The sequence below is a fragment of the Pantoea sp. C2G6 genome (genome assembly GCF_051336815.1).
Classification (GTDB): domain Bacteria; phylum Pseudomonadota; class Gammaproteobacteria; order Enterobacterales; family Enterobacteriaceae; genus Pantoea.
The window spans coordinates 1-57671 of the sequence record NZ_JBGMNJ010000015.1; the positions used below are offsets into that span (position 1 = coordinate 1).

The 57671-nt window shown below is 59.4% G+C and carries 39 protein-coding genes (1 of these 39 running past the window's edge); 31 read left to right on the forward strand and 8 right to left on the reverse strand.

The features are described 5' to 3' along the window. The first annotated feature begins 1075 nt into the window (after positions 1-1075). The 12 genes from dppA to ACCW71_RS17040 all read left to right on the forward strand — a co-directional run bounded on the left by dppA (position 1076) and on the right by ACCW71_RS17040 (position 18948). Complete coding sequence (gene dppA / locus ACCW71_RS16985; RefSeq protein ID WP_436373399.1) at positions 1076-2686, forward strand: dipeptide ABC transporter periplasmic-binding protein DppA; 1611 nt, start codon at positions 1076-1078, stop codon at positions 2684-2686. Positions 2687-2857: 171 nt separating this feature from the next. Continuing rightward, a complete protein-coding gene (gene dppB, locus ACCW71_RS16990) occupies positions 2858-3877 on the forward strand; it encodes a dipeptide ABC transporter permease DppB (protein WP_436373401.1) in 1020 nt (339 codons plus the stop codon). A 9-nt stretch (positions 3878-3886) separates the two neighbouring features. After that, on the forward strand, positions 3887-4789 hold the full coding sequence (dppC, locus tag ACCW71_RS16995) for a dipeptide ABC transporter permease DppC (RefSeq protein WP_436373403.1): 903 nt from the start codon (positions 3887-3889) through the stop codon (positions 4787-4789). 12 nt (positions 4790-4801) lie between these two features. Next, the gene (gene dppD, locus ACCW71_RS17000; protein ID WP_436373405.1) at positions 4802-5788 is read left to right on the forward strand and encodes a dipeptide ABC transporter ATP-binding protein; all 987 of its coding nucleotides are present in this window, start codon (positions 4802-4804) and stop codon (positions 5786-5788) included. Next, positions 5778-6800, forward strand: a complete 1023-nt coding sequence (gene dppF, locus ACCW71_RS17005) for a dipeptide ABC transporter ATP-binding subunit DppF (RefSeq protein ID WP_436373406.1) — start codon at positions 5778-5780, stop codon at positions 6798-6800. The genes dppD and dppF overlap by 11 nt, the downstream gene beginning before the upstream one ends. A gap of 507 nt (positions 6801-7307) precedes the next feature. After that, a complete protein-coding gene (bcsO, locus tag ACCW71_RS17010) occupies positions 7308-7901 on the forward strand; it encodes a cellulose biosynthesis protein BcsO (RefSeq protein ID WP_436373408.1) in 594 nt (197 codons plus the stop codon). Then, positions 7892-8695 carry a cellulose biosynthesis protein BcsQ gene (gene bcsQ, locus ACCW71_RS17015; RefSeq protein ID WP_436373409.1) on the forward strand — a complete coding sequence of 268 codons (804 nt, stop codon included), beginning with the start codon at positions 7892-7894 and terminating at the stop codon, positions 8693-8695. The genes bcsO and bcsQ (ACCW71_RS17015) overlap by 10 nt, the downstream gene beginning before the upstream one ends. 53 nt (positions 8696-8748) lie before the next feature. Continuing rightward, positions 8749-10860, forward strand: coding sequence for a UDP-forming cellulose synthase catalytic subunit (gene bcsA, locus ACCW71_RS17020; protein ID WP_436373411.1), 2112 nt, complete (start codon positions 8749-8751; stop codon positions 10858-10860). After that, positions 10857-13673 (forward strand): cellulose biosynthesis cyclic di-GMP-binding regulatory protein BcsB, encoded by a 2817-nt coding sequence (gene bcsB / locus ACCW71_RS17025; RefSeq protein WP_436373412.1) that lies wholly within the window; start codon positions 10857-10859, stop codon positions 13671-13673. Before bcsA (ACCW71_RS17020) ends, bcsB (ACCW71_RS17025) begins: the two co-directional genes overlap by 4 nt. An 11-nt stretch (positions 13674-13684) precedes the next feature. Continuing rightward, positions 13685-17488, forward strand: a complete 3804-nt coding sequence (locus ACCW71_RS17030) for a cellulose synthase subunit BcsC-related outer membrane protein (protein WP_436373414.1) — start codon at positions 13685-13687, stop codon at positions 17486-17488. Then, positions 17488-17931, forward strand: coding sequence for a cellulose biosynthesis protein BcsD (bcsD, locus tag ACCW71_RS17035; protein WP_436373416.1), 444 nt, complete (start codon positions 17488-17490; stop codon positions 17929-17931). The genes ACCW71_RS17030 and bcsD overlap by 1 nt, the downstream gene beginning before the upstream one ends. A 9-nt stretch (positions 17932-17940) precedes the next feature. Next, positions 17941-18948, forward strand: coding sequence for a glycosyl hydrolase family 8 (locus ACCW71_RS17040; protein WP_436373417.1), 1008 nt, complete (start codon positions 17941-17943; stop codon positions 18946-18948). Positions 18949-19005: 57 nt separating this feature from the next. Here the strand turns inward: ACCW71_RS17040 and bcsG are convergent, their stop codons facing one another. Genes bcsG through bcsE form a run of 3 tightly spaced genes read right to left on the reverse strand, consistent with a single transcriptional unit; the run spans position 19006 to position 22374 of the window. Then, positions 19006-20658, reverse strand: coding sequence for a cellulose biosynthesis protein BcsG (gene bcsG / locus ACCW71_RS17045; RefSeq protein WP_436373419.1), 1653 nt, complete (start codon positions 20656-20658; stop codon positions 19006-19008). Next, positions 20648-20845, reverse strand: coding sequence for a cellulose biosynthesis protein BcsF (bcsF, locus tag ACCW71_RS17050; RefSeq protein WP_436373421.1), 198 nt, complete (start codon positions 20843-20845; stop codon positions 20648-20650). The genes bcsG and bcsF overlap by 11 nt, the downstream gene beginning before the upstream one ends. Next, positions 20845-22374 carry a cellulose biosynthesis protein BcsE gene (bcsE, locus tag ACCW71_RS17055; RefSeq protein ID WP_436373423.1) on the reverse strand — a complete coding sequence of 510 codons (1530 nt, stop codon included), beginning with the start codon at positions 22372-22374 and terminating at the stop codon, positions 20845-20847. Before bcsE ends, bcsF begins: the two co-directional genes overlap by 1 nt. Before the next feature lie 200 nt (positions 22375-22574). Here bcsE and bcsR point away from each other — a divergent pair, with 200 nt between their 5' ends. The 8 genes from bcsR to ACCW71_RS17095 all read left to right on the forward strand — a co-directional run bounded on the left by bcsR (position 22575) and on the right by ACCW71_RS17095 (position 37244). Next, positions 22575-22769, forward strand: a complete 195-nt coding sequence (bcsR, locus tag ACCW71_RS17060; protein ID WP_436373425.1) for a cellulose biosynthesis protein BcsR — start codon at positions 22575-22577, stop codon at positions 22767-22769. Continuing rightward, positions 22769-23497: a cellulose biosynthesis protein BcsQ gene (bcsQ, locus tag ACCW71_RS17065; protein ID WP_436373427.1), complete on the forward strand. Its 729-nt coding sequence runs from the start codon at positions 22769-22771 to the stop codon at positions 23495-23497. Before bcsR ends, bcsQ (ACCW71_RS17065) begins: the two co-directional genes overlap by 1 nt. Next, a complete protein-coding gene (bcsA, locus tag ACCW71_RS17070; protein WP_436373429.1) occupies positions 23494-26091 on the forward strand; it encodes a UDP-forming cellulose synthase catalytic subunit in 2598 nt (865 codons plus the stop codon). Before bcsQ (ACCW71_RS17065) ends, bcsA (ACCW71_RS17070) begins: the two co-directional genes overlap by 4 nt. 9 nt (positions 26092-26100) lie before the next feature. Further along, positions 26101-28401, forward strand: coding sequence for a cellulose biosynthesis cyclic di-GMP-binding regulatory protein BcsB (gene bcsB / locus ACCW71_RS17075; RefSeq protein WP_436373430.1), 2301 nt, complete (start codon positions 26101-26103; stop codon positions 28399-28401). Continuing rightward, positions 28394-31861, forward strand: coding sequence for a cellulose synthase complex outer membrane protein BcsC (bcsC, locus tag ACCW71_RS17080; protein ID WP_436373431.1), 3468 nt, complete (start codon positions 28394-28396; stop codon positions 31859-31861). Before bcsB (ACCW71_RS17075) ends, bcsC begins: the two co-directional genes overlap by 8 nt. 117 nt (positions 31862-31978) lie before the next feature. After that, on the forward strand, positions 31979-33985 hold the full coding sequence (gene hmsP, locus ACCW71_RS17085; protein ID WP_436373433.1) for a biofilm formation regulator HmsP: 2007 nt from the start codon (positions 31979-31981) through the stop codon (positions 33983-33985). Between the two features lie 225 nt (positions 33986-34210). Then, positions 34211-35500, forward strand: a complete 1290-nt coding sequence (locus ACCW71_RS17090) for a dicarboxylate/amino acid:cation symporter (protein WP_436373435.1) — start codon at positions 34211-34213, stop codon at positions 35498-35500. A gap of 250 nt (positions 35501-35750) precedes the next feature. Then, positions 35751-37244 carry a M16 family metallopeptidase gene (locus ACCW71_RS17095; RefSeq protein WP_436373437.1) on the forward strand — a complete coding sequence of 498 codons (1494 nt, stop codon included), beginning with the start codon at positions 35751-35753 and terminating at the stop codon, positions 37242-37244. A 4-nt stretch (positions 37245-37248) separates the two neighbouring features. Here the strand turns inward: ACCW71_RS17095 and ACCW71_RS17100 are convergent, their stop codons facing one another. Then, a complete protein-coding gene (locus tag ACCW71_RS17100) occupies positions 37249-38121 on the reverse strand; it encodes an alpha/beta hydrolase (RefSeq protein ID WP_436373439.1) in 873 nt (290 codons plus the stop codon). A gap of 490 nt (positions 38122-38611) precedes the next feature. Here ACCW71_RS17100 and msbA point away from each other — a divergent pair, with 490 nt between their 5' ends. Next, positions 38612-40369: a lipid A ABC transporter ATP-binding protein/permease MsbA gene (msbA, locus tag ACCW71_RS17105; protein ID WP_436373441.1), complete on the forward strand. Its 1758-nt coding sequence runs from the start codon at positions 38612-38614 to the stop codon at positions 40367-40369. A 42-nt stretch (positions 40370-40411) separates the two neighbouring features. Here the strand turns inward: msbA and ACCW71_RS17110 are convergent, their stop codons facing one another. Next, positions 40412-41344 carry a sugar kinase gene (locus ACCW71_RS17110; RefSeq protein ID WP_436373443.1) on the reverse strand — a complete coding sequence of 311 codons (933 nt, stop codon included), beginning with the start codon at positions 41342-41344 and terminating at the stop codon, positions 40412-40414. 283 nt (positions 41345-41627) lie between these two features. Between ACCW71_RS17110 and ACCW71_RS17115 the strand changes: the two genes are divergently transcribed. After that, on the forward strand, positions 41628-43688 hold the full coding sequence (locus tag ACCW71_RS17115) for an AsmA family protein (protein ID WP_436373445.1): 2061 nt from the start codon (positions 41628-41630) through the stop codon (positions 43686-43688). On the opposite strand, the gene ppiC is transcribed toward ACCW71_RS17115, so the two are convergent. Continuing rightward, positions 43689-43970, reverse strand: a complete 282-nt coding sequence (gene ppiC / locus ACCW71_RS17120; protein ID WP_436373447.1) for a peptidylprolyl isomerase PpiC — start codon at positions 43968-43970, stop codon at positions 43689-43691. It abuts the gene before it with no gap. Positions 43971-44045: 75 nt separating this feature from the next. Here ppiC and rep point away from each other — a divergent pair, with 75 nt between their 5' ends. Beyond that, on the forward strand, positions 44046-46067 hold the full coding sequence (gene rep, locus ACCW71_RS17125) for a DNA helicase Rep (protein ID WP_436373449.1): 2022 nt from the start codon (positions 44046-44048) through the stop codon (positions 46065-46067). 47 nt (positions 46068-46114) lie between these two features. On the opposite strand, the gene gppA is transcribed toward rep, so the two are convergent. Further along, a complete protein-coding gene (gppA, locus tag ACCW71_RS17130) occupies positions 46115-47599 on the reverse strand; it encodes a guanosine-5'-triphosphate,3'-diphosphate diphosphatase (RefSeq protein WP_436373451.1) in 1485 nt (494 codons plus the stop codon). Between the two features lie 7 nt (positions 47600-47606). Next, complete coding sequence (gene rhlB, locus ACCW71_RS17135; protein WP_436373453.1) at positions 47607-48899, reverse strand: ATP-dependent RNA helicase RhlB; 1293 nt, start codon at positions 48897-48899, stop codon at positions 47607-47609. 117 nt (positions 48900-49016) lie between these two features. On the opposite strand from rhlB, the gene trxA reads away from it, so the two are divergent. The 8 genes from trxA to rfbA form a co-directional block, all read left to right on the forward strand. Further along, positions 49017-49349, forward strand: coding sequence for a thioredoxin TrxA (gene trxA / locus ACCW71_RS17140; RefSeq protein ID WP_436373455.1), 333 nt, complete (start codon positions 49017-49019; stop codon positions 49347-49349). Positions 49350-49699: 350 nt separating this feature from the next. Next, entirely contained in the window at positions 49700-50959 is a 1260-nt protein-coding gene (rho, locus tag ACCW71_RS17145) for a transcription termination factor Rho (RefSeq protein ID WP_031375060.1), read from the forward strand. A 280-nt stretch (positions 50960-51239) separates the two neighbouring features. Then, positions 51240-52331: a UDP-N-acetylglucosamine--undecaprenyl-phosphate N-acetylglucosaminephosphotransferase gene (gene wecA, locus ACCW71_RS17150; protein ID WP_436373457.1), complete on the forward strand. Its 1092-nt coding sequence runs from the start codon at positions 51240-51242 to the stop codon at positions 52329-52331. A gap of 17 nt (positions 52332-52348) precedes the next feature. Further along, a complete protein-coding gene (gene wzzE, locus ACCW71_RS17155; protein ID WP_436373459.1) occupies positions 52349-53398 on the forward strand; it encodes an ECA polysaccharide chain length modulation protein in 1050 nt (349 codons plus the stop codon). Between the two features lie 10 nt (positions 53399-53408). Then, complete coding sequence (gene wecB, locus ACCW71_RS17160) at positions 53409-54539, forward strand: non-hydrolyzing UDP-N-acetylglucosamine 2-epimerase (protein WP_436373460.1); 1131 nt, start codon at positions 53409-53411, stop codon at positions 54537-54539. Then, positions 54536-55795, forward strand: a complete 1260-nt coding sequence (gene wecC / locus ACCW71_RS17165; RefSeq protein ID WP_436373462.1) for a UDP-N-acetyl-D-mannosamine dehydrogenase — start codon at positions 54536-54538, stop codon at positions 55793-55795. The genes wecB and wecC overlap by 4 nt, the downstream gene beginning before the upstream one ends. Beyond that, entirely contained in the window at positions 55792-56862 is a 1071-nt protein-coding gene (gene rffG / locus ACCW71_RS17170) for a dTDP-glucose 4,6-dehydratase (protein ID WP_436373464.1), read from the forward strand. Before wecC ends, rffG begins: the two co-directional genes overlap by 4 nt. 19 nt (positions 56863-56881) lie before the next feature. Next, positions 56882-57671, forward strand: partial view of a glucose-1-phosphate thymidylyltransferase RfbA gene (gene rfbA / locus ACCW71_RS17175; RefSeq protein WP_436373465.1) — the 5' portion only. It continues 92 nt past the right edge of the window; only the first 790 of its 882 coding nucleotides appear in the window; it begins with the start codon at positions 56882-56884; its stop codon lies beyond the right edge, outside the window.

Sequence of the window (57671 nt, forward strand, 5' to 3'; positions counted from 1 at the left end):
AGCAGCGTTATCCTCTCTCGCCGACCATATTTAAGAAACCTGTCTGAAAAGACAGGTTTTTTTTCGTCTGTAGGAAATTACGGCAGTGCGGGTTCAGGGCGTTTCAGGCGTCTGACAGACTCAAACCAGAGCCAGTCTGACCGCAATGCCTATGCTCAAAGCGCAGGGAATCCGGTCAGAAGAGGAAAGCGTCTCGCGGCAGGGACAAAAACGCCGGGAGCGTTTTTGAACAACGCAAAGCGTTGGCCCGTTTACGGGCGCACCTCAGGGATGAGGTGCGTAATCGCGCGGGCCGAGCGGCCAGGGATTGGCTTAAGCGACTTTCCGATCTGACCGGATTTCCTGAGCTGGCACGATCTCACCGCTAAACGGCTCAGAGAGCAGGCACGATTTCAAAGCGAACTGAGCCACAGCCTCCTCCTTACATCATTCCCGTTTTCCATTTCTGACTATAAACCTCTGCACGGTTCCAGAAAGCGCCAGAAAAAAGCATCCGCAGCGCATATTCTTTGCCAACCGTTATTATCGCCCTTTTTCCGCTGGCAGGCCTTGCCACATCTGCGACGCTAAGATAATTCGCGACACGTTCTTCTTATGACTAAAAGTGGCAACATACTGATTTCTTATGCTTGCTTGCCAGCATATTCCGCTGGATGAACGTCATAACGCACGGTGAATCGTTCAGTTATTCAACATTAACCGGTAAAAGTTTTAAGTTTTTTAGCGGTGAGAATCACTAGCGACAAACCTGCTATCCAGCAGAATACGCGGAAATGCAGCCCGCCACGCTGTGCATTATCTGGCTTTTCGGCCAAAACGGTTTTTATTACCGTTGCTTGCTATCCCTCACACTCTGTGTAAATAACTAACAGTTGTATTGACGTTCTTTGCAACTGTTGACAAATTGATGCGTCAATAAAGCGCAGTTACGGACTTTTCCGATCGCTCCACGGCATCGGAAAAAAACAAAAAACCGTAGCGCGCTTAGCCACCTGTTCGGTGGTACGCCTGAACCGCATAAAAAAACCAGAGGTCGGGCAATACACACAACATCACATCACAATGGAGCAAAAGCATGATCAACTCCCTGGCTAAATCCGGGATGCTGAAGGTCGGTCTGAGCCTGATTGCTATGACTGTCGCCGCCGGTGTTCAGGCAAAAACCCTGGTCTACTGTTCAGAAGGTTCCCCGGAAGGCTTCAACCCGCAGCTCTTTACCTCGGGCACCACTTATGACGCCAGCTCACGCCAGATCTACAACCGTCTGGTGGAGTTCACTATCGGCACCACCGAGTTGCACGCGGCGCTGGCCGAAAAGTGGGATGTCAGTGAAGATGGCAAAACCTACACTTTCCACCTGCGTAAAGGGGTGAAGTGGCAGACCACCAAAGATTTTAAACCGACGCGCGACTTCAACGCGGATGATGTGGTGTTCACCTTCGAACGTCAGCTGGATAAAAACAACGCCTATCACGGTGTCTCCGGCGGCAGCTACGAATATTTCGAAGGCATGGACATGCCGAAGCTGATCAGCAAAGTTGAAAAAGTGGACGACAACACCGTGCGCTTTGTGCTGACCCGCCCGGAAGCGCCGTTCTTAGCCGACCTCGGCATGGACTTCGCCTCCATTCTGTCGAAAGAGTACGCTGACAACATGATGAAAGCGGGCACCCCGCAAAAAGTCGACCTGAACCCGGTCGGCACCGGCCCGTTCCAGCTGCTGCAATACCAGAAAGATTCGCGCATCCTCTACAAAGCGAACCCGGATTACTGGGGCACCAAACCGAAAATCGATCGCCTGGTCTTCTCCATTACCCCGGATGCGTCGGTGCGTTACGCCAAACTGCAAAAAGGCGAATGTCAGGTCATGCCTTATCCAAACCCGGCTGACATCGCGCGCATGAAGCAGGACAAAAACATCAACCTGTATGAGCAGGCTGGCCTGAACGTCGGCTATCTGTCGTACAACGTTGAGAAAAAACCGCTGGATAACCTGAAAGTGCGTCAGGCACTGACCATGGCGGTCAACAAACAGGCGATCATCGACGCCGTGTATCAGGGTGCGGGCCAGCCAGCCAAAAACCTGATCCCGCCAACCATGTGGGGCTACAACGACGCGGTGAAAGACTACGCCTACGATCCTGAGAAAGCCAAAGCGCTGCTGAAAGAAGCGGGCATGGCTGACGGTTTCTCAATCGACCTGTGGGCGATGCCGGTTCAGCGTCCTTACAACCCGAACGCGCGCCGTATGGCCGAAATGATCCAGAGCGACTGGGCGAAAATTGGCGTGAAAGCCAAAATCGTCACCTACGAGTGGGGCGAATACCTCAAGCGCGCCAAAGCGGGCGAGCATCAGACGGTGATGATGGGCTGGACCGGCGACAATGGGGATCCGGATAACTTCCTCGCCACCCTGTTCAGCTGTTCCGCCGCTAAAGATGGCTCTAACTACTCGCGCTGGTGCGATAAATCCTTTGAGGATCAGATCCAGCCAGCACGCGCCACCGCCGATCAGGCGAAGCGCATCGAGTACTACAAGCAGGCACAGGTGGTGATGCATGACCAGGTACCGGCGCTGATGATCGCGCACTCAACGGTCTACGAACCGGTCAGCAAAAAAGTCTCTGGCTACAAAGTCGATCCGCTGGGCGGACACTACTTTGCTCAGGTAGACATTAAAGAATAATTGTCGCCTTTTCCGGGGCGGCTGCGCGTCGCCCCGGCTTTATCTCCCTGTTTTACTGGAAACGGTAGAGGCGCAGCCTGTCTGCGTCGCGGTCGGGCCTACCCGATCGTCAGATGTAAGCAATAACACTCCTCGCGATAAGAGTCGCGTGGACAAGAGAGAACCCGGATTATGCTGCAATTCATACTCCGACGTCTGGGCCTTGTTATCCCAACGTTTATCGGTATTACATTACTCACCTTCGCGTTTGTTCATATGATCCCCGGCGATCCGGTGCTGATCATGGCGGGCGAGCGCGGTATTTCTCCTGAACGTCACGCCCAGTTAATGGCGCTGTTAGGGCTGGATCAGCCGCTGTGGAAACAGTACCTGAACTACATCAACGGCGTAATACATGGCGACCTGGGCATTTCACTCAAGAGCCGCATCCCGGTGTGGGATGAATTTGTGCCGCGCTTCAAAGCGACACTGGAACTCGGTATCTGCGCCATGATATTCGCCGTGGCGGTGGGCATCCCGGTTGGGGTGATGGCGGCGGTCAAGCGTGGCTCGATTTTCGATCACACTGCGGTGGGTATCTCCCTGACCGGTTACTCGATGCCAATCTTCTGGTGGGGCATCATGCTGATCATGCTGGTCTCGGTACAGCTCAATCTGACCCCGGTTTCCGGGCGCATTGGCGACAGCGTCTTTCTCGATGACAGTATGCCGCTGACCGGCTTTATGCTGATCGACACCTTCTTCTGGGGTGAGCCAGGTGACTTCAAAGATGCGGTGATGCACATGATTCTGCCCGCCATCGTGCTCGGCACCATTCCGCTGGCGGTCATTGTGCGTATGACACGCTCAGCGATGCTGGAAGTGCTGGGTGAAGATTACATCCGAACCGCGCGCGCCAAAGGCTTAACCCGGATGCGCGTCATCGTGGTCCATGCGCTGCGTAACGCCATGCTGCCGGTGGTAACGGTGATCGGTTTACAGGTCGGCACCCTGCTGGCCGGAGCGATTCTGACCGAAACCATCTTCTCGTGGCCCGGTCTGGGTCGCTGGCTGATTGAAGCGTTGCAACGCCGTGACTATCCGGTGGTGCAGGGCGGGGTACTGCTCACCGCGGTACTGATTATCCTGGTCAACCTGCTGGTTGATCTGCTGTATGGCGTGGTTAACCCGCGCATACGTCACAAGAAATAAGGGGGCATCATGTCTGTTGTTGATCCCGGCAGCGTTACCGTTGCACCTGCGCCGATGACCCCGTTTCAGGAATTCTGGCACTACTTTAAACGTAACAAAGGCGCAGTGGTTGGCCTGGTCTACATCATCATTGTGCTGCTGTGCGCCATCTTTGCCGATCTGCTGGCTCCGCACGCGCCTGCGGAACAGTTCCGCGACGCGCTGCTGCATCCGCCGGTCTGGCAGGAGGGCGGAAGCTGGAGCTTTATTCTGGGCACCGACGACGTAGGTCGTGATGTGCTGTCGCGCCTGATGTATGGCGCGCGGCTGTCGCTGCTGGTCGGCTGTCTGGTGGTGGTGCTGTCGCTGATTTTTGGCGTGATATTTGGCCTGCTGGCTGGCTATCTCGGCGGCGTGGTCGATGCGACGATCATGCGTCTGGTCGATATTATGCTGGCACTGCCGAGCCTGCTGCTGGCGCTGGTGCTGGTCGCTATCTTCGGTCCCTCGATCGTCAACGCCTCGATTGCGCTGACCTTTGTGGCGCTGCCGCACTATATCCGTCTGACCCGCGCCGCGGTGCTGGTGGAAGTGAACCGCGACTACGTGACCGCCTCCAGCGTCGCCGGGGCCGGTATGCTGCGCCAGATGTTCGTCAATATTCTGCCTAACTGCCTGGCACCGCTGATCGTGCAGGCGTCATTAGGTTTCTCCAACGCCATTCTCGACATGGCGGCGTTGGGCTTTCTCGGTATGGGTGCGCAACCGCCGACGCCGGAGTGGGGCACCATGCTCTCCGACGTACTGCAATATGCGCAAAGTGCCTGGTGGGTCGTGACCTTCCCCGGATTGGTCATTCTGCTCACCGTGCTGGCATTTAACCTGATGGGCGATGGTTTGCGTGATGCACTCGACCCGAAACTCAAGCAGTAAAGAGGCACCGAGATGGCGTTATTAAATGTAGACAAACTGTCGGTGCATTTCGGCGACGAAAAAGCACCGTTCCGCGCGGTCGACCGCATCAGCTACCAGGTTGAGCAGGGCCAGGTGGTGGGGATCGTGGGCGAATCTGGCTCCGGCAAATCGGTCAGCTCCCTGGCGATCATGGGACTGATCGATTTCCCCGGCAAAGTGATGGCTGACAAGCTGGAGTTTAACCAGCGCGACCTGAAACGCATCTCCGAAAGCGAGCGCCGCCAGCTGGTGGGCGCCGAAGTGGCGATGATTTTTCAGGACCCGATGACCAGCCTCAATCCCTGCTACACCGTGGGTTTCCAGATTATGGAAGCGATCAAGGTGCATCAGGGCGGCAATAAACGCACCCGGCGTCAGCGGGCGATCGATCTACTGAACCAGGTCGGCATTCCCGACCCCGCTTCACGGCTGGATGTCTATCCGCATCAGCTGTCGGGTGGCATGAGCCAGCGTGTGATGATCGCGATGGCGATTGCCTGCCGGCCTAAACTGCTGATTGCCGATGAGCCCACCACCGCGCTCGACGTGACCATTCAGGCGCAGATCATCGAACTGCTGCTGGCGTTGCAGCAGCAGGAGAACATGGCGCTGATCCTGATTACCCACGATCTGGCGCTGGTGGCGGAAGCCGCGCACCACATCATCGTGATGTATGCCGGTCAGGTGGTGGAGAGCGGCAAAGCGAGCGATATTTTCAAAGCGCCGCGCCATCCTTACACCCAGGCGCTGCTGCGCGCGCTGCCGGAGTTTGCGGCGGATAAAGCGCGCCTCGCCTCGCTGCCAGGCGTGGTGCCGGGCAAATACGATCGCCCGGTTGGCTGCCTGCTCAACCCTCGCTGTCCCTATGCGACTGACCTTTGCCGTCAGCAGGAGCCTGAACTGCGCACTATTCCAGGACGCCAGTCCAAGTGTCACTATCCGCTGGACGATGCCGGGAGACCGACTTATGAATCATGAAACCACTCACGATCAGTTCCTGTTACAGGCGATTGATCTGAAGAAACACTATCCGGTGAAGAAAGGACTGTTTGGTCAGGAACGTCTGGTCAAAGCGCTGGATGGCGTCTCCTTTAATCTGGAGCGCGGCAAAACGCTGGCGGTGGTGGGCGAATCGGGCTGTGGTAAATCCACCCTGGGCCGCCTGCTGACGATGATCGAAACGCCCACTGAAGGGCAGCTCTACTGGCACGGTCAGGATCTGCTGAAACACGATCCCCAGGCGCAGAAGCTGCGCCGTCAGAAAATCCAGATCGTCTTTCAGAACCCCTACGGCTCCCTGAATCCGCGTAAGAAGGTCAGCGACATTCTGGAGGAGCCGCTGGTGATCAACACTCAGCTCACCAAAGCGGAACGCCGTGAAAAAACGCTGGAGATGATGGCGAAGGTCGGCCTGAAAACCGAGCACTATGACCGCTATCCGCATATGTTCTCCGGCGGCCAGCGTCAGCGTATCGCCATTGCCCGCGGGCTGATGCTCGACCCGGACGTGCTGATCGCCGATGAGCCGGTGTCGGCACTCGACGTCTCGGTGCGCGCCCAGGTGCTGAACCTGATGATGGATCTGCAACAGGATATGGGGCTCTCCTACGTCTTTATCTCGCACGATCTCTCGGTGGTGGAGCACATCGCGGATGAGGTGATGGTGATGTATCTCGGCCGTTGCGTCGAGAAGGGCAGCAAAGAGGCGATCTTCGCCAACCCGCGCCATCCTTACACCCAGGCCCTGCTGTCAGCCACGCCGCGTCTTAATCCCGATGACCGTCGCGAGCGGATCAAACTGACCGGCGAGCTGCCCAGCCCGCTCAATCCGCCGCCAGGCTGCGCCTTTAACGCGCGCTGCCATCGACGTTTTGACACCTGTGTGCAGCTGCAACCAAAGCTGAAAAACTATGGCGGTCAGGAGATCGCCTGCTTCGCGGTGGATCGGGATGAGAATCAGCCGGTCGGCGCAGCCGAACACCTCAGCTGACCCTTTAAGGCTCCCTGGTGGAGCCTTTTTCTTATCTCAATTCGCTGCCAGCCCCTGGTACAGGCGGGGCAGGGCAGAATAAACGCGCGCGCGGCCCCTTTTTCCTTAACCGGCTCTGCTCTGTTTTTCTCGCGCAATGTCGTCTGCCGCGAAACAGGTAAAGAGCGTCAATCCTTTGGTCGCCGCGTGACCACTTTTCCCTGATGGCGTCGGCAACAACTCTGCTACAGCTGACCGCCTCTGTTTATCCCGCTGGCCGTACCGGCGGTGAGCAGAGCGCCGTGGCCCCGTGGGAAGGGTGCGTACGGTTAAACAATTTAACTTAAACCTGACTTATTAATTAACTGTTAAAATTCGCTATTACCAGCTTCAGGCTGCTTTAATTGAATCTTTATGATTAAAATGTTTTATTGAACAGCCCTTTTTTGTAATCAGCTTTTTCTGACTGGCTTTAGCCTGATGTGCTATATTCCAGGAAAATTCCCCTCCTGTTGCAGGCCATGACCAATGAAGAATTATGATGATTTGCAGCGTTTCAAAGAGAAGACGCAGACGCTCGACATCGCCTTTAAAGATATGTCTGGCCAGACGCAGGAAGCGGCAGAACAGAGTAAATGGGCGCTGATTCGTCAGCTGGCGAAAGAGGAAAATCAGACGCCGTTTGGCAGCGGTCAGCGTATCGATCTGCCGCAGCCCCAGCCATTACGCGGGGATGAGTTCAGCGCACCACCGCCAGCCCCCGCGGCGCGGCAGGCGACGCTGAGCGCCCACCCGGCCGCGGCCGCGAAAGGCTCGATTCTCGATAGCCTGACGGGCGGCACCCCGATTGCTGAACCGGTGCCTGAAAGCCGCGCGACCTCCTCCCTGTTTCCGCCACCCCCACCGGCATCCAGCGTGGCGCAGCCCGCCGTGACGCCACCCTCTGCGCCGGTTCCACCCGCGCGCGCGGCTGAGCCTCTGCCGGTCAGCGCGCCGCCAGCCAGCGCCGCTGAACCGGGACGGTTTGGCGCGCTATTTCGGGCACGCGACAGTGAAACGGTCAGCCTGCCGAAAGAAACCTTACTCAAACCGTTACTGGAGAAGATTGCGCTATGCCATTAGTTTGTGTGTGCTCGCCGAAAGGGGGCGTGGGAAAAACCACGCTGGCGGCGAATCTGGCCTGGAGTCTGGCGCGTTCCGGTAGCAAAGTTCTGGCAATTGATTTTGATGTACAGAATGCCCTGCGTCTGCATTTTGGCGTTCCGCTGCACGATGGGCGTGGCTATGTGGCGCGCTCAGAAGAGCAGGCGGACTGGAGTCAGTCGATCCTCACCACCGGCGGCAATATCTTTGTCCTGCCCTATGGCGACGTGACCGAGCCGCAGCGCGAGCGCTTCGAAGAGAACCTGATGAAAGATCCCCACTTCCTGCGGCGCGGTCTCGACACGGTGCTGAACTATCCCGGCCTGGTGATCGTGGCTGACTTTCCGCCAGGGCCAGGTCCGGCGCTTAAAGCGATGGCGGCGCTGGCGGATATGCATTTAGTGGTGATGTTAGCCGATACAGCCTCGGTCTCTTTGTTACCGCAGATTGAAGAGAACCGGATGATCGGTAAACCCCTCAATAATAAGCAGGGGCACTATTTTGTCCTGAACCAGTGTGACAACCGCCGGAATATCAACCGCGACGTCACCGCTTTTATACAGCAGCGGCTGGGGGATAATTTACTGGGCGTGGTTCACCGTGATGAAAGTGTCGGTGAAGCGAATGCGTCTCAGCAGTCAGTTTACGATTTCAGTCCCGCTTCCGCGGCGGCTTTTGATATTGAACTGATCGCGAAGCGTGTCAGCAGCATTCTGAATATCACCGTTGGCAATGGTGAAGTTCAGGCCGCTATCCGCACTCACCATTATTAATCGTCTGGCGCCGCCAGCAGATTGAATTTACACAGCTCTTCTCAGGGTGGATCATGAGTAAAATCGGGTTTTACCTGCTGCTGCTGGTGCTTGCGCCCGTGGCCGCGGTGATCATCATTACGCCAATGGACAGCCAGAAACAGTATATTTTTGGCCTGATCAGCATCGGGATGATGTTTTTACTGGGTTTCAGCAAAAGCCGCAAAATAACCGTGATGATGGTGATTCTGTCCGCGCTGATGTCGAGCCGATATATCTGGTGGCGCACCACCGAGACGCTGCATTTTAATTCAGAAGTGGAAGCGATTTTAGGGATTGGCTTATATCTGGCTGAACTCTATGTCTGGCTGATCTTAATTTTAGGCTTCCTGCAAACCACCTGGCCTTTAAAACGATCGATTGAACCGTTACCGGACGACACCAGCCTGTGGCCCACGGTCGATATTTATGTGCCCTCCTATAATGAGAGCCTCGACGTGGTGCGCGACACCGTGCTGGCGGCGCAGTGTATTGACTACCCGCGTGACAAAGTCAGGGTCTATCTGCTGGATGATGGCAAGCGCAGCGAATTTGCCCGCTTTGCCGCCGATGTCGGGGTGGGCTATATCACCCGTGACAACAACAAACACGCCAAGGCCGGTAATCTTAACCACGCGATGAAAATCACCAAAGGTGAGCTGATTTGCATCTTCGACTGTGACCACGTGGCGACGCGGACCTTCCTTCAGGCGACGGTGGGGCCGTTCCTGAAAGATCCCAAACTGGCGCTGTTGCAGACGCCGCACTACTTCTATTCGCCCGACCCCTTTGAACGTAACCTGCGCGCGGCGCGCAGCATCCCGAATGAGGGGGCGCTGTTTTATGGCCCGGTGCAGCAGGGCAACGACAACTGGAACGCCACCTTCTTCTGCGGCTCCTGTGCGGTGATCCGCCGCTCGGCGCTGGAAGAGATTGGCGGCTTTGCGGTGGAAACCGTGACTGAAGATGCGCACACCGCCCTGAAAATGCAGCGCCTGGGCTGGGGCTCCGCCTTTCTGGCGATCCCGCTGGCGGCTGGCCTGGCCACCGAGCGCCTGGGTCTGCATGTGATTCAGCGTACCCGCTGGGCGCGCGGCATGACGCAGATTTTCCGCGTGGATAATCCGCTGTTTGGCCGTGGCCTGAAATGGCAGCAGCGCCTCTGCTATCTCAACGCCATGCTGCACTTCCAGTTTGGCCTGCCGCGCGTGGTCTTTCTGACCGCGCCGCTGGCCTACCTGCTGTTTAACCTCAACATCATTCACTCCTCGGCGTCGCTGATTTTCGCCTACGTGCTGCCGCACCTGGTGATGTCGCTCTACGTTAACTCGCGTATGAATGGCCGTTTTCGCTACACCTTCTGGGGTGAGATTTATGAGACGGTGATGTGCTTCCATCTGGTGATCCCGACCCTCCTGACGCTGCTGTCGCCGAAGCATGGCAAGTTCAACGTCACCGACAAAGGCGGCGTGCTGGATCAGGGCTTCTTCGACTTCCATATTGTGCGGCCCCACGTGATTGTGGCGCTGCTGCTGACTATCGGCATCGTGGCGGGCGTGGTGCGGGCGGTGATGCACAACTACTTTGGCGTCGATCCTTACGTTATCGCCCTGAACGTTGGCTGGGCGATCTTCAGCCTGATCATACTGATGGCGGCGATTGCCGTGGCGCGTGAAACCCGCCAGGTGCGTAAAACCATCCGGGTTGAGGTGCAGATCCCGGCGATTATTCATTACGCCAGCGGGATTTCATCCCGCACCCTGACCAGCAACCTCTCTATGGGTGGCGCGCAGCTCGACGCCCCCGACGGGCGTCATGAGACCGATGAGATTGAAGAGATTGATCTGCTGCTGAAATCGGGCGCGATTACCATTCCGGTCAGCAAGATCTCCGGCGATGAAGAGAGCATCCGCCTGCGCTTTGAAGCGATGCCGCTCTCCCGCCGCCGTGAGCTGGTTCGGGTGGTGCTGGCGCGCGCCGATGCCTGGATCCAGCCGGAATATAAACAGGATAACCCGCTGATTTCGCTGGGCACCATTATCCGCACCGTGTTTGAGCTGTTCTGGCTGAGCTGGAAAGGCCGCCGTGATAAACATAAAAATGTCGACCCGGTTGCCGCGGCGGCGAAAGAGGATGGCGCGGCATGAAAAACCTGACGCAAACGCTGCTGGCCAGTTCACTGGCCGCCGCCCTGTGGCTGACGCCTGCCGCAGCCGAAACCGCCCCCGCCAGCGATAACAGCAGCGCCGCGCCGGTCAACAGCGCCGCGCCAACGCCACCGGACGCCGCTTCAGCGGCACAGCCTGCGGCTTCTGCCACCTCACCGGCTGCATCAGCGGCAGAGTCTGTCGCTCAGCCCGCTGTTGCAGCGGCGCAGACCGCCTCACCGGCGAGCGGTGCGGAGCCTGCTCCCCAGGCTATGCCGGCGGCGACCAACCCGGCCACTGACAGCCAGCCCGCGCAAGCGCCTCAGGCCGCGCCAGGTGAGCCGGCCACCGCGCCGCAGACAACCTCATCCGCCGCCAGTCCGACCGCGGTCAATCCGGCCTACGCACCAGCAGGCGAGACCACATCTGCTCAGAGCGCCCCAGCCACTGGCGAGACGGCTGCGCCAGCCGCCGCGACCCGTTCCGGTGACGTAACCGGCGACAGCAGCGCGCTCTCCGCGGTGCCGCTGCCGCAGGGGCTGAGCAGTGCCGATCCGGCGCTGGAAGCGGCCGCCAGCGCGCTGCCTTACGCGCCAGGTCAGGCGACCACACCGGCCGCCGAGCCTTTGCTGCCGATCAGCGCCGCCATCAACCAGCCGATCAGCAGTGCGATTTCGGTGGGGCAGATGGGGCAGTCGCGCGGCATCACGCTGACCGGCGGCCAGTTGCAGTCGGGTATCACCTTCACCCTGCCCAGCGATGAGGTGGTGACCAATGCGCGCCTCAACCTGACGCTGCGCGTCTCCACGGCGCTGGCGGCGCGGAATACCTCACTCCAGCTGATGCTGAACGGCCAGCCGCTTGGTACGCTGCCACTGGGGGCCAGCGACAGCGATGTCAGCGACTATGAGCTGGATATTCCGGCGGCGATGGTGGTCTCGAATAACAACCTGAGCTTTAAGATCAACGACGCGGATAAGCTGCTGTGTGAGCGAGAGAGTGCGCAGCAGTATCAGGTCACTATCCTGCCGAAAACCACGCTGCGCCTTGAGGGGCAAAAGCTGAATATCGGCACCAGCCTGCGTAACTTCCCGCGTCCGTTCCTCGATCCTCAGCGTATGACCGCCGCCTCCGTCACCATGGGCTTCAGCCGCAACGTCGCGCCTGACGCGGTGAGCGCCGCGGTGCTGGTCGCCTCCTGGCTCGGCATTCAGAGCGACTATCGCGGCATCCGCTTCCCGGTGGTGCGCGGCGAATTGCCTGAGAATAACGGTATCCTGTTCGGGCATCCCGGCGATCGCATCGGCACGCTGACCTTCCCGGCCAGCAACGGTCCGATGTTGCAGCTGGTAGATAACCCCAACAACCCGGTTTATAAACTGCTGCTGGTCAGCGGCAACGATGAGGCTCAGCTGCGTCAGGCGGCGAACCGGCTGACGACCCAGCCCCTGACCACCGATGCCAGTCAGCTTCAGGTGAAGCCGCAGCCGATTGCCAGCCGTAAACCCTATGACGCGCCGCGCTGGATCAATACTGACCGCCCGGTGCGCCTGAGCGAACTGCTGCGTAAGGATCAGAGCCTGACCAGCAGCGGCATCTGGCACGATGCACTGCGCGTCAACTTTCGCGCCGCGCCCGACCTGTTCCTGTGGGATGGCGACACGGTGCCGGTCAACCTGCACTACCGCTTTCCGTCTGAAAGCTGGATCGACGAAGATAACTCGTTTCTTAACGTCATGCTCAACGGCACCTTTCTGCGCAACCTGACGGTGAACAAAGTCGGTCTGCTGGAGAGTGCCTGGCACCGTCTGGGGGGCGATGCGCGTCAGGAGCAGTATCAGCTTAACCTCGAACCCTATCTGATCTATGGCGACAACCAGCTGGCGCTCTACTTCAATATCAAACCGCGGGCTGATGCGCCCTGCGGCGTGTTGCTGAACAACAATATCAAGAGCCGGATTGAAGAGGATTCGTGGATCGATCTAAGCCACACCCGCCACTTCAGCATGTTGCCGAACCTCTCCTATTTTGTCGGTGCCTCTTTCCCGTTCTCGCGGCTGGCGGATTTCGGCCAGACCGCGCTGCTGCTGCCGGATAACCCCGGCAATGCCGAGCTGTCGACGCTGCTGGATCTGGCGGCGCGTGCCGGTAACGCGACCGGCGTGGCGCTGACGCAGAATCAGGTGCTGTTTGGTCTGCCGAACGGCGGCACCCATCTGGCGCGTTTGCAGCAGAGCGATCTGCTGGTGGTCAGCACCACCGGTAACAGCGCCTTTAACCAGGCGATGCTGGCGGCGTCGCCCTATGACGCCAGCAGCAATACCTTTGGGGTAAAGGAAGCGGGCACGCTGGAGAAACTGCGCGGCTGGCTGACCGGCGACTGGAATCGTCAGCAGCTGGATGCCGATCGTTACTTCTCCTCTAACGAAGCGTGGCGCGGCTTCCTCAGCTATCGCTCGCCGTGGAACCCGGATCGGCTGGTGGTGATGGCGGTGGCGACCAGCGACGATCAGCTGTTACGGCTGCACAGCGATCTGAGTTCGGCGCGGATTAACGCGGCGATCCGCGGTGATACCGCGATCATCACCGATGAAAACGGCATCCGCAGTTTTCGCGTTGGCGCGCAGTTCCCCAGCGGGGAGATGCCCTGGTACATGATGGTGGTGTGGTATGCCAACCAGCACTCGGTGCTGCTGGCGGTAGCGGCGCTGCTGCTCTCCGCGCTGGTCGGCGGTGGTGCCTGGGTGATGCTGAAACGTCACGCCTGGCGGCGGCTGAACCCGCAGCGTGACCGCGATTCTGGCCGGAAGTAAGGATAACAATAATGAAAAAAAATCGGTTAAGAGCGGTAATCCGCCATGCGCTGCTGCTGGGCGGCACGCTGGCCTGTTCTCAGCCGCTGCTGGCGGCGGAGAGCGACAACCCGGCGTTGCAGGCGCTGTTCGATCAGGCGACCTACTGGCACCAGAAGGCCCATGACGACCTGGCGAAAGCTTCGCTACAAAAGGTGTTGATGGTTGAGCCGGGCAATCGCCAGGCGCTCTATCTGCTGGCGCTCTATTCACAGCAGAGCGGCGACAACGCGTCGGCGGCGCAGTATCGCGCCCGTCTGAGCCAGGTCTCACCTAACGACCCGCATCTGAGCGAGCTGGATAACGCGCGTCAGTTGCAGACCATTCCCCAGGCGCAGCTGTCGCTGGCGCGTCAGCAGGCGCGCAGCGGCAATATTCCGGCGGCGTTACAGACCTGGCGCAACACCTTCAGCGGCAATGAGCCACCTGCCAGCGTTGCGGCTGAATATTATCTCACCATGGCGGGCGACCGCGCGCTGCTGCCGCAGGCGGTTGAGGCGCTGCGGCAGTTTGCCGCCCAGCATCCGCAGGATACCGGCGCGAAGCTGGCGCTGGGTAAGGCGCTGACCTATCAGGAGTCGACCCGCCGTGAAGGCATTGAGCTGCTGGGCGGGCTGGCAAGCGGCAATCAGGATGCCGACCGCTCGCTGCGGCAGGCGCTGCTGTGGCTCGGTCCGCAGCCGTCCGATGCCGCGCTCTATCAGACCTGGCAGCAGCGGCATCCCCAGGATTCTGCGGTGCTCGACTACTACCGTAAAAATGTCGGTGGCGCCGAAAAAGGGGCGGGCTTCAGCGCGCTGAACAGTGGCGATGTGAACCGGGCGCAGAGCAGCTTTGAAAAAGTGCTGGGGGCCAACCCGCAGGATGCCGACGCGCTGGCGGGGATGGGCTACGTGGCCCAGCGGGCCGGACGCTATCAGGAAGCCTCTGACTACCTGCAACGCGCCGCGCAGCTGGGTGGTGAGCAGGGTGCTGCGCGTCAGCAGCAGGCGGACGACGCCCGCTTTTATGCGCAGCTCTCCAGCGCGCAGCAGGCGCTGAAAAATGGTGACAGCGCTCAGGCGCTGTCACTGAGCGAGCCACTGACGCAGGCCGAGGGCGAAAAAGGGCTGGCCGCCCGGCTGTTCCGCGCCGACGTGCTGCGCCGCACCAACCAGTTCGATCAGGCGGAGCAGACCTACCGATCGATCCTGCAAACCGATGCCAGTAACCGCAGTGCCAAAGAGGGGCTGTTCTACGTGCTGCGGCAGCAGAACCGCATGGCGGAAGCCAATACTCTGCTGGGTGCGCTGCCGGAGAGCGTCCGGCAGAGCGTGACGCCGCGCGCCAATGAAGCGGATACGCTGCGTCAGCAGGCTAAGCGGCAGCTGGCCGCCGGCAATCACGCCGCCGCTATCGCGACGCTGCAACAGGCGATTCAGCGTTATCCAACCGATGGCTGGCTGCGACTCGACCTGGCTCGCCTCTACCGTCAGCAGGGTGACACGCTGCTGGCCGCTAATGTGATGCAGCCAGTGATGCGCAGCGGTGCCAGCAGCAGCGAGCTGTATGCGGGCGCACTTAACGCCAGTGAGAGCGGCGGCTGGCAGCAGGCCAGCGTGCTGCTGTCGCGCATTCCCGCCAGCGCTCAGACCGGGGCGATGCGTGAGCTGGCGCAGCGGGTCAATTTTAATTTGCAGATGAGTACCGCCGATCAATATCTGGCGCAGGGCGCCACCGCGGCGGCGGCCAATACCCTGAAAGCGTTAACCGTGAATCCCCCCACCAATCCGGTGGACGCCGGAAATCTGGCGCAGAAGCTGGCCCAGGCGGGGGATCTCACCAGCGCCGTTGCCGTGGTGCGCAGCAACCTGCAACGTGGCGTGCAGGGCAACGCCGGGGACTATGCCGCCCAGATGACGGTACTGAACCAGGCGGGCCTGAGCAGCGAAGCGCAGCGTTTCCTCAGCAATCCTGAATTGCAGGCGCGCAGTACGCCGACGCAGCTGGCCGGTATCCGTAACGGTTATCTGATCAATGAAGTCGATCGTCTGCGGCAGCAGCGGCAGTACGCCGCGGCCTATGACAAGCTGATTGGCGCGTTGCAGCAGGACCCACAGAACCGCGATCTGATGTTCGCCATGGCCCGTCTCTATCAGGATGGCAAGATGAACCGGGACGCGGGGGTGGTCTATGACTACCTGATGACCCAGGATACGCCGACCCAGGATGCGCGCGTCGGTGCCATCAACGTCGCGCTGGCGCAGAACAATGTGCAGCGGGCTAACGAGCTGAGCCGCGGCCTCAACACCACTACTCAGACGCCGGATCGGCTGTTCCTGCTGGCGCGGGTAGCGGAGGCCAATGGCGACCACTCGCAGGCGATGAGCTATCTGCGTTCGGCGCGCGGACAGCTGATTGGCTTGCAGGGCGCTCAGCCGGGCAGCGCGCCCACCGTGGGCGGACTGGCGCTGGCCGACAATCCCTTTATCGATCGCAACACCTCGCCGGTGGGACGCTCCGCCTCCAGCTACGGCACCGTGCTGCCGTGGCAGGCGGCACCGGAGAGTGTCGTCGCTCAGGGCGAACCGGCAGCGGGCGGCGAAACCGCCACCCGATCGTCACAGATGCTGCACGATGTCGACAGGATGATCGATTCGCTACAGGAGAAAACCGGCACCTGGAGCCAGGGCATGGTGCAGGTCCGCGGGCGTGATGGCGAGTCGGGTTTAAGCAAGCTGACCGAAGCCAAAGCGCCACTGACCTTCTCCACCGTGCCTTTTGGCGAGTCGCGTTTCGACTTTACGGCGACGCCGGTGTCACTCACCGCGGGCAGCGGCGCAGGCGACGCCTGGCGTCGCTTCGGCACCAATGCGCTGAGTCAGGGCAGGGTTGTGGCGGCAGGCGGCGCGACGGTGAACGATCTGCCGAGCGCCACCACCGATTCACAAACCGCCTCCGGTGTGGAGCTGAATCTGGCGCTGAAGGGCGACAGCTACAAAGTGGATATCGGCAGTACGCCGCTGGGCCAGGATCTCTCAACCCTGGTGGGCGGCGTGCAGTGGTCGCCGAAGCTCACCGACTTCCTGACGCTGATCCTGACCGGTGAACGACGGGCGATTACTGACAGTCTGCTCTCCTACGTCGGCGCAGAGGACAAAGCCAGCGGCAAGCGCTGGGGACGGGTGACGAAGAACGGGGGCAACGCCCTGTTAAGCTATGACAACGGCGATGCCGGGTTCTACGCCGGGGCGGGCGCTTACAGCTATCTCGGCGAGAACGTCGCCAGCAACAACGCACTCCAGGCGACCGCCGGAGCCTATGTCCGGCCATTCCACGCCGACGATCGCGAGTTAAAAGTCGGCATGAGTCTGTCGTGGATGGATTTCTCGAAAAACCTGAGCTACTTCAGCTATGGACAGGGCGGCTACTTCAGCCCGCAGAACTACGCTTCGGTCTCCTTCCCGATCGAGTTCTCCCGCAAATTTGACGATCTGAAGGTGAACATTGGCGGTGCGGCGGGGTATCAGAGCTACAGTCAGGATAAGAGCGCTTACTTCCCGGCGGATGCCAGTCTGCAATCACAGCTGGAAGCGCTCGCCGCCAGCGGCAGCGTGAAAAACGCTTACTATTCCGGCGGCAGTAAAAATGGCGTTGGCTATAACCTGCATGCCGGGGCGGACTACAAACTCAATAAAGATGTGACGATTGGCGGTCAGCTTGGCTACGACACCTTTGGTGACTACAACGAAAGCAGCGCGCAGCTCTACGTCCGCTATCTGTTTGGAGAGAAGTGATGAGTGAGCATTCAGGGGTATCCCACGGCTGGCAGCCGGGCTGGTTTGACCTGGTGAGCGTGATGATTGACGGCATGATCGCCAACGCCGGTCAGCAGGAGGCGGAAGCCTTTCTCTACAACATGGGAGAGTCGCTGGCGAGCCGCTATCCTTTGCCGGACGCGCGCACCGTGCAGGATCTTGAGCGCGAGTGCAATCTGCAACTGGCGCGGTTTAACTGGGGCTTTGTGCAGATCACCGCAGAAGAGCGGGCGCTGCTGATCGCCTGTCACGCTTTCCCGGCGGGCGACAGCGCCCGCTCCGCGGCGGACTGGCAGGCGGCTTTTGGCGCGGTGATGGCCGGACTGCTGTCAGGCTGGTTACAGGGTCAGGGTGGCAGCCGAAAAGTGCCGGTTACGCCTGAATTCAATGATGGCACTACGCTCTGTTATCGATACCAATAGGATCTATGAATGAAAGTTAAGCCACTCTGGCTGGGTTGGATCTGCTCTGTTTTTCTGCTGGTCAGCAGCGCGCAGGCCGCTGCCAGCGGCTGGGAGAGTTTTAAAAGTCGCTTTGTGACGCCGGAAGGGCGGATTATCGACACCGCCAATAACAACGTCAGCCACACCGAAGGCCAGGGCTATGGCATGTTGCTGGCGGTCGCTAACAACGATCGTGCCACCTTCGATCGGCTGTGGCAGTGGACGCACAGCCAGCTGGGCAATCCGCAGAACGATCTCTTCTACTGGCGCTATACGCCGGGCAGCGACAATCCGGTGGCGGATAAGAACAACGCCTCGGATGGCGATGTGCTACTCGCCTGGGCGCTCCAGCGTGCCGCGCAGAAGTGGCAGGTGGCGAGCTACCAGCAGGCCTCTGACCGTATTCAGCGGGCGATTATCAAACTGGATGTGGTGAGTTTTGGCGGTCACACCGTGCTGCTGCCGGGCGCGCAGGGCTTCAATAAAAACAGCTATGTGGTGCTTAATCCCTCCTATTTTCTGTTTCAGGCGTGGCGGGAGTTTGGCGAGCGTAGCCATCTTCAGGTCTGGGATAAACTGATTAACGATGGTTTTGATCTGCTGAGTAAGCTGAGTTTCGGCAAAACCGGTCTGCCGCTGGACTGGGTGGCGCTGAACGCCGATGGTTCGGTCGCTCCGGCGGTCGGTTATCCGAACCGCTTCAGTTACGACGCGATCCGCGTGCCGCTGAATATCTGGTGGTATGACCCGCAGAGCCTGGCGCTGGTGCCGTTTCAGCGCGTCTGGCAGGGTTATGGCCGGACGATGACGCCCGCCTGGTTTGACGTGCTGGCGAACACGCCTGCACCTTATCATCTTGAGGGTGGTCTGCTGGCGGTGCGGGACCTGACGCTGAATGAGACCGGCTATCTCAGCGACCGGCTGGCAGCGGATCAGAACTACTTCTCTGCCAGCCTGCAACTGCTCACCTGGCTGGCGTTTCAGGAGAAGCGCTAATCGGCTGTTCAGCGGCGCGGGTCGGGGGCGGTTTGTCCCCCGGCCCGCAGGCCGCTGCTACTGCGGATAGGGCACCCAGTCGCCGCTGTTCAGCCTGATCCAGGGCTTGCCCTGATACATCATCACCACCGCGCCGTCGTTTTCTGACACCACCGGCGTCTGCGGCAGCTTGTCGGTCAGCACCGACATATTCACATTCGGCGCGTTAAACACCTGTCCATCCACCACCCGCGACACCAGCTCGGAGAGGGCCAGCAGGCTGGTGGGCGCGTCAATAGTCAGGGGCTGCGCCTGATGCGGTGCCTTCATCCCGACAAATTTAATCCCCACCGGCACATGGGTAATACCGGGGCTGGGAATATCGCGCAGGCCGGACATCTGCATCCGGTCGCCCTGCAACGCCGCGCCATGCTCCGGCACCACCAGCACCATCACCCGGCGACCCGACTGATCGAGGCGGGTCAGAAAGGCGTCAAGCTGATCAAACAGCAGCTGGGCGCGCGTCTTCCACGGGGCGGTCTGGGTGCTGCCCAGCTCGCGGGTGCCGTCGTGCAGCGGGATCAGATTGTAGAAGGTAGCGCTGCGGGCGTCGCTGCTCTTGTTACGCTCATCCAGCCAGCGCTGCATCAGCTGCGCATCATTGAACACCGGCGAGCCATCAAAAGAGGTCAGCTCCGCGGCGATGCCCGTCTGGGCCATCAGCGGAGCCTGGAGGTCGCCATCTTCACGCAACTCTTTGAGATAGTTACCAAACACCCCGGTATGATCCATCATCAGCTGCTCTTTAAAGCCCAGCTTCGCCAGATTGTCGAACAGGTAGCAGCGGGAGTCGGTGGGCTTGTAGAGTTCGCTGTGTGAGGTCTGGCCGCAGCTGGCGCGCAGCAGACGAATGCCTGCCGGACCGCTGTAGCTGGTGGCGGAATTGTAGTTACTCAGCAGGATGTCGAAGTGCCGCCACAGCGGATGGTTGCGCAGTCCGGCCGCGTCTATATCGGACCAGGCGAGCGAACAGATGTTGATCACCAGAATATCGAACGGCTGCGAGTCGGCCGGCAGGCTGTCGGGGAAGTGGGTAACGCGCTTGCGCTCACTCTCATAAAAGCGGTTCAGCCAGGCGGTCAGGCTGGCGCTGGTGGGCGCGGCCGACTGATCGAGTCCCTCTGGCGCGGCGGCTGGCGAACGGGCGGCGGGTGTCTGATTCAGCACCACCTGCGGCGTCGCCGCCGGGGTCGGCAGCAGCGACATCGCCGGGCCGGCCAGCGTCAGCACGTTGAGCCAGATCAGCATCAGCGAAACCAGCACGGTAACGCGCACCCAGGGTGAGATAAACAGATAGATCACCAGCAGAACAAACAGCGCCCCCACCATCTGCCAGTTGATAAACCGGTCGGCCAGATCGAGCAGATAAGCCGCAGAGAAGCCCGCCAGCTGATCGCCCTGACTGAGAATGCTGCTGAGGCCGGGCAGCCAGGTGTCATGCCAGAACAGCCCGATGCCAATGGGCACCGAGACCCAGTGGCGCAGACGATGCAGGCGGCGCGAGGGCAGCGGAAAGAGCAGCCAGGCGAGAAAGACCAGATTGCTCAGGGCGTGAAAATTGAGGTAGCCGTACCACAGCAGCCCGAATTTAACTAAAAAGTAGAAGTTCCAGCCGCCCAGCCCGCGCCAGCAGGACCAGAAGCGGGCGTTATCGGCGTGATCATTTTTCATCAATGTGTGCATCCGTTTTCGGGGATTGACGCTGCCAGTGACCTTCCGGCTTCAGCGCCCGCGCCGGTAGCAGGCGATTCAGCAGGCCGCTCCAGCGGCGCGGCAGCCACGGGTAAAAGAGCGGTTTTAACAGCAGTCCACTCACCATCACCAGCAGCGCAATCTGCACCCAGTCCATCAGGTTCATCAGGATTTGTTCTCCGGCAGTAAGGTGATCGGCTGCGGCGCAGCCCGTTCAGAAGGCTTTGCGGCAACCGCGGCGGGTGGGGTCACGGCAACCGGCGTCTGCTCCTGCAACGCCATTGGTGTCATTTTACGGATGTTGCTGATTTCACCGAGGATCTGGTTATCTTCAAACCAGATAATCCGGTTGGCAAACAGCTCATCATGCGGTAGTGAAAAGATAAATTTCAGCGCCTTATCGAGATCGTTGTAGCGGCAGGAGGAGAGAAACAGGATCACCCGATCCTCCAGCACCGTGACCAGATCGCCAAAGCGGCGCGGTTTGCAGAGCGTCAGTATCTGCTGCGGGGTGAGCTGCGGCACCGGGCGCAGGGCGACCAGCAGCCCTTTGTCATTTTCCGGCAGCAGGGTGTTGCTGATCAGCTGGCCCACCGACTGGCAAAAGGCGTCAAGCCGCAGATAACCCTTTTCATGCAGCGGCTGCAACGAGGCGGTCAATGCCTCCAGGCTGGCGGGCACGCGGCGGCTAAAGCGTTGCCCCTGAATCCCCTCCAGCATGGTGAGAAAGCGCGACATGGCCGCGCTGGTCGGCACGATAGTATTGACGCCGCACGCCTGCAACAGCCGCTCGTCGCTGTAGCGCAGGCTGACGCCCATTTCGCGCACCACGATTTTCAGGCCATTGCCGCGGCTGCGGCGCAGGCTGTGCACCTGCTTTGCCAGCTCGCCAATATGTTCGCTGTGCGTCAGGCTGAAAATAACCGTGGCGGCGTTGGCCTGCTGCGCAGCCGACCAGACCTGCTGGTTATCCTCAAACAGCTGCCACTGACGCGAAAGCGGCGGCGCGCCTTCCAGCACGCTTTTATTGGCGAGATAGTGCTGTTCGTCATTCAGACTCAGCGGTTCCTGCATTTCGTTTAAGGCGAAAAAACGCTCATCTTCACAGCCCAGACGTATCGCGCGATCGGCAAACAGCCGTTCACCGGCGTACCACCAGTTTATTTGATACTGCCAGCTATCCTGCTGTGGGGTTAAATAAGCCAGACCGTCCATCTGACGAAAATAACGCTGAAGATGCGTGGTCTGATTAAATTGGGTAGTGCCGGAAGTGATGATAAGAAGCGTCATCTTTCTTTTATAGAGCGTGCGGCGCATACGCTTTATCCAGCGGCTTAATTCGCCTTCATTAAGTTTATCCCACTGTGCCGCTGCGCTATTAAAGATCACCAGGCCATGTTGACTGCCGAACGTTCGTGAAAAATCACTTTCCAGCAGCAGCAGACTTTTTTTATTTTTGGGAAGTGAAAACAGCGGAATGCGATCGGGGCCGCCCGCCGGGTCGGGCGTCAGCAGCTCGCGCGGCAGCTGTTCAGCGCCGATCAGCGTGACGGCGCGCTGATGCGAAATAACCTGACGGATAAACAGGCGGGCATCCTGCTGGCGTGCGCAGGCGACCCAATAACAGCCGGGGGTTTGCAAAGTCGTGAGTTCAGGCTGAACGTGCAGCAGCCCCAGCGAAAAAGAATTTTTCATTATGAATTCGTTATTTTTCCAGCCCAGGCTAGTTTATTATAGACAGGACCAGTTGTAACCTGAGTAATTAAAAATTACCGGTGACCGTCGATTTTCCATTTTTTGTGATCGTGCTCATTTGATGCTGGAAAGGGCTTTCCATTAATTGGGCAAATGTCGCTGCCCTGGATCTGACGCTGTTTTATTCGTGGCGAATAATAATGACGAACCAACCTGTTTATACGGCTGTCGCCGCTGAGGGTGAACCTCAGGATGATATTAGCGCGCTGCGTGACGCCTTTTCCCTGCACGCTTTCCGTTATGTCGATATTGCCCGCGAGGAACGGCTGAAAGATCTGGTCGCACGCTGGCCGCTGTTAACCGAAACCGTTGTCAGCCCGCCGGAGCGTCGCTGATGCCGCAGATTGCGCTTCAGGGCATCCGGGGCGGGGTCGGTGCCACCTCGCTTTGCGCGGGGCTCGGCTGGGCGCTGCGCGCGCTAGGTGAGTCGGTGCTGCTGATTGATGGCTCGCCGGTCAGTCAGCTCGGCGTGCACTTTAATCTGCCTGTACCGGCGGAAGAGGGCTGGATGCAGGCGCTGAGCGAGGGCGAGGGCTGGCAGCAGAGCGCCCGGCGTTACCCCGCCGGCCCCGATCTGCTGCCCTGGGGGCAGCTGCGATCGCCGCTTCCGGCCTTTTCCCTTCAGGATGAAACGGTCGCCGCGCCGCTGCTGAATGCACTGCCTGAGCTGAGTCAGCGCTACCAGTGGATTATTTTCGATCTGCCCGCTGAAACCCTGCCCTGGCATGAAACTCTTTTGCCACAGCTGGACGCCATTCTGTGCGTCGTGACGCCCGACGCCAACGCGCATTTACGGCTGGGCCAGCGGCGATTTCCCGCGACGACCCGCTTTATTATCAACCAGTTCAACGCCAACAGCCGCTTGCAGCAGGATCTGCACCAGCTCTGGATGGCGTCGCTGCAACCGCTGATCCCGCTGCTGCTGCATCGTGATGAAGCGCTGGCGGAGTCGCTGATGATGAAGCAGCCGGTGGGGGAATACCGGCCGCACGCGCTGATCAGCGAGGAGATCACCACGCTGGCCAACTGGCTGCTGCTGCATCTGACGGGAGATCGCCCATGAATCCGCTGCGCTGGCTACTGACCGCCCCCGCCTGGCAGGCGTTGCAGCGGCGCTATGCCACGGCGCGCGGCAACGGTGCCTCCCGCTTCGCCAGCGGTCTCAACCTGTTCTGGTGTCTGCTGGGCGTGATGCTGCTGCGCGTCGAGACGCCGGGCTGGCAGCGCATTCTTCAGCAGCGCCGCCGGCTCTATCCACACATTTCACCGGAGCATCCGCGCCCGCTCGATATTCTGCGTTATCTGATCCAGACCCTGTGGCTGATGGTGATCGTGCCGCAGGCGCATCGCCGCCGCCGGGCCAACGGGTTTGGTGCGCTGATCCGCTGGCGACAGCAGTTTTATCGCTGGCTCGACCGGCGAGCCAGACGGGCAGAGACGCAGCGGCTGGGCGAGCAGCTTGAACAGCGGCTGAAGCGACTCTCACCGCTGATGCGCTACATCCTCTTTAGCGTGATGGGCGTCGTGGCCTCGCTGCTGGCGCTGCTCTGCATCAGTCAGCCGTTTAACCTGATGACGCAGTTTATCTTTGTGGTGCTGCTCTGGAGCCTGGCGCTGGTGGTGCGGCGCATACCAGGCCGCCTGCCGACCCTGATGCTGATTGTGCTGTCGCTGACCGTGTCGTGCCGCTATCTCTGGTGGCGTTATACCTCGACCCTGAACTGGGACGATCCCCTGAGTCTGGTGCTGGGGCTGCTGCTGATCGCCGCGGAAACTTACGCCTGGGTGGTGCTGGTGCTGGGCTACTTCCAGACCCTCTGGCCGCTGAACCGCCAGCCAATCTCCATGCCCGCCGATCGGGATCAGTGGCCGGACGTGGATCTGCTGGTGCCGACCTATAACGAACCGCTCAGCGTGGTCAGGCCGACTCTCTACGCGGCGCTGGGCATCGACTGGCCGAAAGATCGCCTGCATATCTATCTGCTGGATGATGGCGACCGGCCGGAGTTTCGCGAGTTTGCCGCCAGCATTGGCGTTAACTATGTGGTGCGGCCAATTCACAATCACGCCAAAGCGGGCAACATCAACCACGCGCTGGAAAAGCACTGCCGCAGCGAGTTTGTGGCGATTTTTGACTGTGACCATGTGCCGACGCGCGCCTTTTTGCAGATGACCATGGGCTGGTTTATCCGCGACCGGAAGCTGGCGATGTTGCAGACGCCGCACCACTTCTTTTCGCCCGACCCGTTTGAGCGCAATCTGGGACGGTTTCGCCGCACCCCGAACGAAGGTTCGCTGTTTTATGGCCTGGTGCAGGATGGCAACGACATCTGGGACGCCACCTTTTTCTGCGGCTCCTGCGCCATCCTGCGCCGCAGCGCGCTGGAAGAGATTGGCGGGATTGCGGTCGAAACCGTCACGGAAGATGCGCACACCTCGCTGCGTCTGCACCGGCTCGGCTATACCTCCGCCTATATTCGTATACCCCAGGCGGCCGGACTGGCGACGGAAAGCCTCTCGGCGCATATCGGCCAGCGCATCCGCTGGGCGCGCGGCATGGTGCAGATCTTCCGCCTCGACAATCCGCTGTTCGGCAAAGGGCTGAAGTGGGTGCAGCGCCTCTGTTATGCCAACGCCATGCTGCACTTTCTCTCCGGCATTCCCCGGCTGATCTTCCTGCTGGCACCGCTGGCGTTTCTGCTCTGCCACGCCTACATCATCTACGCGCCCGCGCTGGCGATCGCGGTCTATGTACTGCCCCATATGCTGCACACCAGCCTCACCAACTCGCGCATTCAGGGGCGCTGGCGGCACTCTTTCTGGAGCGAAGTCTATGAGACAGTGCTGGCGTGGTATATCGCCCTGCCCACCACCGTGGCGCTGATCAACCCCCACAAAGGCAAGTTTAACGTCACCGCCAAAGGCGGGCTGGTGGAGAAGCGTCATCTGGACTGGGTGATCACCCGTCCCTATATGCTGCTGGTTCTGCTTAATCTGGCAGGCGTGGGCATGGCGTTCTGGCGGATGCAGTATGGCCCGGCCAATGAGGTGTTAACCGTATGGGTCAGCCTGATCTGGGTGCTCTACAACATGGTGATCCTGGGCGGGGCGGTGGCGGTTTCGGTCGAAGCCCGGCAGATCCGTGAGGCGCACCGGGTGGAGATCGCGATGCCAGCCGCTATCGCGCGTGAAAATGGCCATATGCTGCCCTGCACCCTGCGTGACTACTCCGACGGCGGGGTTGGCTTAGCGCTGCGCGAGCCGGATGCGTTGCAGGAGAATGAAAAGGTCTGCCTGCTGCTGCGCCGCGGCCAGCAGGAGTTCAGCTTTCCCGGCAGGGTGCAGCGCGTCTTTGGCCTGCGGGCCGGGGTGCGTCTCGATCAGCTGACCACCCGGCAACACATTGACTTTATCCAGTGTACCTTCGCCCGGGCCGATACCTGGGCGTTGTGGCAGGACGGTTTCCCGGAAGATAAACCGGTGCAAAGCCTCGCCGATATTACGATCCTCGGTTTTAAAGGTTATCTGCGCCTGGCGGAATATGGTCCGCCACAGTTACGTCGGTTGTTTAACCTGCTTACCGCTGGGGTAAGCTGGCTGGCTTCGCTGTTGCCGCAGGGCATCGCAGACGCGCCCGCCACTGAAAATCCGCATTGAGTTGATGATATGACAACAACAACAAGAGTAAACCGGTGGGTCGCTGCCCTGCTGCTGGGTTCCGCCACGCTGAGCTGCGCTGTCGCGCAGGAGAATGCGCCGGTCAGCGTCGGCGGCGAAACAGCCGTGCAGTCGGTAGTGCAGGAGAGCGGCGCGCCGCTGCGTGACAGCCAGCTGAGCTTTACCACGCTGGCCCCGCCGCCGGGCAGCATGACGCTGCGCGGCACACGTCCCACCGGCGGGCTGGAGTTCGGGGTGCGCAGCGACGAAGTGGTCACGCGCGCGGTGCTTAACCTCAGCTATCGTCCGTCGCCAGCGCTGCTGCCGACGCTGTCGCAACTCAAGGTCTATCTCAATGATGAGCTGGTGAGCCTGATCACCCTGACGCCGGAGCAGTCGGGCAAAGAGAATCAGACCCAGCTGGCGATCGACCCGCGTTTTATCGCCGATTTTAACCGCCTGCGCTTTGAACTGGTCGGTCACTACACCAGCGTCTGTGAAAATCCGGCCAACAGCACCATCTGGCTGGATATTGGCAAAGAGAGCCATCTGGATCTGACGCTGCAAAAATTGCCGCTTAAAAATGACCTCTCCCATTTCCCGGAACCCTTTTTTGATGCGCGCGACAGGCGCCCGCTGACTCTACCGATGGTGTTTGCCGCCCAGCCGGATGTGAAGCAGCAGCGGGCCGCGGCCATCCTCGCCTCCTGGTTCGGCAGCAAAGCGGCCTGGCGCGGTCAGCGCTTTCCGGTGCTCTATAACCAGCTGCCACCGCAGCAGCACGCAGTGGTGTTCGCCACCAATGAGACGCGGCCCGCTTTCCTGAAAGATCTGCCGCCGGTGCTGAAGCCCACCGTGGCGATCCTCAGTCAGCCTGACAATCCCTATCAGAAGATGCTGCTGATTCTGGGGCGCAACGATGAGGATTTGCTGACGGCGGTGCAGGGGATCGCGCAGGGCGAGCTGCTGCTGCGCGGCGACAGCTCAACCATCGACAGCGTGACGCTGCTGGCCCCGCGCCAGCCCTACGATGCGCCAAACTGGGTGCGTACCGATCGCCGCACCACGTTTGCGGAACTGACGCAGTATGAGAATCAGTTGCAGTCGGACGGTATGCAGCCTGACCCCATCAGCCTGACGCTGAACCTGCCACCCGATCTCTTCCTGGTACGCGCCCGCGGCATCGACATGGATCTGAGCTATCGCTACACCTCGCCGATGCAGCCGGATGGCTCCCGGCTGGCGGTTAATCTGAATAACCAGTTTATTCAGGACTACCCGCTGCTGCCGAAAAACACCGCCGGTGAGCAACTGCTGCATCTTCCGCTGATCCAGGGCTTGCTGGAGAAGGGGCATGAACTCACCATTCCGGCGTTACGCCTGGGGGTGATGAATCAGCTGCGCTTTGACTTTGATTATGCCAACACCTTTATCGGCGGCACCGCCGACGGGCGTTGTGAAACCGTGACGCCGGTGGGTCATCATGTGGTGGTGGATGAGAGTTCCAGCATCGACTTTTCCGGTTATCGCCACTACATCGAAATGCCGTCGCTGCAAACCTGGGCGAATGCGGGCTTTCCGTTCAGCCGCTACGCCGATCTGGCGCAGACGCTGGTGCTGGTGCCGTCCGCACCGGATGCGCAGCAGGTCAGCACTCTGCTGAACGCGCTGGGCAACATTGGTGCGCAGACCGGCTATCCGGCGCTGCGGGTGCAGCTCACCGACGACTGGGCCACGGCGCAGAAGCAGGACGCGGATCTGCTGATGATCGGCACCCTGCCCAGGGATCTTCAGGATGAGCGGCGGATCACGGCGCTGGTGGACGCCACGACAAGCTGGCTGAAAACACCGGTACGCCAGAAAAATCTGGCGCTCAATTCGCTCAGCGACAGCGGACGGGCGGTGGAAAGCACCACCGCAATCGGCTCCCGTGGCCCGCTGGCGGTGGTGCTTGGCTTCCAGTCGCCGTTTTACGATCAGCGCAGTGTGGTGGCGCTGCTCGCCGACGGCAGCCCGCGTAGCTGGCAGCTGCTCAATGAGGCGTCCGGCGACAGCGGCAAGCGCGCGGCGATGTCGGGTTCCACCATTATTATCCGCGAGTCCGGCGTCAATAGCCTGCGGGTAGGGGAGAGCTACTACGTGGGTCATCTGCCGTGGTGGGAACGGCTCTGGGCGCTGCTTGCCACCCATCCGTTCTGGCTGGCGGCCTGCACGGTCGGGGTTATCGTGCTGTTCGCACTGATGGTCTGGCGTCTGATGCGCCTGATCGCGCGCCGCCGGTTGCTGGATGATGACGATGAAGATGAGTAAGTCTCACCTGCTGCGCGCCGGTCTGCTGATTGGGACGCTGGGGGCGCTGCCGGGTCAGGCCGCCCCCGTGACGGGACCGGAGGTTTCACCGGTTGACTGGCTGCTGACCCAGGTGCGCATCGGCGAATCCACCAACAAATATGATCTGGTGCAGCAGTCGCTGTACCGGCTGGAGAAGATCGACCCGGATAATCCCCAGGTACTGGCGGCACGGCTGCGGCTGGCGCTGCATCAGGGCGACATCACGGCGGCGCAGAGGCTGCTCGATCGGCTGAACCAGCTGGCTCCCGACTCGGCGGCGGCGCGCGAGTCCGCCGTGGGGCTGCGGATCACCTCCTCTGACGGACGCCAGCAGCTTCAGCAGGCGCGTCTGCTCGCCACCTCGGGCCGCCTGGCGGCGGCGAAAAGCGCCTACGATGCGCTTTTCCACGGCGTGTTTCCTGACGCGAACCTGGCGCTGGAGTACTGGCGGCTGCTGGCGCGCATGCCGGATCAGCAGCAGGTCGCCTGGCAGCAGCTTCAGGCGCTGGAGCAACGCTATCCCGGCAACGTCGGCGTCGGATTACAGATTGCCCGGATGGCGTTTGATCGTCAGCAGCCGCAGCAGGCGATCGCCCAGCTCAGGCAGCTGGCAGAGAGCGGCAGCGGGCGGGAGGCGGCGGCCGATCTCTGGCTACAGTACATCAACGAGCAGCCGGTCAGCGACAGCAGCGTGGCGCAGTTAAAAGCCTGGCTGACCCTGTTTCCCGACGGCGATCTGCATCAGCAGGGCGTCGACAGGCTGGCACAGCAGCAGGCGCAGCTCGCCGATCCCGCCTATCGTGCACGGGTGCGCGCCCTGGCGCTGGTTGACGCGGGCAAGGTCAATCCGTCGATGGCCGCGCTGACGCGGGCGCTGAAGGCGAACCCTGACGACGCGGAACTGATGGGGGCGATGGGCCAGACCCAGGCCCGCGCCGGCCATCGCGAGGCGGCGATCCTCTGGCTGGAGCGCGCCATTAAAGCGGGTCAGCAGAGCACGCTGATCGGCAAATGGCAGTCGCTGTTGCAGACCAGCCGCTACTGGCTGGCGATTGAGCGGGGCGATAAGGCGCTGGCGCAGCGCGATATGGCCGGGGCCGAACAACAGTACCGCATGGCGCAGCAGTATGACCGCAGTGACAGCTATGCCCTGATTGGCCTTGGCGACGTGGCGATGGCGCGCAAAGAGACGGCGGTGGCCGAACGATACTGGCTGCGGGCGCGGCAGCTCGATGGCGCTAATACAACGGCGATACGGCGGCTGGCGGGGCTTTATCGGACCGTTTCGCCCGCCCGCGAGATGCAGTTCATCAATACGCTACCCGCGGCGCAGCAGCGTGCGCTGGCCGACACCCTGCGTACGCTGCGCAGTGACAGCCTGCGTGCGGAGGCGGATGCGCTGGCGCAGCAGGGTCGCTGGTCGCAGGCGGCGGAAAAATATCGCCAGGCGCAGCAACTGGCAGCGGATGATGTCTGGCTCAGTTACCGGCTGGCGGGCGCGCTGCGCAACAGCGGGGCCGGGCAGCAGGCGGATGCGGTGATGCGCGCCGTAGCGCAGCAGCATCCGCAGGACCCCGCCGCACTCTATGCCAGCGCGCTCTACTTCTCCGGGAAAGGGGATGACAGCGCGGCGCTGACGACGCTGCATCGGCTGCCGGAAGCGCAGTGGAGCAGTGATATGCGCCAGCTGGCTGACCGGCTGCGGCAGGATCAGATCTTTGCCCAGGCCGATGCGCTGCGCACGGCCGGGCAGGAGCCGGCGGCAGTGAGGCTGCTCAGCCAGCAGCCGGTTTCCAGCCGGCGCGATCTGACGCTGGCGGACTGGGCGCTGGCGCGCGGCGACACGGAACAGGCGCTGGCGGGCTATCGGCAGGTGCGGGCGCGCCAGGCTGACAACCGCGATGCGGCGCTGGGAGAGATTGACGCGCTGGTGGCGTTGCAGCGTCGCGATGACGCACGCCAGGCGCTGGCGCAGTTGCCCGCGGCGCAGAGCAGTCTGAACGCGGATCGCCGCGTCGCGCTGGCGTGGCAGGCGGTCGGTGAGACCAGCCGGGCTGCCACGCTGTTCGCCGGTCTGAAACAGCGGGCGGCCGCGCTGCCGCCGTCGCAGGATAAGGCGCTGGTGTTTCGTGATGCGGCGCGGCTGGCGCGCGCCCGGCAGCAGCCTGAAGTGGCGCTGGAGGATTATCGGCAGGCGCTGGCGGCCAGCGGTATCGCCAGCGACGCAAACCTCAGCCGGGCCACCCGACTTGATCCCGCGGATGGCTGGCTGAGACGCGGCATTCGCAGTGATACCGCCGATCTCTACCGCCAGCAGGAGACCACGCTGATGTTGCAGCAGGACTATTCGCGCAACAGCGGCACCGGCGGGATCTCTGATTTCACCGCCCATACCACTATGTTGCAGGCGGAGAGGCCGGTTGCTGACGGGCGCGGCTTTTTCCGGCTTGATCGGGTTGCGGTGTCGGCCGGCACGTTCACCACCCGCAATGGCGGCTTCGACGCGCTGTTCGGCAGCTGTGACGACGCCAATGCGGGCGGCTGCCGACGCGACAGCCATCAGCGCGATCAGGGCACGGCGCTGGCGGCCGGATGGCATAACGCGGTCTGGTCGGCCGATCTTGGCACCACGCCGCTGGGGTTTACGGTGACGAACTGGACTGGCGGCGTGAGCTGGAAAACCGATCTCAAAGACCTCGGCGTGACCCTGACCGCCTCGCGGCGGCCAATCGCCAGTTCGCTGCTGGCCTATGCCGGTGCGCGCGATCCGGCCAGCAATGGCGGCAAACGCTGGGGCGGCGTGGTGGCGACTGGCGGCGGCATCGGGCTGAGTTACGATCAGGGTGGGGCGCACGGCGTCTGGGCCGATCTCAGCGCGCATCAGCTGAGCGGTCAGAACCTCGCCGATAACAGCCGGGAGCGCCTGATGGGTGGCTATTACTACAAGCTGATCAACAGCGACAACCGCCGTGCCACCGTCGGGCTGAACAGCATGCTCTGGCACTACCAGAAAGATCTCAGCGATTACACCTTCGGTCAGGGCGGCTACTACAGTCCGCAGCAGTACCTCTCCTTTTCGGTGCCGGTCACCTGGCGGCAGCGCACAGAGAACTGGTCGTTCGATCTCGGCGGCTCGCTCTCCTGGTCACATTCGAAAACCGCGGCGCAGCGGCGTTATCCGGTCAATCCGGGCTTCAGCCTCGCCAGCAACCCCACTTCCGACAGCAGCACCGGCGGCGGGATCGGCTATACGGCGCAGGCGGTGGTTGAACGACGGGTGACGCCACACTGGTTTATCGGCGCGGGAGTCGACATTCAGCAGGCGAAGGATTACACCCCGAGCCACGGCCTGCTCTATGTGCGCTACTCGGCGCAGGGCTGGCAGGGCGATCTGGATATGCCTCCACAGCCGCTGATCCCCTACGCCGATTTTAAATAAACCTGGCGGGGCAAAAGCCGGACTTTTCAGACGGTATAAAAGTCAGATTATGGGATATACTGGCCGGGCATTTTACTGTCTGCTATCTGGGCTTTTTTCATCGTCGGGAGAGAATTTTTGCGGGTTAGCCGGTCACTTACGATAAAGCAGATGGCGACAGTTTCGCTGGTTGCGGTTATCACCATCAGTATCTTTATCGTCATCCAACTGTTTCATTTTGTGCAGCAGCGCAGGATTGACTACGCCCAGCAGATGGAGAATATCGCCCATACCGTCCGTCAGCCGCTGTCGGAGGCGGTGCTGCGCGCCGATATTCCGCAGGCGGAACACATTCTGCACTCCCTGAAACCCGCCGGGATTTTATCGCGCGCCGATGTGGTGCTGCCGAACGCTTTTCAGGCGCTGCACGCAGACTTTGAGACTGAAAAACCGGTGCCGCGCCTGGTGGCGCGTCTGTTTGAGCTGCCGGTGCAGATTACGCTGCCGCTCTATTCCGTTGAAAACAGCGGGATGCCGAAACCGCTGGCTTATCTGGTGTTGCAGGCTAACTCGTCGCGCGTCTACCAGTTTATCCTCAGCACGCTCTCGACCATGATTATCACCTATCTGCTGCTGGCGCTGATCCTCTCGGTGTCGATCAGCTGGTGTATCAACCGGCTGATTGTGCATCCGCTGCGTCATATCTCGCGCGAGTTGCAGGAGCTGCCGCCGCAGTCGATTCTGGCCCATAAGCTGTCGCTGCCGCAGAGCCATCGCGACGACGAGATTGGAATGCTGATCCGCAGCTACAACCGCAATCAGCAGGTGCTGGAGGCGGTGCATGATGAGATGAGCCGCCTGACCACCCATTTCCCCGTCACCGATCTGCCCAACCGGACGCTGTTTCTGGCGCTGGTCGAACAGTTTATGTGCAATCCCGAGCGGCCGCTGGCGCTGATGGTGATCCGCGTGGAGACGCTGCTGGAGGCCAACGGCGTGCTGAGCGATGAGCAGCGCGACACGCTGATGCTGACGCTGGTGGAGAAGATCCGCAGCACGCTGGATGACCACACCCTGCTGGCGCAGACCAGCACCAGCGACTTTGTGCTGTTAATGAAGCGCGCCAGTAATCCGTTCCGCGCGCTGCGGCTGGCGCGTAACCTGATGATCCGCCTGAATCAGCCGGTAAATCTGCACCAGCTGCAACTGCGTCCCAACGCCAGCATCGGACTGGCGCTGCGCGACGATCAACCGCTGAGCGCCAATGAGCTGCTGGACCGGGCCACCTCGGCCATGATGTCGGCCCGTCATCAGGGCAAAAACCAGATTCTGTTCTTTGATGCCGCCCTGACCGAGCGTGCCCAGAAACGGCTGACCCAGGAGCATGATATTTTGCAGGGGCTGCACGATGAGCAGTTCGCCCTCTACCTGCAACCACAGATTGATATGCGCAGCGGGGCGTTAGCCGGTGCGGAAGCGCTGTTGCGGATGCGTCAGCCCGACGGCCACTACGGCCTGAGCGAGGAGTTTATTGCCAGCGCGGAAGAGATTGGTGTGATCACCGCCATTGGCCGCTGGGTGTTCGAAGAGGCGTGCCGTATTCTGGCTGGCTGGCAGCATCAGGGCATCATGCTGCCGCTGAGCGTCAATATTTCGGCGGTGCAGCTGCGGGACAGCAGCATGGTGCCGCATTTGCAGGCGCTGCTGACGCGCCACCGCATCGCGCCCGGCACGCTGGTGCTGGAAGTGACCGAAACCGCCCAGTTCGGTGATGCCGAGCAGGCAATATCGCTGCTGCGTATGTTGCAGCAGACCGGTATTGCGGTGGCGCTGGACGACTTCGGCATGGGCTATTCCAACCTCAACTATCTGCATCAGCTGAAAGCGCTGCCGGTTAACAAGATCAAGATGGACCGCAGCTTTGTGGCAGCGCTGCCGGATGATGACAACATGGTGCGCATCGTCGCGGCGATTGCGGAGATTATTCAGCTGGATGTGATTGCCGAAGGGGTAGAAACCGCCGAGCAGCGCGACTGGCTGCTGGCGCGCGGCATTCATATTGGTCAGGGCTACCTCTATGCGGAAGCGCTGCCGCTGATCCGCTTCAACCAGGACTGGATTGAAAACCCTCTGGTGCCGAAGTAGTGGCCTGATTCATTGATTTTGCGAGAATTTTAGTTACAAAACCCCTTGCTGAAGCGTTTCAGTTCAGAATTACGACCCCAGGGTTTCCTGGGGGTTTGTCACCCTGTATTAATCACGTAAACAGAGTGTTATTTTCGGGTTACTGTCAGGCGCCACCTCTGTTGCCCGCCAGTCACAATAACAAATCCGACAACATCACCTCACGGCGTTAGTGGACACCTGTTTATGAAAACCTCACTTTTTAAAAGCCTTTATTTCCAGGTGCTGATGGCCATTGGCATCGGCGTTTTGTTAGGCCATTTTTATCCCGAAATCGGTACCCAGATGAAGCCGCTGGGCGATGGCTTTGTTAAATTAATCAAGATGATTATCGCCCCGGTGATCTTCTGTACCGTGGTGACCGGCATCGCGGGCATGGAGAGCATGAAAGCGGTCGGGCGTACCGGCGCGGTCGCGCTGCTCTATTTTGAAATTGTCAGCACCATCGCTCTGATTATCGGCCTGATTGTGGTTAACGTTATACAGCCAGGCGCCGGGATGAATGTCGATCCGGCCACGCTGGATGCCAAAGCGGTGGCGGTTTACGCTGAGCAGGCGCAGCAGCAGGGTATCGTTGCCTTCCTGCTGGATGTGATCCCCAACAGCGTGATTGGTGCCTTTGCCAGCGGCAATATTTTGCAGGTACTGCTGTTTGCCGTGCTGTTTGGTTTTGCCCTGCATCGTCTCGGTAACACCGGCACGCTGATTTTCAACGTGATTGAAAGTTTCTCCAAAGTTATCTTCGGCATCATCAACATGATCATGCGCCTGGCACCGATAGGAGCCTTTGGCGCGATGGCGTTCACCATCGGTAAGTATGGGGTGGGATCGCTGGTGCAGCTGGGCCAGCTGATTATCTGCTTCTACATCACCTGTATTCTGTTTGTGGTGGTGGTGCTGGGGCTGATTGCGCGTCTGTTCGCTGGCTTCAGCATCTTCAAATTCATCGCCTACATCAAAGAAGAGCTGCTGATTGTGCTGGGCACCTCCTCATCTGAGTCTGCGCTGCCGCGCATGCTGGATAAGATGGAAAAGCTGGGCTGTAAGAAGTCGGTGGTGGGGCTGGTGATCCCGACCGGTTACTCCTTCAACCTCGACGGCACCTCGATCTACCTGACCATGGCCGCGGTGTTTATCGCTCAGGCGACCAATGCGCACATGGATATTTTCCATCAGATTACGCTGCTGGTGGTGCTGCTGCTCTCCTCAAAAGGGGCGGCGGGGGTGACCGGCAGTGGCTTCATCGTGCTGGCGGCGACGCTCTCGGCGGTTGGTCATCTGCCGGTGGCGGGCCTGGCGTTAATCCTCGGTATCGACCGCTTTATGTCGGAAGCCCGTGCGCTGACCAATCTGGTGGGTAACGGGGTCGCGACTGTGGTAGTGGCGAAGTGGGTGGATCAGCTGGATCACAAACAGCTGAATGAGACGCTCGCGGGCCGCAACAAGGAGAAAAAAGCCTCTGAATCTTCAGTTTAATCACTGAATTTCACTTAAATCCCCCTAAATGCCCGCTGTCGCTTGCCCTGACAGCGGGCATTTGCATAATGAACCCCACTTGTTTTTTTTAACGTTTTTCACTTCGCTGCGCGACATCCTGAGCTTCCTGTGGTCAAACACTTTGCTGTTGGATAACAGCGCGATTCGGCGACGCCAGCCGGTTCGTTAATAACAGCGGCGATACGTGCCAGTGATAACGATATTTGAATTATTTTGAGTAGGGGTTCACATGCAGGGCACCAGAATTCGGCTTTTGGTTGGTGGATTAATGCTGTCGGCAACCAGCTATGGTCTCCAGGCAGAAACGCTGCAACCGGATCCGGCCTGGCAGGAAGGCAAGCTGGATAACGGATTTAGCTGGCAGTTACTGGCCACGCCGCAACGGCCCAGCGATCGCATTGAATTGCGCCTGGTCGTGAATACCGGTTCGCTGGTGGAGAGTGCGCAGCAGACCGGCTTCAGCCACCTGCTGCCGCGGCTGGCGATGGTACATAACACCGCGCTCGACACCCAACAGCAGCGCGCGCTATGGCAACAGGCGATGGACCCTAAGCATCCGCTGCCGCCGGTCATCGCCTCCTATGACTCCACCCAATACAATCTCAGCCTGCCGAATAACCGCCCCGAGCTGCTGAAAGAAGCGCTGAACTGGCTGGCGGCGACCGCGGGCAATATGGCGATTACCGAGCAGGTGGTGAGTACCGCGCTGAGCGCCTCCGATCCGGTGGCGACCTGGCCGAAAGATACCCAGGATGTCTGGTGGCGCTATCGGCTGAAAGGCTCGGCGCTGCTGGCGCACGATCCGGCGGTGCAGCCGCGCGCGCCGATCGACTTAGCCCAGCTGAATGAGTTCTACCATCGCTGGTATACCCCTGACGCGATGACGCTCTACGTCGTCGGCAATGTCGACAGCCGCAGCCTCTCTGAGCAGATCAATAAAACCTTTTCGCCGTTAACCGGCAAACGGGAAACCCCCGCGCCGCTGCCGACCCTGTCGCCGCTGCCGCATGAGCCGGTCAATCTGGTTAATGGCAACATGACCCAGGATCGTCTGTCGCTGGTGTGGGATACGCCGTGGCAACCGATTCGCGACTCGCAGAATTTACAGCGTTACTGGCAGGGCGACCTGGCGCGTGAAGCGCTGTTCTGGCATGTCCAGCGCGCGCTGAGTGACAGCAAAGCGCAGGGCGTACAGGTCGGCTTCGACTGCCGGGTGCTGTATCAGCGCGCCCAGTGCTCTATCAACATGGATGGCCGCAACGAAAATCTGGCGCAGAACATGAATCTGGTGGCGCGCGAGCTGGCGGCGGTACGGGATAAAGGGCTGCCGCAGGAGGAGTTTGATGCGCTGATGGCGCAGAAGCTGCTGGAGCTGAACAAGCTGTTCACCACCTATGCCCGAACCGATACCGATGTGCTGATGAGCCAGCGTCTGCGCTCGCAGCAGAACGCGGTGGTCGACATCGCCCCGGAGCAGTATCAGAAATTGCGTCAGACTTTCCTCGCCGGGCTGACCCGCGAGCAGCTGAACCAGGAGCTGCGTCAGCAGCTGTCGCAGGAGTTGATGATGGTGCTGATCCAGCCGGAAGGGGAAGCGGAAACCAACGTGAAGAGCCTGCAAAGTGACTGGGACAAAGTGATGGCACCGCCTGCGGCACCGGCGGCCAGCAATGATGCCAGTCCGCCGGATAGCAACGTTAAGGATGTCCCGCCCGCCGCTTAACGCCTCAGGTTTTTGCCCTGAGCCACTCGGTCACTAACATTGGCCAGCTGGCGAGGGGCAAATCCGCCACGCCACGGATACCAAAGCCGTGCCCGCCTTTCTGATAGAAGTGCACTTCTGCCGGCACCTTATGCTCACGCAGCGCCGCGAAAAATGCCATGCTGTGATTCACCGACACCGATTCATCGTCCGCGGCGTGGATCAGCAGCGTCGGCGGCACCAGCGGATGCGCCCGGGTTTCCAGTGAATAGGCTTCAATGGTTTTCTGATCGGGCCAGGCACCCAGCAGGCGGGTACGTGCGCCTTCGTGGGCAAGCCCGTCGCGCATACTGATCACCGGATAGACCAGCACCATCGCATCGGGACGGGGCGAGAAGTTTTCTGCGCCATCCTGCACCGGATAGAGTTTCTCTGCGAAGCGGGTGCCGAGGCTGGCCGCCACGTGTCCGCCGGCGGAGAAGCCCATCATCACGATATATTTGCCATTCAGACCGCGCTGCGCCCGGTCACGCAGCACCCGAACCGCACGCTGAGCATCGGCCAGTGGCGCGTCCGGGCCTTCGTGATGTCCGTCATAGGGCAGGCGATAGGTCATCACCGCCAGGGTGTAGCCCATCGAGGTGAAGAAGGTCGCCAGCGCGCTCCCTTCCCGATCGATCATCACCCGCTGATAGCCACCGCCCGGTGCCACCAGCAGCGTAATCCCATTTGATTCAACCGGATGCCAGATCGCCATCTCCGGGCAGCGCACGCCGGTCGCCGCGCGATCGTAAGGCTCATACTCTTTTGCCATGTCGACAATCTGTGGCTGCGCCCGCGAATCGCTGGCGCCTGGCGCATCACCGTGCGGCCAGATATTGATGATTTCTGTGTGCATAATATGTCCTGATGCGGGGAATATTTATCGTTGTTTTGTTCGCGGCCGGAGAGCACAGCGTCCTGCTGTGGTTGATTAAAAGATGGTCTTTTTTCAGGCGGTCGTCCATCCGAAAAGGGCGGATCTGACCAGATTCGGACTATGCCTGGTGGCGGGTTTTGATGGATAAACCACTAATATTAATGGATAAATTATAAGCGGTCCTGAAGCCGGATTTTCTTCCGGTCCTGCGTTTAATCACGATTTTTCAGCTTAAGGTAAATGGCTGGCACAGCGCGCTTCGTTAGCCGCAATTTACCGGATAACACGCGGCGGGCTATTAAGGCGAGGTAATGGTTTTTACCCGGTGAAGGGGCCTGCGGCGGGGTAAAAACCCTGATGTAGTCTCATTTGGGAATACTTATCACCGATTGACCGGCAGCAGTTTCCTGTTGGTTGATGCGCTTTAACATAACATCATCCACTCATTCACAACGGTAAGATCCATTCCATGTTTGATACAAATCTCTCCACCAGACAAACCTTTTGTCGCCTGTGGCCGACGATTTCTCCATTCAGGCTGGGACTGTTAGCCGCCGGCGTCGCGCTGATCGTGAACGCCGCGATAGATCCATTTATGCTCACCCTGCTGAAAACGTTGCTCGACGACGTGATTGGCAAAAATAACCACGGCATTCTGCTCTGGATGCCGCTGGTGATTATCGGGCTGATCCTGATCCGCGGGGTGAGCGGCTATATCTCAAATTATTCGATCTCCTGGGTGTCGGGCAAAGTGGTGATGACCCTGCGCCGTCGCCTGTTCAGCCATATGATGGGCATGCCGGTGGCGTTTTTCGATCAGCAATCGACCGGTACGCTGCTCTCGCGTATCAGTTACGACTGCGAACAGGTCGCTTCTTCTTCCTCCAGCGCGCTGGTGACGGTGGTGCGTGAAGGGGCTTCCATCATTGGCCTGTTTGTCATGATGTTCTACTACAGCTGGCAGCTGTCGCTGATTCTGATTGTGCTGGCACCGATTGTGTCGCTGGCGATCCGCCTCGTCTCTAAGCGTTTTCGCAGCATCAGCAAGAATATGCAGAACACCATGGGCCAGGTGACGACCCGCACCGAACAGATGCTGAAAGGGCATAAAGAGGTGCTGATGTTTGGCGGCCAGCAGGTGGAAACCGCCCGCTTTGAGCAGGTCAGCAACAAAATGCGCCGCCAGGGCATGAAGATGGTCTCCACCACCTCGCTTTCCGATCCCCTTATTCAGCTGCTCGCCTCCTTCGCGCTGGCCTTTGTGCTCTACGCGGCCAGTTTTCCCTCGGTGATGGCGACCCTGACGGCGGGCACCATCAGCGCGGTCTTTTCCGCCATGCTGATGCTGATGCGTCCGTTAAAGTCGCTGACCAACGTTAACGCCCAGTTCCAGCGCGGGATGGCCGCCTGTCAGACGCTGTTCGCCATTCTGGATACGCCACAGGAGAAAGATGAAGGGACAAGAGTGGTGCAGCGCGCCACCGGCGAGCTGGCGTTCCGCGATGTGACCTTTACCTATCCCGGCGCGGAAACCCCGGCGCTGAAGCATATCAGTCTGCATATTCCCGCCGGTAAAACCGTGGCGCTGGTCGGCCGCTCCGGGTCGGGTAAGTCGACTCTCGCCAGCCTGCTGACGCGGTTTTACGACATCGACAGCGGAGAGATTTTGCTGGATGGTCACGATCTGCGTGAGTACACCCTGGCCTCGCTGCGCGAGCAGGTGGCGCTGGTGTCCCAGCATGTTCACCTGTTCAATGACACGGTGGCGAACAATATCGCCTATGCGCGCACGGATGTGTTCAGCCGGGAAGCGATCGAAAAGGCGGCGGAGATGGCGCATGCGATGGAGTTTATTAACAAAATGGATAACGGGCTGGATACGGTGATTGGCGAGAATGGGGTGCTGCTGTCGGGCGGTCAGCGCCAGCGCATCGCTATCGCCCGCGCCCTGCTGCGCGACAGCCCGATCCTGATCCTCGACGAAGCGACCTCCGCCCTGGATACCGAATCTGAACGCGCCATTCAGTCGGCGCTGGAGAGGTTACAGCAAAACCGCACCACCCTGATTATCGCGCACCGGCTCTCCACCATCGAAAAGGCGGATGAGATCCTGCTGGTAGAGGAGGGGGAGATTGTTGAACGTGGTACGCATCAGGCGTTGCTGGCAAAAAACGGGGCCTATGCCCGGCTCTATCAGCTGCAATTCAGTCAGCCACTGAGCGCGTGAAACGCGCAATGCGCCTGCTGGCGCATTGCGCGCACCGCCGCTTCAGTCAGGCATCGCCTCTGTTGGGATAATCGCACCGCGATGCTGAATCACCGTGCTGGCGGTGAGATGGCCGCGCTGCGCGGCCGCTTCCGCAGAGTCGCCGGTCAGACGACGCGCCAGATAACCGGCGCTGAAGGAGTCGCCGGCGGCGGTGGTATCGATCACCTTCTCTTTCGCCAGCTTTATCGCAGGCACCTCAATCAGCGGCGCATCGCCGATAGCGATCAGGCAGGCGTCCGCGCCGCGCTTAATCACAATCTCACTGGCGCCCGCCTCGCGGGTCCGGGCAATTACCGCCTCCAGCGGCTGCTCGCCCCACAGCAGATGTTCATCATCCAGCGTCAGGAAGGCGGTATCGGTGCAGCGGAGCATGGCGCGATAGGCGTGCTGCGCGCTGGCCTGGTCGGGCCATAAACGGGGACGGTAGTTGTTATCGAAAATCACCCGGCCGCCGTTCGCGCGGCAGCGTGCCAGCAGCGCCATCAGCTTCTCGCGACTGGCGGGGGGCAGAATCGCCAGGCTGATACCGCTCAGATAGAGATAGTCGTAGTGTGCCAGCTGATCGCTGATCGCCGCCGATTGCGGGCTGTCGAGCCAGTAGCGGGCGGCGGCGTCACTGCGCCAGTACCAGAAGGTGCGCTCGCCGTCGGCGTCGGTTTCAATCACATAGAGGCCCGGCATTTTGTTGTCGAGGCGCTGAATCAGGTCGGTATTGACCTTCTCCTGCTGCCAGGCGGCGATCATCTGATCGCTGAACGAGTCGGTGCCGAGCGCGGTGACATAATCGACCCGCAGCTGTGACGCTTCGACCTGACGGGCGAGGTAAACCGCGGTGTTCAGCGTATCGCCGCCAAAGCCGCGTTTGATGTTCTCACCTTTCTCGGACAGCTCAATCATGCACTCACCAATGATGGCGATTTTCTTCTGCGTCATGGTTTTAAACCCGTAGTGAAATATCCGGTTAGTCTCGCGTCTGGTATGGCAGACGTCAATGATTTTAAAACGGCGTTTTATTTTAATTGCGAGACCAATCTCACCGGCACCTGCATGCCCGTGAGAGGCTGCCACTCCTGCTGTTCAAATCTGCGCGACAGGGCGGCTGTTTTTCAGCGCCGTTCCCCTTTTCTGAACGAAATCACCTTGCTGTCGCGCTTCCCTGCTCTCCCTGCCTCGACTATCTTTAACGCAGACCCTGAAAGTGCAAGGAGAGAGCATCATGTCGCGAACCGGGAAAATAGTCAGTTGGGTTGTGGGTATTCTGTTGCTGTTGATCGTGGTGATTGTGGTGGTGATCGCGACTTTTGACTGGAATCGCCTGAAGCCTGTCATCAACCAGAAAGTCTCGACGGAATTAAACCGTCCTTTTGCGATACGCGGCGATCTGGGGATCGACTGGGTGCGTAACCGCGACGAGTCGGGCTGGCGGCGCTGGGTGCCGTGGCCGCAGCTGCACGCGGAAGATATTATGCTGGGCAACCCGCCTGGAATTGACGAGGTCACGATGGTGCATCTGCAACGGGCGGATGCCACCCTGGCCCCGCTGGCGCTGCTGCATAAAGAGCTGTTTATCCCGTGGATTAAGTTGCAGCGGCCCGATGCGCGGCTGATCCAGACCGCCGATAAGAAGAATAACTGGACCTTTACCCTCGCCGGCAGCGACAAAGAGGATAAAAGTGCGCCTCCCTCCGCCTGGACATTCCGCCTTGATAACATCCTGTTTGATCAGGGCCAGATCCGCTATCGCGACGCGATTAACCATGCCGACGTGACGGTAGAGGTCAATCCGCTGGGTAAACCGGTGCCCTACGCGCAGATCGCCGGGGGCGACGATAAACAGCAGGGCGCGGGGGACTTTGTCTTTGGCTGGCGGGCCAACGGCAGCTATAACAACGAGAAACTCAGCGGCGAGGGCAAGATTGGCGGGATGCTGTCGCTGCGCAGCCAGAACACCCCGTTCCCGGTGCAGGCCGATCTGCGTAACGGCACTACCCGGGTGCAGGTGACTGGCGGCGTTCAGGACCCGATGAACCTCGGTGGCGTCAATGTGCGGCTGCGCTTTTCAGGCGATACGCTGGCCAATCTCTATGGGCTGACCGGCGTTCTGTTGCCGGATACACCGCCCTATGAAACCGACGGCCACCTGATTGCTAAATTCAGCGGCGAGAAGGGCGCGGTCTACCGCTATGAGAAATTCAACGGACATATTGGCGACAGTGATATTCACGGCTCGCTGATCTACAGCCAGGGCAAACCGCGGCCGACACTCAGCGGTGAACTCTCTTCTGAGCAGCTGCGCATGGCGGATCTGGGACCACTGATTGGCGTGGACTCCGGCAAAGGCAGCGAGAAGACGGCACAGGCCAAAGCCCGGCGTGGGGAGAAGTCGAACCAGCCAGCGGACCGTGTCCTGCCGCACGATAAATTCGAGACCAAAAACTGGGACGTAATGGATGCTGACGTGAAGTTCAGCGGCAAACGTATCGAACACAGCAATTCGCTGCCGTTAAGCGATCTTTATACCCATTTACAGCTGAAGAATGGCAATCTGCTGCTCGATCCGCTGCGCTTTGGTATCGCGGGCGGCAATCTCAACAGTACCATCCGGCTGGAGGGCGATCGCTCGCCGATGCGCGGCCGGGTTGACCTGCATGCGCGCAAGCTGCGCCTGCGTCAGCTCTTCCCCGATGTACAGGCGATGCAGAACAGTCTCGGCCAGCTGAATGGCGATGCCAGCTTTACCGGCACCGGTAACTCTGTGGCCGATCTGCTGGCGACCAGTAACGGGCAACTGAAGCTGCTGATGAATGACGGCCTGATAAGCCGCAGTCTGATGGAGATTGCCGGACTTAACGTCGGTAACTACGTGGTCGGCAAACTGTTCGGCGATGACCAGGTTCGCATTAACTGCGCCGCCACCGATATTAAGCTGCAAAATGGGGTCGCGACGCCGAACCTGTTTGTGTTTGATACCGAGAACGCCGTTATCAATGTGTCAGGTAACGCCAACTTCGCCAATGAGCGTATGGATCTGTCGGTGAACCCGGAGAGCAAAGGGATGCGCGTCTTTACCCTGCGCTCACCGCTCTACGTGCGTGGCACCTTTAAAAATCCCGATGCCGGGGTGAAAACGGGACCGTTGCTGGCCCGTGGTGCCGCCGCCGTGGCGCTGGGCGCCGTGGTCGGGCCGGCGGCCGCGTTGCTGGCACTGATCTCGCCGAGTGATAACGAAGATAACCAGTGCAGCAACGTGTTGCAGCAGATGAAGCAGAAGAAGTAACTAGTTGCGATAGAGCACTTTGATAATGTGATAACCAAAGCCGGTCTTCACCGGCCCGTAAGGCGTCAGCAGCGGGCAGCTAAAGACCGCTTTATCAAAAGCGGGCACCATCTGCCCCTGACGAAATTCCCCCAGCTCGCCCCCCTTACGGCCCGAAGGACAGGTTGAGTGCTTTTTTGCCAGCTGCTGGAAATTGCCGCCCTTCGCCAGTTTCGCCAGGATCTCTTTTGCCAGCGCTTCCTCTTTGACCAGGATGTGTAAAGCCGCCGCGGTTTTCGCCATGTTGGTATCTCGGTTGTGTATAATTGCCGCCCAGTATAAACCCCTTTCTTTTGATTCAATCAGGCGATTTCTCCTATGCGTTTAAACCCCAGCCAACAACGTGCCGTCGAATTTGTTACCGGTCCCTGTCTGGTGCTGGCGGGTGCGGGATCGGGTAAAACCCGCGTCATTACCAATAAAATTGCCCATCTGATTCGGGAATGTGGCTATCAGGCGCGTCATATCGCCGCGGTGACCTTTACCAATAAAGCCTCGCGCGAAATGAAGGAGCGTGTGGCGCAGACGCTGGGCCGCAAAGAGGCGCGCGGCCTGCTGATCTCAACCTTCCATACCCTGGGGCTGGAGATCATCAAGCGCGAAACCGCGGCGCTGGGCATGAAGTCGAACTTCTCGCTGTTCGACGATCAGGATCAGCTCGCCCTGCTGAAAGAGCTGACCAGAGAGTGGCTGGAAGAGGATAAGACGCTGTTGCAGCAGCTGATCTCCACCATCTCAAACTGGAAAAACGACCTGATCGATCCGGCGGGCGCCGCCGCGCTGGCGCGCTCGCAGCAGGATAATATTTTCGCGCACTGCTACGCCCTCTACAGCCAGCATCTCAAATCGTGCAATGTGCTCGATTTTGACGACCTGATCCTGCTGCCGACGCTGCTGTTGCAGCGGAATCTGGAGGTGCGTGAGCGCTGGCAGCAGCGTATCCGCTATCTGCTGGTGGATGAGTATCAGGACACCAACACCAGCCAGTATGAGCTGGTCAAACTGCTGGTGGGGGCGCGGGCGCGGTTTACCGTGGTGGGTGATGATGACCAGTCGATCTACTCCTGGCGCGGCGCGCGCCCGCAGAACCTGGTGCTGCTGAATCAGGATTTCCCGGCGCTGGAGGTGGTGAAACTGGAGCAGAACTATCGCTCTTCGCAGCGCATTCTCAAGGCGGCCAATATCCTGATTGCCAATAACCCGCACGTGTTTGAGAAGCGCCTGTTTTCGGAGCTGGGGCAGGGCAGCGAGCTGAAGGTGCTGACCGCCAACAGCGAGGAGCATGAGGCGGAACGGGTGACCGGCGAGCTGATCGCGCATCACTTTATCAACAAGACCCAGTATAAAGATTACGCGATCCTCTACCGCGGCAACCACCAGTCGCGCACTTTTGAAAAGTTTCTGATGCAGAACCGTATCCCCTATCGCATCTCTGGCGGCACCTCCTTTTTCTCGCGCCCGGAGATTAAAGATCTGCTGGCTTATCTGCGCGTGCTGACCAATCCCGAGGATGACAGCGCCTTTCTGCGCATTGTTAACACGCCGCGCCGCGAGATTGGCCCGGCCACGCTGCAAAAGCTCGGCGAGTGGGCCAATCTGCGTAACAAGAGCCTGTTTAACGCCAGCTTCGATGTTGGCCTGGGGCAGACGCTGAGCGGTCGCGGCCTGGAGCATCTGCAACGGTTTACCCACTGGCTGCATGAGATTATCCAGCTGAGCGAGCGTGAGCCGGTAAACGCGGTGCGCGATTTGATCCGAGGCATCGACTATGAGAGCTGGCTGTTTGAAACCTCCGGCAGCCCGAAAGCGGCCGAAATGCGGATGAAGAACGTCAACACGCTGTTTCAGTGGATGAGCGAAATGCTGGAAGGCAGCGATATTGATGAGCCGATGACGCTGGCGCAGGTGGTGACGCGCTTTACCCTGCGCGACATGATGGAGCGCGGCGAAAGCGAGGAGGAGCTGGATCAGGTGCAGCTGATGACGCTGCACGCCTCGAAAGGGCTGGAGTTCCCCTATGTGTTCCTGGTCGGCATGGAAGAGGGACTGCTGCCGCACCAGAGCAGCATCGATGAGAACAACATCGAAGAGGAGCGCCGCCTCGCGTATGTGGGGATCACACGGGCGCAGAAAGAGCTGACCTTTACCCTGTGCCGTGAGCGCCGACAGTATGGCGAGCTGGTCCGGCCTGAGCCGAGCCGTTTTCTGCTGGAGCTGCCGCAGGACGATCTGCAATGGGAAACCGAGCGCAAGGTGGTCAGCGCGGAAGAGCGGATGAAAACCGGGCAGAGCCGGGTTGCCGGTCTGAAGGCGATGCTGGAGAAGGCGAAAAAGGGCTGAGCCGCTAAAAACGCGGAGGCGAAGGGATTCGCCTCACGCGAGGATCATCACGACAGGGTCAGCGACCAGTGGACATAAGACTGATAGTGGCTCTCCTGCTCCAGCAGCTCGCTGCGCAGCGGATGCGCCTCCAGCCAGCCCGCAGGCAGGGTCAGATGCAGCGCGTCCTCATTGGCCTGAAGCCTGACCGCGGGCAGGGTGTCATCGCGACGGCGGCTGGAGAAGATAATCGCCAGCCGCAGCAGGCGACACATCCGCTCCGCCAGACGCGGCGGCAGGGCGTTCTGCTGGGTCAGCAGCGCTAAATCGATGCTGCCACTCTGGTTTTGCAGCAGACAGGCCAGCAGCTTCTTCTGCGCCGGTGTGAAGCCGGGCAGATCGAGGTGGCTGACCAGATAGGCCGCATGTTGCGGGGCGTGGCGGAAGTCGACGCTCAGGCCAATTTCATGAATGGCGCAGGCGCTCAGCAGCAGCTCGCGACAGCGCTGATCCAGTTTCCACGGTGTGGCAACCTGCCGAAAAAAGCTCTCCGCTAACTGACGCACGCGATCGGCCTGGTCGACGTCGATGCTGAAACGACGCTGGACGTTGTGCAGCGTGCGGGTGCGAATATCGCGGTCGATCGGCAAATGCAGCATGCCGTAGACCAGCCCTTCCCGCAGCGCGCCGCCTGCCAGCGTCATGCTATCAATACCCAGCTCCTGGAAAATGGCGATCAGAATCGACAGGCCGCTGGGGAAAACCAGCGCCCGTTCCAGCGTCAGCCCTTCGATCTCAAGCTCTTCCAGCTTGCCGCACTGAATGGCGCGCTGCTTCAGCTGTTGCAGCTTGTTCAGCGTGATGCGCTCATCCATGCCCTGCGCCACCATGATCTCCTGGAGTGCCTGCACCGTGCCGGATGCCCCGACGCACGCCTGCCAGCCCTGCTGACGCAGCTGCGCCGCCACCGGCTGGACCATCTCACGCGCGGCCTGCTCGGCCTGGTCGAAGTTCTCCTGTGCCAGATGGCGGTCGCTGAAGAAGCGCTCCAGCCAGGTCACACAGCCCATCGACAGGCTGAACAGCACCGAGGCGTGCGATCCATCGCCGCTCGCCAGCTCGGTACTGCCGCCGCCGATGTCGACCACTAAGCGCTGGTCGGAACCGCCGGTGGTGTGCGCCACGCCCTGATAAATCAGGCGCGCTTCCTCTTCACCGCTGATCACGTTGATGCTACAGCCGAGGATCTGTTGTGCGGTGTCGAGGAAGGTCTGCGCGTTCGCCGCCAGACGCAGGGTGGCGGTCGCCACCACGCGGATCTGATCGGGCGGAATATCCTGCAACTGTTCAGAGAAGAGTTTCAGGCACTGCCAGCCTCGCGCCATGGCGTCGGCTGACAGCTGGTTATGCTTATCCAGACCCGCAGCAAGGCGAACCTTGCGCTTGATTTTCGCGATGGTCTGAATCGTGCCAGAGACCTCGCGCACCACCAACATATGAAAGCTGTTAGATCCTAAATCAATCGCTGCATAAAGTGACGATGCGCTTAGCATGGTGAGCTTAACCCGAACGTTTACGGTTGTTGTTGCGTGGTGCACCGCGACGATTGGCGTTATTGCCCCCGCGACGCGGGCCATTGCCCGAGCGGCTGCGTTGCAGACGTTTCGGTGGCGGTAAATCGGTTAACAACGCTTCGCTGCTGTATTTGCTCACCGGAATGCTGTGGCCAATATACTCTTCGATGGAAGGCAGGTTCAGCGCGTACTCTTCACAGGCGAGGCTGATCGAGTGTCCGCTGGCGCCGGCGCGGCCGGTACGACCAATACGGTGGACGTAATCTTCACAATCGTCGGGCAGATCGTAGTTAAAGACGTGCGTCACCGCCGGGATATGCAGGCCACGAGCCGCAACGTCAGTGGCGACCAGAATATCCACATCACCGCGGGTGAAGTCATCCAGGATGCGCAGGCGCTTCTTCTGCGCCACGTCGCCGGTCAGCAGGCCAACACGGTGTCCATCGGCGGCCAGGTGGCCCCAGATGTCTTCGCAGCGGTGCTTGGTGTTGGCGAAGACAATGGCGCGATCCGGCCACTCTTCTTCCAGCAGGGTCTGCAACAGGCGCATTTTCTCTTCGTTAGACGGATAGAAAAGCTCTTCCTGAATGCGATGGCCGGTTTTTTGTTCCGGTTCCACTTCAACATATTCGGCGCTGTTCATGTGCTCAAACGCCAGTTCACGCACGCGGTAGGAGAGCGTGGCCGAGAAGAGCATGCTCAGGCGCTGGGTAGCGGGTGGCATCCGACGGAACAGCCAGCGAATGTCTTTAATAAAGCCGAGATCGAACATGCGATCGGCTTCGTCCAGCACCATCACCTGAATGGCACTGAGGTTAACGTGATTCTGCTTGGCGTAGTCGATCAGACGCCCGGTGGTGGCCACCAGAATATCAACGCCCTGTTCCAGCACTTTCAGCTGTTTATCGTAGCCGTCTCCGCCATAGGCGAGACCCAGTTTCAGGCCGGTTGAGGCGGTAAGAGGTTCGGCATCCGCGTGAATCTGCACAGCAAGTTCGCGCGTCGGCGCAAGAATTAATGCCCGTGGCTGGTTAACCTGACGGTCTTCCGCCGCAGGATGAGAGAGAAGATGATGAAACGTTGACGTCAGAAACGCCATCGTTTTGCCGGTACCGGTTTGCGCCTGGCCTGCGACATCACGCCCTGAAAGCGTAAAAGGCAGAGCTAACGCCTGAATCGGCGTGCAGTATTGAAAGCCTTTGGTATCAAGGGCTTCCACCACTTTTGGGTGCAGGGCGAAGTCGGAAAACTTCTGTTCAGTTAAGTGTGTTTTGCTCATAGTGTGGTAGAATATCAGCTTACTATCGCTTTACGAAAGCGTATCCGATGAAATAAAGTCAACCAACATTGGTATATTTTACGCCAATTCGCCAGGCATAATCTTGTGGAGTAAAACATGAGCAGCGATAAAATCGTTCATCTGACTGATGACAGTTTCGACACCGACGTGCTGAAAGCCGACGGCGTTACACTGGTAGATTTCTGGGCTGAATGGTGTGGTCCTTGCAAAATGATCGCGCCAATCCTTGATGAAGTGGCAGAAGAGTACGATGGCAAGCTGACCGTCGCTAAGCTGAATATTGACGATAACCCAGGCACGGCGCCGAAGTATGGCATTCGTGGTATCCCGACGCTGCTGCTGTTTAAAAATGGCGAAGTCGCCGCGACCAAAGTGGGCGCGCTGTCTAAAGGCCAGCTGAAAGAGTTCCTGAACGCCAACCTGGCGTAATTCAGGGCTGAACGTCTGGCAGTGGTGAATTTATCTCCTGCTGCTGGACGTTCGCTTTCAGGCGTGCTAAGTTACCAATCACTGCATTACGAACTTACCTTGTAGTTAGCATCTAAAGTTTTCCCTTGTTGAACCCTGTCGCACTGTACCTTATAGATAGAACGGTTCAGCAATCTTACGGTTAGCTCCAACTCTGGCATCACAATCGGCCATCTCCTCGCGCACAGGTCGCCATCCCAGACGATGATCGTCGAGAAGAGTCGATAAGAGCCATTAACGGCATGGATTAATTGCCATACCATTCACGACAAACATTTCGAGTATTACCCCGAGTTTAAGAACCCATCACTATGAATCTTACCGAATTAAAGAATACGCCGGTTGCTGAGCTGATTACTCTCGGCGAAAATATGGGGCTGGAAAATCAGGCTCGCATGCGCAAGCAGGACATTATCTTTTCCATCCTGAAGCAGCATGCGAAAAGCGGCGAAGACATCTTCGGTGATGGCGTGCTGGAGATCCTTCAGGATGGATTTGGTTTCCTCCGTTCAGGAGACAGCTCCTACCTCGCCGGTCCTGATGACATCTACGTTTCCCCCAGCCAGATTCGCCGCTTTAACCTCCGCACAGGTGACACCATCTCCGGCAAAATCCGTCCACCAAAAGAGGGTGAACGTTATTTTGCGCTGCTGAAAGTTAATGAAGTTAACTACGACAAGCCGGAAAACGCGCGTAATAAGATTCTGTTCGAAAACCTCACGCCGCTGCACGCGAATAAACGTCTGCGTATGGAACGGGGTAATGGCTCAACGGAAGATTTAACCGCTCGCGTACTGGATCTGGCTTCGCCGATCGGCCGCGGCCAGCGTGGTCTGATTGTGGCACCACCGAAAGCCGGTAAAACCATGCTGTTGCAGAATATCGCGCAGAGCCTGGCGTATAACTACCCGGACTGCACCCTGATGGTGCTGCTGATTGACGAACGCCCGGAAGAAGTGACCGAGATGCAGCGTCTGGTGAAAGGCGAAGTTATCGCGTCCACCTTCGATGAGCCCGCCTCACGCCACGTTCAGGTTGCTGAAATGGTGATTGAGAAGGCCAAGCGTCTGGTTGAGCACAAGAAAGATGTGATCATCCTGCTCGACTCCATTACCCGTCTGGCGCGTGCCTACAACACCGTGGTGCCGGCATCAGGTAAAGTCCTGACCGGTGGTGTGGATGCCAACGCCCTGCATCGTCCAAAGCGTTTCTTTGGTGCTGCACGTAACGTGGAAGAGGGCGGCAGCCTGACCATCATCGCGACCGCGCTGGTTGATACCGGTTCGAAGATGGATGAGGTGATTTACGAAGAGTTTAAAGGTACCGGCAACATGGAACTGCATCTCTCGCGTAAAATCGCTGAAAAACGTGTCTTCCCGGCGATTGATTACAACCGCTCGGGTACCCGTAAAGAAGAGCTGCTCACCTCCCAGGAAGAGCTCCAGAAGATGTGGATCCTGCGTAAGATTATTCACCCGATGGGCGAAATCGACGCGATGGAATTCCTCATCAACAAGCTGGCGATGACCAAAACCAATGACGAATTCTTCGACATGATGAAGCGTTCTTAATCCGGTAGCGCCACGCCGCTCCGCAGATTCGGCTTTTTTAGCCAAAATGCGCAGAAAATTGACCTTACGCCACGCCTCAACGTGGCGTTTTTCATTTCCGGGCTATAGGATTGAACACTGACGGGAGCATTTATAATGACTGTGGTAGCGGTGGCGAATTAATGAACGTTCGTGCATCCCTTTATGCAGAATTCGGAATCCGACGCAGCAATCGGCGCGCTTTTTCGCGTATTGTTGCCCGGGATGTTAGCTGAGAGCGTTTAACGTGAATTTACTCACTATGAGTACTGAGCTTGGTTTAATTTTTCTCTTTTCCCTGGCTTTCCTCTTTTTTGCTCGAAAAGCGGCTAAAAAAATTGGTCTGGTTGATAAGCCTAACTCACGCAAACGCCATCATGGCGCGATTCCGTTGGTGGGCGGCATCTCCGTGTTCGCAGGTATCTGCTTCACCTTTGCGATAACCAACTATTATCTGCCGCACGCGCTACTCTATCTCGGCTGCGCCGGTGTGCTGGTGCTGGTGGGCGCGCTGGACGATCGCTTCGACATCAGCGTGAAAATCCGCGCGGTCGTGCAGGCGATTGTCGCGCTGGTGATGATGTTTGGCGCAAAACTCTATCTGCTCAGCCTGGGCTTTATCGTCGGGCCGTTCGAGCTGATTGTCGGACCCTTTGGCTATGTGCTGACGCTGTTTGCCGTCTGGGCCGCGATCAACGCCTTTAATATGGTGGATGGGATTGATGGTCTGCTGGGCGGACTCTCCTCAGTCACCTTTGCGGCGATGGGGATCATCCTCTACTTCGACGGCCAGACCAGCCTCGCGATGTGGTGTTTTGCGATGATTGCCGCCACGCTGCCCTATATCCTGCTGAACCTCGGCTTTCTCGGCCGCCGCTTCAAAGTCTTTATGGGTGATGCCGGCAGTACCATGATCGGTTTCACCATTATCTGGATCCTGCTGGAAACCACTCAGGGCCTGAGCCATCCCATTACTCCCGTCACCGCGCTGTGGCTGATTGCGATTCCGCTGATGGATATGGTGGCGATTATGTATCGTCGCCTGCGTAAAGGCATGAGTCCGTTCTCGGCTGACCGTCAGCACATCCACCATCTGATCATGCGCGCCGGCTTCAGCTCGCGTCAGGCCTTTGTGCTGATTACCGTGGCGGCGGCGATCCTCGCCGGTATCGGGGTGCTGGGGGAATATCTGGCGTTTATCCCGGAGTGGGTAATGCTGTTGCTGTTCCTCGGGGCCTTTATGGTCTATGGCTACTGCCTGAAACATGCGTGGCGCGTGGCGCGGCGCGTTCGTCGCCTTAAACGTCGTCTGAACCATTATCGCGACGCGAAAAACACATTACCCAAGAGCTGATAAAGGATAACTCTGCCATGCCTTCTGACGTTGTGGACAACGAACTGGATATTCGCGGCTTATGCTGCCGTTTATGGCGTGGCAAACGCTGGATTGTCGGGCTGGCGCTGCTGTTTGCTCTGGTCGCGTGGCTGGCCACGCTGCTGCTGAAACAGGTCTGGAGCACCACCGCGATCACCGATCGCCCGACGGTGAATATGCTGGGCTCCTACTATGCCCAGCAGCAGTTCCTGACCAATCTGGACGCGCGGAATAACGCCCTGACGCTGGCTGCGCCGTCGCCCACGGTGATGGATGAGGTCTATCAGGAGTTCACCATGCAGCTCGCCTCCTGGGATACGCGCCGTGAATTCTGGCAGCAGACCGACTACTACAAGAGCCGTAAAACCGGCAATGCGCACAATGACGCCGCGCTGCTGGACGATATGATCAGCAATATCCTGTTCACGCCAGCCGACGCCGCCCATAACCTGCCTGACAACGTCAAACTCAAAGCGGAAACGGCCAGCGACGCCAATAACCTGCTGCGCCAGTATATCGCCTACGCCAGCGAGCGGGCGGCACGTCATCTGAATGATGAGCTGAAAGGAGCCTGGCGGGCGCGCACCGGCCAGCTGGAGGCGCAGGTGAAACGTCAGGAAGATGTGGCGAACGCGGTGTTCCAGCGTCAGCAGCATCGGCTGGAGCAGGCGCTGAAGATTGCCAGCCAGCAGGGGATCAACGAGAAACAGGCGCGCGAAGCGGGTGAAAACCTGGCGGACAGCGATCTCTTCCTGCTGGGGCAGCCGGTTTTACAGGGACAGCTGGAGACGCTGCGCGCAACCGGCCCCAATTTTGATATTAGCTATGATCAAAACAGGGCGATGCTGACCACGCTTCAGGCCGGTCCGAAGCTGAACAGTCAATTCCAGACTTACCGTTATCTGCGCACACCGGAGGAGCCGGTGTCGCGGGACAGTCCGCGTCGTCTGTTTATGATGATTATGTGGGGTGCCGTTGGGGCATTAACAGGCGCGGGTGTCGCGCTGGCACGTCGTCCGCGTCTGATACCAGACGCGCATGATTGAGAGAAACAGTGTGAAAGTTCTGACGGTATTTGGTACTCGCCCGGAAGCGATAAAAATGGCACCGCTGGTGCAGGCGCTGGCTCAGGATCCCGCCTTTGAATCGCGGTTGTGCGTCACGGCACAGCATCGCGAAATGCTCGATCAGGTGTTACGCCTGTTCAGGCTGGAACCCGATTATGACCTGAATATTATGCGTCCTGAGCAGGGACTGACGGAGATCACCTGCCGCATTTTAGAGGGCATGAAAACCGTACTGCTCGACTTTAAGCCGGACATTGTGCTGGTACATGGCGACACCACCACCACTTTAGCGGCGAGCCTGGCGGCGTTTTATCAGCAGATCCCGGTCGGACACGTTGAGGCTGGCTTGCGAACCGGCGATCTCGCCTCTCCGTGGCCGGAAGAGGGAAACCGCAAGCTCACCGGCCATCTCGCCCGCCTGCACTTTACCCCGACTTCCCGCTCGCGTCAGAACCTGTTGCAGGAAAATCTGCCCGACGCGCGCATCATCGTGACCGGTAATACGGTGATTGATGCGCTGTTGTGGGTGCGTGACCGGGTGCTGGATGACGCCGATCTCAATGCGCAGCTGGCGGCCCGCTATCCGTTCCTCGATCAGGCTAAGAAGCTGGTGCTGGTTACCGGTCATCGGCGTGAAAGTTTTGGCGACGGCTTTGAGCGCATTTGCAGCGCGCTGGCGCAGATTGCCCGCCAGCACCCGGACGCGCAGATTGTCTATCCGGTGCACCTCAACCCCAATGTCAGCGAGCCGGTCAACCGCATCCTCAGCGGCATTGAGAATATTATTCTGATCGACCCGCAGGAGTATCTGCCCTTTGTCTGGCTGATGAACCGCGCCTGGCTGATTCTTACCGATTCCGGTGGTATCCAGGAAGAGGCTCCCTCGCTGGGCAAACCGGTGCTGGTGATGCGTGATACCACCGAACGGCCTGAAGCGGTCGACGCTGGCACGGTAAAACTGGTGGGAACCGATACCGCCAGAATCGTGGCCAGCGTGAGCGAACTGTTGACCGATGATGCCGCCTGGCAGGCGATGAGCCACGCCCATAATCCCTATGGCGATGGCAAAGCCTGCGGCCGTATTTTGCAAGCCTTAAAAGATAACCGAGCCGACTTATGAGTTTTGAAACCATTTCCGTGATTGGACTGGGATACATTGGGCTGCCGACGGCAGCCGTTTTTGCCTCAATGGGAAAAAAAGTGGTGGGCGTGGATATTAACGCGCGCGCCGTTGAAACCATCAATCGTGGCGCGATCCACATCGTGGAGCCCGATTTAGATCAGGTGGTGCATGCCGCCGTCACCCGCGGCGACCTGCGCGCTACCACGCAGCCGGAAGCGGCTGACGCTTTTCTTATCGCGGTTCCGACCCCTTTCAAAGAGGCGCACCAGCCTGACCTGCGCTTTGTGAAAGCCGCGGCGGAGTCGATCGCGCCGGTGCTGAAGAAGGGCGATCTGGTGATTCTGGAGTCGACCTCACCGGTCGGCAGCACCGAACAGATGGCCGACTGGCTGGCTGCGGCGCGTCCCGACCTGCGTTTTCCGCAGCAGGGTGAAAACCCGGATATTTTTGTCGCCTACTGCCCGGAGCGCGTGCTGCCGGGTCAGGTGATGGTGGAGCTGATTAATAACGATCGGGTGATTGGCGGCATGACGCCCGCCTGTTCCGCCCGTGCCAGCGCGCTTTACCGTCTGTTTTTGAAAGGCGAGTGCGTGGAAACCAACGCCCGTACCGCCGAGATGTGCAAGCTGACGGAAAACAGCTTCCGCGACGTTAATATCGCCTTCGCCAATGAGCTGTCGCTGATTTGTGCCGATCAGGGGATTAACGTCTGGGAACTGATTGCGCTGGCCAATCGCCATCCGCGCGTCAATATTCTGCAACCTGGCCCAGGCGTCGGCGGCCACTGCATCGCCGTCGACCCGTGGTTTATCGTGGCGCAGAACCCGGAATTAGCCCGTCTGATCCGCACGGCGCGCGAAGTGAATGATGCCAAGCCGCAATGGGTGCTGGATCAGGTGAAAGCGGCGCTGGCGGATTGTCTGACGCAGAGCGGTAAGCGCGCCAGCGATCTCACCATCGCCTGCTTTGGCCTAGCCTTTAAGCCCAACATTGACGATCTGCGCGAAAGCCCGGCCGTGGGCGTGGCGCAGAAAATCGCAGAGTGGCACAGCGGCACCACCTGGGTGGTGGAACCCCATATTGAGCAGCTCGGCGAGGCGCTGGCCGGTAAAGCGGAGCTGGTCTCAGTTGAGCAGGCGCTGGCGCAGGCCGATATTCTGGTGATGCTGGTCGATCATCGCGCGTTTCGCGCCATTGATGCCACCCAGGTTAAACAAAGCTGGATCGTCGACACCAAAGGTGTCTGGCGATGAGACGATTTTTGATCACCGGCGGTGCCGGTTTTATCGGGTCGGCGCTGGTGCGCTTCCTGATCGCGGAAACCGATCATCAGGTAGTAGTGGTTGATAAACTCAGCTATGCCGGTAATCTGGCGTCGCTGGCCAGCGTCGCTGATTCACCGCGCTTTGCTTTTGAGCAGGTCGATATTTGCGATCGTCCGGCGCTCGATCAGGTTTTTGCCCGCCATCAGCCAGACTGCGTGATGCATCTCGCGGCTGAAAGTCATGTTGATCGCTCTATTGACGGGCCGATCGCCTTTATCGAAACCAACATTGTCGGAACCTATCAGTTACTGGAAGCGGCACGCCATTACTGGCAGGCGCTGGATGCGGCACGCAAAGAGACCTTTGTCTTTCACCATATCTCAACCGACGAGGTGTTTGGCGATCTGCACGATAGCCAGGGCTACTTTACCGAAACCACAGCCTACGCGCCGAGCAGCCCTTATTCCGCCAGTAAAGCCAGCAGCGATCATTTAGTCCGTGCCTGGCTGCGAACCTACGGTTTACCCACGCTTGTCACCAACTGTTCAAATAACTATGGGCCCTGCCATTTCCCGGAAAAGCTGATCCCGCTGACGATTATTAATGCGCTGGCTGGCAAAGCGTTGCCGGTTTACGGTAACGGTCAGCAGGTTCGTGACTGGCTCTATGTCGAAGATCATGCGCGTGCGCTTTACCTGGTCGCCAGCCGAGGCAAGCCGGGCGAAACCTATAATATTGGCGGCCATAACGAGCGCCGTAATATTGATGTTGTCGAAACGGTGTGTAGCCTCCTTGAGGAACTGGCCGCAGAGCAAAAACCTGCCGGGCTGGCGCACTACCGTGATTTGATTACCTATGTCACTGACCGTCCCGGTCATGACCAGCGCTACGCCATTGATGCCAGTAAAATTGCGCGTGAACTTGGCTGGATGCCGCAGGAAACCTTTGAAAGCGGCATGCGCAAAACCGTTGCGTGGTATCTGGCGAACCCCGCCTGGTGGCAGGCCATCCTGGATGGTCGCTACCGTGGCGAGCGCCTCGGCTTATCGCAATAAATCCGCGAAAGGAGCAGAGATGAAAGGCATCATTTTAGCCGGTGGTTCGGGCACACGCCTCCACCCGATTACCCGTGCGGTATCAAAGCAGCTTCTGCCCGTCTACGACAAACCAATGATCTATTATCCGCTGTCAGTGCTGATGCTGGCAGGGATTCGCGACATTCTGTTGATTACCACCCCGGAAGATCGGATGCAGTTTGAGCGTCTGCTGGGTGATGGCTCTGAATTTGGTCTGCGCCTCAGCTATGCGGTTCAGCCCAGTCCCGATGGGCTGGCGCAGGCGTTTATCATTGGTGAATCCTTTATCGGTGATGATAATTGCTGCCTGGTGCTGGGTGACAATCTCTATTTTGGCCAGGGCTTCAGCCCCAAGCTCAGGAAAGTGGTTGAACAGAATCGCGGTGCGACAGTATTTGGCTATCAGGTAATGGACCCCGAGCGTTTTGGGGTGGTGGAGTTCGATGAGAACTTTAAGGCGCTCTCGATTGAAGAGAAGCCACCGCAGCCGAAGTCACGCTGGGCGGTTACCGGGCTCTACTTCTATGACAATCAGGTGGTTGAGTTCGCGAAGCAGGTTAAGCCTTCAGCACGGGGCGAACTGGAAATTACCGCGATTAACCAGATGTATCTGGATCGCGGCGAGCTGACCGTCGAATTGCTGGGACGTGGATTCGCCTGGCTGGATACCGGCACGCATGACAGCCTGGTGGAAGCCAGTATGTTTGTGCAGACCGTGGAAAAACGCCAGGGCTTTAAAATTGCCTGTCTGGAAGAGATCGCCTGGCGGAACGGCTGGTTGAGTGATG

Excerpts from the sequence above, each read along its gene's own strand:
- bcsD (WP_436373416.1), top strand. The coding sequence starts at position 17,488 with ATGAGTGAGCATTCAGGGGTATCCCACGGCTGGCAGCCGGGCTGGTTT.
- dppD (WP_436373405.1), top strand. The coding sequence starts at position 4,802 with ATGGCGTTATTAAATGTAGACAAACTGTCGGTGCATTTCGGCGACGAA.
- wecA (WP_436373457.1), top strand. The coding sequence starts at position 51,240 with ATGAGTACTGAGCTTGGTTTAATTTTTCTCTTTTCCCTGGCTTTCCTC.
- rhlB (WP_436373453.1), bottom strand. The coding sequence starts at position 48,899 with ATGAGCAAAACACACTTAACTGAACAGAAGTTTTCCGACTTCGCCCTG.
- ACCW71_RS17090 (WP_436373435.1), top strand. The coding sequence starts at position 34,211 with ATGAAAACCTCACTTTTTAAAAGCCTTTATTTCCAGGTGCTGATGGCC.
- bcsR (WP_436373425.1), top strand. The coding sequence starts at position 22,575 with ATGACGAACCAACCTGTTTATACGGCTGTCGCCGCTGAGGGTGAACCT.
- bcsE (WP_436373423.1), bottom strand. The coding sequence starts at position 22,374 with ATGAAAAATTCTTTTTCGCTGGGGCTGCTGCACGTTCAGCCTGAACTC.
- rffG (WP_436373464.1), top strand. The coding sequence starts at position 55,792 with ATGAGACGATTTTTGATCACCGGCGGTGCCGGTTTTATCGGGTCGGCG.
- dppC (WP_436373403.1), top strand. The coding sequence starts at position 3,887 with ATGTCTGTTGTTGATCCCGGCAGCGTTACCGTTGCACCTGCGCCGATG.
- msbA (WP_436373441.1), top strand. The coding sequence starts at position 38,612 with ATGTTTGATACAAATCTCTCCACCAGACAAACCTTTTGTCGCCTGTGG.
- bcsF (WP_436373421.1), bottom strand. The coding sequence starts at position 20,845 with ATGAACCTGATGGACTGGGTGCAGATTGCGCTGCTGGTGATGGTGAGT.
- bcsB (WP_436373412.1), top strand. The coding sequence starts at position 10,857 with ATGAAAAACCTGACGCAAACGCTGCTGGCCAGTTCACTGGCCGCCGCC.
- bcsA (WP_436373411.1), top strand. The coding sequence starts at position 8,749 with ATGAGTAAAATCGGGTTTTACCTGCTGCTGCTGGTGCTTGCGCCCGTG.
- wecC (WP_436373462.1), top strand. The coding sequence starts at position 54,536 with ATGAGTTTTGAAACCATTTCCGTGATTGGACTGGGATACATTGGGCTG.
- bcsQ (WP_436373409.1), top strand. The coding sequence starts at position 7,892 with ATGCCATTAGTTTGTGTGTGCTCGCCGAAAGGGGGCGTGGGAAAAACC.
- bcsB (WP_436373430.1), top strand. The coding sequence starts at position 26,101 with ATGACAACAACAACAAGAGTAAACCGGTGGGTCGCTGCCCTGCTGCTG.
- dppA (WP_436373399.1), top strand. The coding sequence starts at position 1,076 with ATGATCAACTCCCTGGCTAAATCCGGGATGCTGAAGGTCGGTCTGAGC.
- ppiC (WP_436373447.1), bottom strand. The coding sequence starts at position 43,970 with ATGGCGAAAACCGCGGCGGCTTTACACATCCTGGTCAAAGAGGAAGCG.
- gppA (WP_436373451.1), bottom strand. The coding sequence starts at position 47,599 with ATGCTAAGCGCATCGTCACTTTATGCAGCGATTGATTTAGGATCTAAC.
- bcsG (WP_436373419.1), bottom strand. The coding sequence starts at position 20,658 with ATGAAAAATGATCACGCCGATAACGCCCGCTTCTGGTCCTGCTGGCGC.
- ACCW71_RS17115 (WP_436373445.1), top strand. The coding sequence starts at position 41,628 with ATGTCGCGAACCGGGAAAATAGTCAGTTGGGTTGTGGGTATTCTGTTG.
- ACCW71_RS17095 (WP_436373437.1), top strand. The coding sequence starts at position 35,751 with ATGCAGGGCACCAGAATTCGGCTTTTGGTTGGTGGATTAATGCTGTCG.
- dppB (WP_436373401.1), top strand. The coding sequence starts at position 2,858 with ATGCTGCAATTCATACTCCGACGTCTGGGCCTTGTTATCCCAACGTTT.
- bcsO (WP_436373408.1), top strand. The coding sequence starts at position 7,308 with ATGAAGAATTATGATGATTTGCAGCGTTTCAAAGAGAAGACGCAGACG.
- ACCW71_RS17030 (WP_436373414.1), top strand. The coding sequence starts at position 13,685 with ATGAAAAAAAATCGGTTAAGAGCGGTAATCCGCCATGCGCTGCTGCTG.
- wzzE (WP_436373459.1), top strand. The coding sequence starts at position 52,349 with ATGCCTTCTGACGTTGTGGACAACGAACTGGATATTCGCGGCTTATGC.
- ACCW71_RS17110 (WP_436373443.1), bottom strand. The coding sequence starts at position 41,344 with ATGACGCAGAAGAAAATCGCCATCATTGGTGAGTGCATGATTGAGCTG.
- rep (WP_436373449.1), top strand. The coding sequence starts at position 44,046 with ATGCGTTTAAACCCCAGCCAACAACGTGCCGTCGAATTTGTTACCGGT.
- bcsC (WP_436373431.1), top strand. The coding sequence starts at position 28,394 with ATGAGTAAGTCTCACCTGCTGCGCGCCGGTCTGCTGATTGGGACGCTG.
- trxA (WP_436373455.1), top strand. The coding sequence starts at position 49,017 with ATGAGCAGCGATAAAATCGTTCATCTGACTGATGACAGTTTCGACACC.
- ACCW71_RS17040 (WP_436373417.1), top strand. The coding sequence starts at position 17,941 with ATGAAAGTTAAGCCACTCTGGCTGGGTTGGATCTGCTCTGTTTTTCTG.
- ACCW71_RS17100 (WP_436373439.1), bottom strand. The coding sequence starts at position 38,121 with ATGCACACAGAAATCATCAATATCTGGCCGCACGGTGATGCGCCAGGC.
- dppF (WP_436373406.1), top strand. The coding sequence starts at position 5,778 with ATGAATCATGAAACCACTCACGATCAGTTCCTGTTACAGGCGATTGAT.
- bcsA (WP_436373429.1), top strand. The coding sequence starts at position 23,494 with ATGAATCCGCTGCGCTGGCTACTGACCGCCCCCGCCTGGCAGGCGTTG.
- bcsQ (WP_436373427.1), top strand. The coding sequence starts at position 22,769 with ATGCCGCAGATTGCGCTTCAGGGCATCCGGGGCGGGGTCGGTGCCACC.
- rho (WP_031375060.1), top strand. The coding sequence starts at position 49,700 with ATGAATCTTACCGAATTAAAGAATACGCCGGTTGCTGAGCTGATTACT.